General features: G+C 63.3%; 57 protein-coding genes and 1 pseudogene (1 of these 58 running past the window's edge). 14 read left to right on the forward strand and 44 right to left on the reverse strand.

From position 1 onward, the window contains the following. Positions 1-112 precede the first annotated feature (112 nt). The 25 genes from RTW82_RS27610 to RTW82_RS27730 all read right to left on the reverse strand — a co-directional run bounded on the left by RTW82_RS27610 (position 113) and on the right by RTW82_RS27730 (position 22,098). On the reverse strand, positions 113-598 hold the full coding sequence (locus RTW82_RS27610; RefSeq protein WP_316927084.1) for a hypothetical protein: 486 nt from the start codon (positions 596-598) through the stop codon (positions 113-115). Continuing rightward, a complete protein-coding gene (locus RTW82_RS27615; protein WP_316927085.1) occupies positions 595-912 on the reverse strand; it encodes a hypothetical protein in 318 nt (105 codons plus the stop codon). The genes RTW82_RS27610 and RTW82_RS27615 overlap by 4 nt, the downstream gene beginning before the upstream one ends. 3 nt (positions 913-915) lie before the next feature. Beyond that, the gene (locus RTW82_RS27620) at positions 916-1,269 is read right to left on the reverse strand and encodes a DUF2190 family protein (RefSeq protein WP_316927086.1); all 354 of its coding nucleotides are present in this window, start codon (positions 1,267-1,269) and stop codon (positions 916-918) included. Between the two features lie 33 nt (positions 1,270-1,302). Continuing rightward, complete coding sequence (locus RTW82_RS27625) at positions 1,303-1,533, reverse strand: hypothetical protein (RefSeq protein ID WP_173180407.1); 231 nt, start codon at positions 1,531-1,533, stop codon at positions 1,303-1,305. Positions 1,534-1,593: 60 nt separating this feature from the next. Next, positions 1,594-3,549, reverse strand: a complete 1,956-nt coding sequence (locus RTW82_RS27630) for a prohead protease/major capsid protein fusion protein (protein ID WP_316927087.1) — start codon at positions 3,547-3,549, stop codon at positions 1,594-1,596. A 7-nt stretch (positions 3,550-3,556) separates the two neighbouring features. Then, positions 3,557-5,062 carry a phage portal protein gene (locus RTW82_RS27635; RefSeq protein WP_316927088.1) on the reverse strand — a complete coding sequence of 502 codons (1,506 nt, stop codon included), beginning with the start codon at positions 5,060-5,062 and terminating at the stop codon, positions 3,557-3,559. A gap of 1 nt (position 5,063) precedes the next feature. Further along, the gene (locus tag RTW82_RS27640) at positions 5,064-5,267 is read right to left on the reverse strand and encodes a phage head-tail joining protein (RefSeq protein WP_316927089.1); all 204 of its coding nucleotides are present in this window, start codon (positions 5,265-5,267) and stop codon (positions 5,064-5,066) included. Next, positions 5,267-7,222, reverse strand: a complete 1,956-nt coding sequence (locus tag RTW82_RS27645) for a phage terminase large subunit family protein (protein ID WP_316927090.1) — start codon at positions 7,220-7,222, stop codon at positions 5,267-5,269. The genes RTW82_RS27640 and RTW82_RS27645 overlap by 1 nt, the downstream gene beginning before the upstream one ends. After that, positions 7,194-7,739: a terminase small subunit gene (locus tag RTW82_RS27650; protein WP_316927091.1), complete on the reverse strand. Its 546-nt coding sequence runs from the start codon at positions 7,737-7,739 to the stop codon at positions 7,194-7,196. Before RTW82_RS27650 ends, RTW82_RS27645 begins: the two co-directional genes overlap by 29 nt. A gap of 128 nt (positions 7,740-7,867) precedes the next feature. Then, positions 7,868-8,656 carry a hypothetical protein gene (locus tag RTW82_RS27655; protein WP_316927092.1) on the reverse strand — a complete coding sequence of 263 codons (789 nt, stop codon included), beginning with the start codon at positions 8,654-8,656 and terminating at the stop codon, positions 7,868-7,870. After that, positions 8,653-8,982, reverse strand: coding sequence for a phage holin family protein (locus RTW82_RS27660; protein ID WP_021221544.1), 330 nt, complete (start codon positions 8,980-8,982; stop codon positions 8,653-8,655). The genes RTW82_RS27655 and RTW82_RS27660 overlap by 4 nt, the downstream gene beginning before the upstream one ends. After that, a complete protein-coding gene (locus tag RTW82_RS27665; RefSeq protein ID WP_316927093.1) occupies positions 8,975-9,346 on the reverse strand; it encodes a putative holin in 372 nt (123 codons plus the stop codon). The genes RTW82_RS27660 and RTW82_RS27665 overlap by 8 nt, the downstream gene beginning before the upstream one ends. Positions 9,347-9,768: 422 nt before the next feature. Next, positions 9,769-10,014, reverse strand: coding sequence for a DUF2274 domain-containing protein (locus tag RTW82_RS27670; protein ID WP_000108283.1), 246 nt, complete (start codon positions 10,012-10,014; stop codon positions 9,769-9,771). Further along, positions 10,011-11,291: a TrbI/VirB10 family protein gene (locus RTW82_RS27675; protein ID WP_003092274.1), complete on the reverse strand. Its 1,281-nt coding sequence runs from the start codon at positions 11,289-11,291 to the stop codon at positions 10,011-10,013. Before RTW82_RS27675 ends, RTW82_RS27670 begins: the two co-directional genes overlap by 4 nt. A 2-nt stretch (positions 11,292-11,293) precedes the next feature. Continuing rightward, positions 11,294-12,286: a P-type conjugative transfer protein TrbG gene (trbG, locus tag RTW82_RS27680; protein ID WP_000776560.1), complete on the reverse strand. Its 993-nt coding sequence runs from the start codon at positions 12,284-12,286 to the stop codon at positions 11,294-11,296. Further along, a complete protein-coding gene (trbF, locus tag RTW82_RS27685) occupies positions 12,283-12,987 on the reverse strand; it encodes a conjugal transfer protein TrbF (RefSeq protein WP_001211312.1) in 705 nt (234 codons plus the stop codon). Before trbF ends, trbG begins: the two co-directional genes overlap by 4 nt. 18 nt (positions 12,988-13,005) lie before the next feature. Next, entirely contained in the window at positions 13,006-14,373 is a 1,368-nt protein-coding gene (trbL, locus tag RTW82_RS27690; RefSeq protein ID WP_023093366.1) for a P-type conjugative transfer protein TrbL, read from the reverse strand. Further along, positions 14,370-14,696 (reverse strand): hypothetical protein, encoded by a 327-nt coding sequence (locus tag RTW82_RS27695; RefSeq protein WP_014603538.1) that lies wholly within the window; start codon positions 14,694-14,696, stop codon positions 14,370-14,372. Before RTW82_RS27695 ends, trbL begins: the two co-directional genes overlap by 4 nt. A 12-nt stretch (positions 14,697-14,708) precedes the next feature. Beyond that, positions 14,709-15,452: a P-type conjugative transfer protein TrbJ gene (gene trbJ / locus RTW82_RS27700; protein ID WP_316927094.1), complete on the reverse strand. Its 744-nt coding sequence runs from the start codon at positions 15,450-15,452 to the stop codon at positions 14,709-14,711. After that, positions 15,449-17,899: a conjugal transfer protein TrbE gene (gene trbE / locus RTW82_RS27705; protein ID WP_000933135.1), complete on the reverse strand. Its 2,451-nt coding sequence runs from the start codon at positions 17,897-17,899 to the stop codon at positions 15,449-15,451. Before trbE ends, trbJ begins: the two co-directional genes overlap by 4 nt. A gap of 12 nt (positions 17,900-17,911) precedes the next feature. Beyond that, positions 17,912-18,181 (reverse strand): VirB3 family type IV secretion system protein, encoded by a 270-nt coding sequence (locus tag RTW82_RS27710; protein WP_003092280.1) that lies wholly within the window; start codon positions 18,179-18,181, stop codon positions 17,912-17,914. Then, a complete protein-coding gene (locus RTW82_RS27715) occupies positions 18,178-18,564 on the reverse strand; it encodes a TrbC/VirB2 family protein (RefSeq protein WP_000150010.1) in 387 nt (128 codons plus the stop codon). Before RTW82_RS27715 ends, RTW82_RS27710 begins: the two co-directional genes overlap by 4 nt. Next, positions 18,561-19,631 (reverse strand): P-type conjugative transfer ATPase TrbB, encoded by a 1,071-nt coding sequence (trbB, locus tag RTW82_RS27720; RefSeq protein ID WP_023093367.1) that lies wholly within the window; start codon positions 19,629-19,631, stop codon positions 18,561-18,563. The genes RTW82_RS27715 and trbB overlap by 4 nt, the downstream gene beginning before the upstream one ends. After that, positions 19,628-20,104: a ribbon-helix-helix protein, CopG family gene (locus tag RTW82_RS27725; protein ID WP_000085131.1), complete on the reverse strand. Its 477-nt coding sequence runs from the start codon at positions 20,102-20,104 to the stop codon at positions 19,628-19,630. Before RTW82_RS27725 ends, trbB begins: the two co-directional genes overlap by 4 nt. Further along, the gene (locus tag RTW82_RS27730; RefSeq protein WP_001163195.1) at positions 20,101-22,098 is read right to left on the reverse strand and encodes a conjugal transfer protein TraG; all 1,998 of its coding nucleotides are present in this window, start codon (positions 22,096-22,098) and stop codon (positions 20,101-20,103) included. The genes RTW82_RS27725 and RTW82_RS27730 overlap by 4 nt, the downstream gene beginning before the upstream one ends. Positions 22,099-22,403: 305 nt before the next feature. Between RTW82_RS27730 and RTW82_RS27735 the strand changes: the two genes are divergently transcribed. The 3 genes and pseudogenes from RTW82_RS27735 to RTW82_RS27745 all read left to right on the forward strand — a co-directional run. Next, positions 22,404-23,309 (forward strand): LysR family transcriptional regulator, encoded by a 906-nt coding sequence (locus tag RTW82_RS27735; RefSeq protein ID WP_023093368.1) that lies wholly within the window; start codon positions 22,404-22,406, stop codon positions 23,307-23,309. A 281-nt stretch (positions 23,310-23,590) separates the two neighbouring features. After that, a complete protein-coding gene (locus tag RTW82_RS27740; protein ID WP_000043569.1) occupies positions 23,591-24,121 on the forward strand; it encodes a hypothetical protein in 531 nt (176 codons plus the stop codon). A 101-nt stretch (positions 24,122-24,222) separates the two neighbouring features. After that, positions 24,223-24,402, forward strand: a pseudogene (locus RTW82_RS27745) (integrase core domain-containing protein); the annotation flags it as partial. 228 nt (positions 24,403-24,630) lie between these two features. On the opposite strand, the gene RTW82_RS27750 reads toward RTW82_RS27745, so the two are convergent. From RTW82_RS27750 to RTW82_RS27765, 4 genes are all read right to left on the reverse strand, one after another. Beyond that, on the reverse strand, positions 24,631-24,948 hold the full coding sequence (locus RTW82_RS27750) for a DMT family transporter (RefSeq protein ID WP_000539741.1): 318 nt from the start codon (positions 24,946-24,948) through the stop codon (positions 24,631-24,633). A 58-nt stretch (positions 24,949-25,006) separates the two neighbouring features. Next, entirely contained in the window at positions 25,007-25,270 is a 264-nt protein-coding gene (locus RTW82_RS27755) for an EexN family lipoprotein (protein ID WP_000717310.1), read from the reverse strand. A 32-nt stretch (positions 25,271-25,302) separates the two neighbouring features. Beyond that, positions 25,303-26,208, reverse strand: a complete 906-nt coding sequence (locus RTW82_RS27760) for a LysR family transcriptional regulator (protein ID WP_000405670.1) — start codon at positions 26,206-26,208, stop codon at positions 25,303-25,305. Positions 26,209-26,301: 93 nt separating this feature from the next. After that, complete coding sequence (locus tag RTW82_RS27765; RefSeq protein ID WP_000078291.1) at positions 26,302-27,705, reverse strand: efflux transporter outer membrane subunit; 1,404 nt, start codon at positions 27,703-27,705, stop codon at positions 26,302-26,304. Positions 27,706-27,805: 100 nt separating this feature from the next. On the opposite strand from RTW82_RS27765, the gene RTW82_RS27770 reads away from it, so the two are divergent. The 9 genes from RTW82_RS27770 (at position 27,806) to RTW82_RS27810 (ending at position 37,488) form a co-directional block, all read left to right on the forward strand. Beyond that, complete coding sequence (locus RTW82_RS27770) at positions 27,806-28,447, forward strand: TetR/AcrR family transcriptional regulator (protein ID WP_024944154.1); 642 nt, start codon at positions 27,806-27,808, stop codon at positions 28,445-28,447. Between the two features lie 20 nt (positions 28,448-28,467). Beyond that, entirely contained in the window at positions 28,468-29,610 is a 1,143-nt protein-coding gene (locus RTW82_RS27775; RefSeq protein ID WP_223294861.1) for an efflux RND transporter periplasmic adaptor subunit, read from the forward strand. 24 nt (positions 29,611-29,634) lie between these two features. Continuing rightward, positions 29,635-32,739 (forward strand): efflux RND transporter permease subunit, encoded by a 3,105-nt coding sequence (locus RTW82_RS27780; RefSeq protein ID WP_003092293.1) that lies wholly within the window; start codon positions 29,635-29,637, stop codon positions 32,737-32,739. Positions 32,740-32,819: 80 nt separating this feature from the next. Next, on the forward strand, positions 32,820-33,167 hold the full coding sequence (locus RTW82_RS27785) for a DMT family transporter (RefSeq protein WP_038421338.1): 348 nt from the start codon (positions 32,820-32,822) through the stop codon (positions 33,165-33,167). A gap of 15 nt (positions 33,168-33,182) precedes the next feature. Then, positions 33,183-33,803 (forward strand): DUF3313 family protein, encoded by a 621-nt coding sequence (locus RTW82_RS27790; protein WP_000837791.1) that lies wholly within the window; start codon positions 33,183-33,185, stop codon positions 33,801-33,803. Further along, positions 33,800-34,957, forward strand: a complete 1,158-nt coding sequence (locus RTW82_RS27795; protein WP_000063629.1) for an MlaE family ABC transporter permease — start codon at positions 33,800-33,802, stop codon at positions 34,955-34,957. Before RTW82_RS27790 ends, RTW82_RS27795 begins: the two co-directional genes overlap by 4 nt. A gap of 5 nt (positions 34,958-34,962) precedes the next feature. Then, positions 34,963-35,775, forward strand: coding sequence for an ABC transporter ATP-binding protein (locus RTW82_RS27800; RefSeq protein ID WP_024944155.1), 813 nt, complete (start codon positions 34,963-34,965; stop codon positions 35,773-35,775). Between the two features lie 91 nt (positions 35,776-35,866). After that, positions 35,867-36,601, forward strand: coding sequence for an MlaD family protein (locus RTW82_RS27805; protein WP_316927095.1), 735 nt, complete (start codon positions 35,867-35,869; stop codon positions 36,599-36,601). Between the two features lie 287 nt (positions 36,602-36,888). Next, positions 36,889-37,488, forward strand: coding sequence for an ABC-type transport auxiliary lipoprotein family protein (locus RTW82_RS27810; RefSeq protein ID WP_003124411.1), 600 nt, complete (start codon positions 36,889-36,891; stop codon positions 37,486-37,488). 66 nt (positions 37,489-37,554) lie between these two features. On the opposite strand, the gene RTW82_RS27815 is transcribed toward RTW82_RS27810, so the two are convergent. From RTW82_RS27815 to RTW82_RS27855, 9 genes are all read right to left on the reverse strand, one after another. Then, positions 37,555-39,558 carry a relaxase/mobilization nuclease domain-containing protein gene (locus RTW82_RS27815; protein WP_000132148.1) on the reverse strand — a complete coding sequence of 668 codons (2,004 nt, stop codon included), beginning with the start codon at positions 39,556-39,558 and terminating at the stop codon, positions 37,555-37,557. A gap of 448 nt (positions 39,559-40,006) precedes the next feature. Further along, positions 40,007-40,594, reverse strand: a complete 588-nt coding sequence (locus RTW82_RS27820; RefSeq protein ID WP_003092304.1) for a S26 family signal peptidase — start codon at positions 40,592-40,594, stop codon at positions 40,007-40,009. Beyond that, positions 40,591-41,148 carry a DUF2840 domain-containing protein gene (locus tag RTW82_RS27825; RefSeq protein ID WP_023093372.1) on the reverse strand — a complete coding sequence of 186 codons (558 nt, stop codon included), beginning with the start codon at positions 41,146-41,148 and terminating at the stop codon, positions 40,591-40,593. Before RTW82_RS27825 ends, RTW82_RS27820 begins: the two co-directional genes overlap by 4 nt. Beyond that, on the reverse strand, positions 41,145-41,408 hold the full coding sequence (locus RTW82_RS27830; protein ID WP_000147048.1) for a hypothetical protein: 264 nt from the start codon (positions 41,406-41,408) through the stop codon (positions 41,145-41,147). The genes RTW82_RS27825 and RTW82_RS27830 overlap by 4 nt, the downstream gene beginning before the upstream one ends. Further along, complete coding sequence (gene parA, locus RTW82_RS27835) at positions 41,405-42,043, reverse strand: ParA family partition ATPase (RefSeq protein WP_003092312.1); 639 nt, start codon at positions 42,041-42,043, stop codon at positions 41,405-41,407. The genes RTW82_RS27830 and parA overlap by 4 nt, the downstream gene beginning before the upstream one ends. Positions 42,044-42,284: 241 nt before the next feature. After that, positions 42,285-43,130 (reverse strand): replication initiator protein A, encoded by an 846-nt coding sequence (locus tag RTW82_RS27840; RefSeq protein WP_022652188.1) that lies wholly within the window; start codon positions 43,128-43,130, stop codon positions 42,285-42,287. 26 nt (positions 43,131-43,156) lie between these two features. Then, a complete protein-coding gene (locus RTW82_RS27845) occupies positions 43,157-43,441 on the reverse strand; it encodes a helix-turn-helix transcriptional regulator (RefSeq protein WP_001247107.1) in 285 nt (94 codons plus the stop codon). 111 nt (positions 43,442-43,552) lie between these two features. Beyond that, positions 43,553-44,323 (reverse strand): DUF2285 domain-containing protein, encoded by a 771-nt coding sequence (locus RTW82_RS27850; protein ID WP_003092318.1) that lies wholly within the window; start codon positions 44,321-44,323, stop codon positions 43,553-43,555. Between the two features lie 342 nt (positions 44,324-44,665). Continuing rightward, positions 44,666-45,013 carry a DUF2958 domain-containing protein gene (locus RTW82_RS27855; protein ID WP_016487838.1) on the reverse strand — a complete coding sequence of 116 codons (348 nt, stop codon included), beginning with the start codon at positions 45,011-45,013 and terminating at the stop codon, positions 44,666-44,668. A 287-nt stretch (positions 45,014-45,300) separates the two neighbouring features. Here RTW82_RS27855 and RTW82_RS27860 point away from each other — a divergent pair, with 287 nt between their 5' ends. Then, positions 45,301-45,594, forward strand: a complete 294-nt coding sequence (locus tag RTW82_RS27860) for a helix-turn-helix domain-containing protein (protein WP_006379425.1) — start codon at positions 45,301-45,303, stop codon at positions 45,592-45,594. Between the two features lie 312 nt (positions 45,595-45,906). Here RTW82_RS27860 and RTW82_RS27865 read toward each other — a convergent pair whose 3' ends face one another. The 4 genes from RTW82_RS27865 to RTW82_RS27880 all read right to left on the reverse strand — a co-directional run bounded on the left by RTW82_RS27865 (position 45,907) and on the right by RTW82_RS27880 (position 50,245). After that, positions 45,907-46,221 carry a DUF736 domain-containing protein gene (locus RTW82_RS27865; RefSeq protein ID WP_001273857.1) on the reverse strand — a complete coding sequence of 105 codons (315 nt, stop codon included), beginning with the start codon at positions 46,219-46,221 and terminating at the stop codon, positions 45,907-45,909. 775 nt (positions 46,222-46,996) lie between these two features. Further along, the gene (locus RTW82_RS27870; protein ID WP_022580212.1) at positions 46,997-47,206 is read right to left on the reverse strand and encodes a hypothetical protein; all 210 of its coding nucleotides are present in this window, start codon (positions 47,204-47,206) and stop codon (positions 46,997-46,999) included. Positions 47,207-47,267: 61 nt separating this feature from the next. Continuing rightward, positions 47,268-49,337, reverse strand: coding sequence for a ParB/RepB/Spo0J family partition protein (locus tag RTW82_RS27875; protein ID WP_000994919.1), 2,070 nt, complete (start codon positions 49,335-49,337; stop codon positions 47,268-47,270). A gap of 80 nt (positions 49,338-49,417) precedes the next feature. Further along, positions 49,418-50,245 carry a DUF932 domain-containing protein gene (locus tag RTW82_RS27880; RefSeq protein ID WP_003092327.1) on the reverse strand — a complete coding sequence of 276 codons (828 nt, stop codon included), beginning with the start codon at positions 50,243-50,245 and terminating at the stop codon, positions 49,418-49,420. Between the two features lie 545 nt (positions 50,246-50,790). Between RTW82_RS27880 and RTW82_RS27885 the strand changes: the two genes are divergently transcribed. Next, positions 50,791-53,094, forward strand: a complete 2,304-nt coding sequence (locus RTW82_RS27885; RefSeq protein WP_006379607.1) for an ATP-binding protein — start codon at positions 50,791-50,793, stop codon at positions 53,092-53,094. Between the two features lie 66 nt (positions 53,095-53,160). Here the strand turns inward: RTW82_RS27885 and radC are convergent, their stop codons facing one another. Then, positions 53,161-53,670 carry a RadC family protein gene (gene radC, locus RTW82_RS27890; protein WP_003092330.1) on the reverse strand — a complete coding sequence of 170 codons (510 nt, stop codon included), beginning with the start codon at positions 53,668-53,670 and terminating at the stop codon, positions 53,161-53,163. A gap of 351 nt (positions 53,671-54,021) precedes the next feature. After that, positions 54,022-54,962, reverse strand: partial view of a YhcG family protein gene (locus tag RTW82_RS27895; protein WP_003092331.1) — the 3' portion only. The gene runs 124 nt beyond the window's last position; the window shows 941 of its 1,065 coding nt (coding positions 125-1,065); its start codon lies beyond the right edge, outside the window; it ends in the stop codon at positions 54,022-54,024.

Below are 54,962 nucleotides of genomic sequence, written 5' to 3' on the forward strand. Positions count from 1 at the left end.
AGCTTCTGGCGCTTCGTGACCTTGATCGTGTCGCCGGCCTTGTAGTCGACGCCCTTGTGGGTGTGTTCGCCGGCGAGCTCTACCTCGACCAGCTGCACGGGTTTCTCAGTGCTCATCGGCGGATTCGCTCCTGGATGATGGTGGTGATGTGAATGGGTACCAGGACGCCGGCGTAGCGCTGGCCATCGCCTGGCGGGAATGGCTCAGAGGCGCCCAGCGACAGGCCGGTGACTCCCGTCGGGAATCCCTGCGGGAACACGCCGGATGCCGGCAGCAGGGCCTGGCAGATGTCCAATTCCATAGCGTCGAGCGCGTCTTCGTACGTGGACAGGTCGCACTTGACCAGGCCGATCACGAAGAACCCCGGGTAGGCCTTGATCGCCGCCGGCCCGCGCTCGGGAGGTCGGTTCGGCGCCTTCTGAATCAGTGCGAACAGTTCAGGTAGCCCGCTCAGCGGCGGCCCTTTGGGCGGCAGCACCTCGTTCAGCCAGCCGGTCTTAACCTGGTGGCCGAGGTTGGTGTTGAAGCCGTTGTCGGTGGTGATGCCCTGGACCTTCGCGATCAGCGCCTGGCGCACTGCAGTCAGGATGTTGCTCATTCGTCCTCCATGCAGGCGGCGGTCACCATGTGCCCGTCGTCCGCTATGACGTCCTCGACGATCAGACGGCGACCGCAGTGCAGGAAGATTCCGCCCCGCTCCGCCGTCTCCAGCAGCGGCTTGCGCCAGCTCACGCCGACCATGCCCGAGCGCATCACGCCCTCGGGGCCGTTCTGCATCAGGTCGTTGTCGACGATCACCGGTAGGCAGCGCACCGGAGGTGCTCCGTGGAGCCCCCGGTACTCGGCCGTGCCGTCGTTGAGGCGCGCGACCACGCGGTTGTGCATGCGGTCGCGCATGTCGGCCCAGGTCATGGGTTAGGCCACGGCAGCCGGAGCGGATACGCCGTTGAGGCGAGCGCGGCCGACGGCGGAGGGGTTGGCGGCCACTTCGGTGGCGGCGCCGACCAGCACCAGGCCGGTGGCCGAGACGTTGGTCAGGGCGCGGCTGGTGGTGTTCATGAACACCGGGTCACCGACGGCCCAGGCCTGGGCGCTGATCTTGGTGAGCTCGAAAACGCCGGTGAGCTTCAGGACCACGGGGTCGCCCTGGGCTTCGGTAGTGGCGGCAACGCCGACGAAGGCGCCTACCTTGTAGAGCTGGCCGGACAGGGTGCCGCCGGTGGGCGCCGGTACGGTGATGCAGTCGCCGTGCTGGATGAAAGTCTTCATGTGTCACCTCGAGAGGGGATATTGGTTGGCGAGTCAGGCGAAGGGGTCAGCCGGGCGGGCGATAGCGCGAACGAAGCGCATGAAGCCGTCCTGCAGCTTGGTGCGAGCCAGAGCCAGCTCGCGCTGATCGACGCCTTCCACCTGCTGGATCTGCTTGAACAGCGCTCCGGCGTCGGCCTCCAGGGCCTTGATGGAGTTCATGCCGTCGATCTCGGCTTGGGTCAGATCCCGGTAGCCGGTGATCTTCTTGTGCTGGTTGTCCATGGTGTCTCCTGAAACAGAAAGGGCGCCCGAAGGCGCCCTGCTGGGTTGGGTGGCGACGGATCAGGCGCCGGGGTTCTTGTAGGCGCCGCGGTAGTCGATCCAGGCTGCACCGAAGACCAGGCGAGCCTTGATCTCCATGCCATCCACTTCGAAGCCCTCGCGGGTCTCGGTGAAGACGCCCTGCTCGCCTTCCAGGTAGGCGTACTCGAAGGTGTCCACGACGCCGGGGGCGGCGTAGAGGTACCACTGGTTACCGGTGATGCGCGCGTCGACGATCACGATCAGCGAGGCGTTGCGGCTGTCGTTGATATCGGCGTTCTTGGCCGGCACGTAGTTGGAGCTGGTGAACTGGTAGGCTTCCAGCTCCTTGTCCGGGCCCACCACTAGGAATTCCGGTCCGACGTTGAGGAAGTGGCCGGCCTTGGACTTCTGCTTGCGCATCGCGGCGCGGGCGGCGCCCAGGGTGGTGGTGTTGATCGGACCGCCGCTGGCGGCGAGGTTGCCGTGGGCCGCGTCGAACACCGGGGTGCTGTCGGTGAAGTTGGGGTTGCCCAGCAGCAGCGCCCAGACCAGGTCGGACTCGGTCTGTGCGGCTGCGGCGCCCAAGGCCTGCGGAATTCGGGTCAGTGCACCCAGGTCGTCGTTGACGATGGCTTCCCAGGTGAGCGCGATGATCTTGCCGAACTTGGCCACCTTCAGCGGGGCGCCCTCTTCGTTCAGGGTGCCGTACTTGTACTCGCCGTGCTCCTGCACCTTCTCCAGCGCGGAAATGTCGCCCAGGGCGGCGCGGGTTACGGCGCGGAAGTCCGGCACGGTGGTCTGGCGACCCAGCGGGCGCCAGGTCTGCGGAGCCAGTTGGTAGGCGTCGCGCAGGGTGCGGTTCACGGTGCTGCCCAGCAGCAGCGGGAAATCGCTGGTGGAGTGCATGCCGGCGGTGCGTACAGCCTGGCGGTCACAGCCCAGGGCCGCGCGTGCCACTTCCTGCGGGGTCATGCCGCGCACGTTGCCGCCCACCAGCTCGATGGACTCGCGCGCCATGTCGATCAGGCGCATGCCGCGGAACTCGCGGCTGTTGTCCTCCAGCTTGATGGTGGGGTTGCAGCGGTTCAGCAGGGCGTTCAACATCGCGCCGCGCTTGGCGGTCAGCACCGCGTTGTCCACGGCTGCCACCACAGTGGGCTGAGTGCTGCGCGATTCTGGCTGGCTCTGCTGCTGACGCTCGGCCAGCAGGTCGAACATGGCAGCGCTGGCTTCAGCCTGGCTGGCGCCGCGCGCGATCAGGTCTTCCGCGACGTCATCGCCCAGGCCGGCCTTCTTGGCCATGGCGCGGATGGTGGTGCCGCGCTTGCGCTCGGCCTCGGCTGCCTCACGGCGGATCAGCTCTTCGGCCGCGCGTTTCTCTTCTTCGGTCATTTCGGTTTCCTCTTGGGGGTTGGCCACGGCGGCCGGTTGGGCGGCAGGCTCTTCAGCCTCCCGAGTTTCGAAAAGGGTGTTGAAGCGCTGGCCTTCGTACTCGGCCGGGGTCTTGGCGCTGCGGATCTTGGCGCCGTCGTCGAAGCCGATAGGCACGATGGAGAGCTCCATGGGCTCCCAGTCCACCGCGCGGTATATGGGCATGGTGTCGTCGCCGCCCTCGACCAGGACGTAGCGGTGCACGGTGTAGCCCACGCTGATGTTGCGCAGGATTCCGTCCTTCACGTCGCGGAACACCTCATCGGCGTCATCGCGCTTGCTGAAGCGCACCAGGGCGTGGCCCTCGCCGTTCTCGAGCCAGGCTTTCTCGACCACGGCCAGCACGGAGCGCAGCTCCCACTGGTTGTGGGCGTTGAGGAGGGGGGCGCCGTTGTTGAGGCGCTCCATCTTCACCGCCGAGTCGCTGACTTCCAGCTCCTCGAGGTAGTAGCCAACGTCCCAGTTCCAGCGCCGGCCCTGGGCGCCGGTCGTCCACACCAGCTCAGCGGTGCGGGCCTCGATGTCGACCGTCTCCGGGCGCACCGCGGCGCGCAGCGTGAGCATGGGGGTCTCATGCGTCTTGTTCGTCGCCGGCTGCATCTTCCGGTTTCTCCTTGGTGGTGTTGGTGCCAGCCGCTGCCGAACCGGCCGCGAGCACCTTGCGGGGGTCGCAGTCGAGGATCAGCCCGAGGTCGTCGAGCAGGGCGTTGGCGTCCTGGATGTTCTTGGCGTGTGCCTGCGGGTCGGTGATGCCGAGCTCGCGCAGGGCATCCGGCCAGGTGACCAGGCCATTGCGCAGGCGCTGCTTTACAGCCTCGATCTCCGACTTCGGATCGACCATCTCGCGGCGCGGCGGCGTCCACTCGGCTTTCACGTCCTCGAGCACGCCACCCGGCAGCAGGGCCTGGGCCTCCATGAACCATGACCAGACGCCGACGCAGAGCTGAGGGATCAGCATCCGCCACTGCCACACATCCACCCGGCGGGCGAAGTGCAGCCAGCCCATCCGGCCGCTGGAGAAGTTCACACCCTTCAGGTCGCCGGTGGTGAGCTCGTAGGGAACCCCCAGGCCGACGGAGATGGCGTGAAGGCCTTGCCAGGCGTAGGAGTCGTAGCCGTTGAACGTCGGCGGCGTGCCGAAGCTGACGCTCTCGCCCTGCCCCAGTTCCTGGATGATCCCGGGCTCCACTCGCTCAACCAGAGGCGGCGGCTTCCCGGTGCTCGCGGCGTCATCCTTGTTGATGAAGGCGGCGAAGCATGCGGCGATCTTCGCCTGCTCCATCACCGCGTCTTCCATCTCGTCGAAGTTGCGCAGGCGCTGCATCACCGGCGCGAACCAGCTGTAACCGCGTGCCTGGCCGGGGCGCTTTGGCAGGAAGATGTGGATCACGTCCTCAGCCGGAATGCGGCGGGAGGTCGATGTGCGCCAGGCGTTGTTGGCGCCTGGGTGCTGATCGAAAAGCCAGTAGGCGACGCGCTTGCCGATGGGGCTGAACTCAATACCCTGGATGATCTCGTTGGCGCCATTGGGGCCGTGCTTTTCCTCGTCGAGGAAGTCGGCTTCCAGCACCTGCAGCTGCATCGGCACCGGCAGGCCATCCGAGGACTTGCGCCAGCGCCGGCGTACCAGCACTTCGCCGCCCTCGGGCACGGCCTCCATGATCTTGTGCTGCAGCCCGTAGAAGTTCTCCAGGCCGTCTGCGTCGCAGAGCGTCTCTTCGCCCCAGGCCTTCCACAGGTCCATGAGCTTCTTGTTGGCGCGGCCAGACTTAGCCATGGGGCGCGGGACGATGCCAGCGCCGACCACGTTGTCGGCGATGCCGGTGACAGCGCGCTCGGCATAGGGATTGTTCCGGCGCAGGTCGCGCGCGCGGTTGCGCAGGCGGGCCAGGGCCGGGCCGATCTCAGCGTTGGCGTCGGTGCTGCTGCTGCGCCAGCCGTCGTTGCGGCGACCCTTGGCAGCCCCTTCGAAGCGGCGCTCGAAGATATCGATCTGCAGGTCGATCTTCTTTTTCCGCAGGCGAGCTTCTGCGCGTTTCGCGGCACGGCCGGGAAACAGGTTGTCCATGAAGCCCATGTCAGTAGCCTTTCGAGAAGGAGGCGTAGCGCCTGCCGCCGTTGTTGTGGGAGTTCAGGCCGAGCTCGCCCTCCATCTGGCGGAGGATGCGCATCATCTCGTCCACGCTGCGGTAGGTGACGGCGCGGTCGGCGTAACGCACCTGAAGCTCGCCGCCGGCCAGGGCGGCCTTCAGGGCTTCGTACTGCTCCAGGGAGTAGGCCATCAGTTCTTCTTCCAGTAGGAGGATTTGGCTCGAGGCCGTTCTTTGGTGGTGTCCACTGCTGCTGCGCCGCCCGGTTCTGGTTTCACGGCCAAGGCCTCAAGGTCCAGGCCGAAGCGCTGCTGGCTGATACGCAGGGCGGCGATGGCAAGGACGAAGCAGTCGAGCGCTTCGTTGCGCTTGCCGCCTGCATCCCAGCGAAGGACGCGCTTGCCTTTCGAGATCACGGACTTCTTCTTCTCGGCGGTGAGCTGTTTGAGCTCGTCCTCGTCGCAGATGTCGTCGTTGGCCGGGAAGTGCACAGCGCCAGGCTGAGCCTCGCCGGTCTTCGACTTCGCCACGTCGATGGCAATGCGCAGGCGGCTGTAGATCAGCTCCTTGGCGTTGTCGGTGCCGATCTCCGTCTTGTAGATGCGGTCCTTCTTCTTCCTCGGGAAGTTGGCGATCATCTTCCCGTAGGTGCTGGCGCCGAATGTCGGGATGACCCACATCGCGCCATGCTTGCGGCTCTCTGCGGCAACCTCGTCGGAGTAGTGGCCGCCGGCGTCCCAGCACCAGCGCTCCACGCGCATCACCAGGCCGTCGGCTCGGGTGAACTGCTTGTGGATCTGCAGGCCGACCTTCCGGCGCAGCTCCTCGCTACCCGGGTCTCCGTTCAGGATGAAGCGATGAACGAGCCACGCTTCCTCGCCAGGTCCGAAGGCCCAGACGCGCCCTTCAAGGCGATCGTCCTGGGTGTCGATGCCGCCCATGAGCGAAGTAGCCGCCATGGGCACCTCTGGGTACACCTCGCGGCGCCCATACAGGAGCTCCCAGTCGACCTTCTCGCCCTGGTCCTCCTCCCACACCTCACCCAGCACGGTGTTGACGAAGGTGATCAGCTTCTCGCGGTCGCCTTTGACCTTGAGCCAGTCCTGGACAATCTCGAGCCAGGTGGTACGCGCGCTGTAGGCGGTCCAGATGTGGAAGCTGACCGATTGCGGTGTGCCGCACGGCTCGTCGTCCTGGTCAAACCAGTCCATGCCGTCGCGGGTCCAGATGCCAGTCTTTTCGCATATCCAGCGACCAGCCTCGGTAGCCACCACCATCTGGTAGTGCTGAAACTCGCAGCCCTCGTGGGCGCACACGTACCAGGCCTTGCTGGCCTGGCCGAGCTTGTCGGTCTCCCACTTGATGCCGAAGGCGCAATCCTTGCCACCCCACAGCAGCACCTGCTCACCGCCGCAGCATGGGCAGGCGATGTTGTAGCGCAGCAGGTGCGGAGACTCTTCGACGGCCTTGGTGATCTGGCACGGCCCGGCTATGCCGGGCGTCGAGCCCCGGATTGACTTCGGGTTCGTCGCGCCCTGCAGCCGCCTATCGCCGAGTGAGGTAGGAGAACCCTCCCCCTCAATGCTGGCATCGAACTTCGACAGCTCGTCGTAGATGACCTCGTCGGCGCTCTTCTCGCGGTAGTTCCGCGCAGCCTTGCCGCCCAGGCACCACAGCATCTTCCGGTTCGCGAACCGCTTGGCGTTGATAGTGTTGTCGGCATGCTTGCGGCCGAACCACGGGGCCAACTCCAGCAGCAGAGGGGCGTCACGGATCAGGCCGTTGATGTGGCGCTTGGAGAACTCCTCGGAGTCAGGGTCGGTCGGGGTGTACGCCAGCACGTTGCGGCGCTTGTGCTGGATCTTGTAGCCGATGTTCGCCACGAGCAGCTTGGTGTAGCCGACTCGGGCTGACTTGATCAGGTTCAGCGTCCGGATCAGGTCGTTGCCCATGCAGTTCAGAATCGCGCGCTGCACGGGGTCGGTGATCCACTTGCCCTCCTGATAGGACGATTCGGCCGACATGTAGAAGCCGTTGTCGGCATCGGCCCATTCCACCGCGGTCTGCGGAGGCTCCTTGTAGAGCGGAGCGAGCCCGAGCTTGATCGCCTTGCGGAAGTTACTCAGCCAGGGACTCGAGGTACTCATCAAGATATTCCGGGAGGTGCTCGCCAAGTTCGGCGGCAGCGTTGCGCGCCATGGCTAGCTCCCGCTCGAGCGACTCGAGGTGCCGGGAATCCATATCGGGATGCTTGCGCCGCAACGTCTTGCTGACCGTGTCCAGGATCGAACCGACCTGTGCGGCCAGCTTGACCAAGGCGAACGTGGCAAATGGGGCCGGGACAAGTTGCTTGTCCGTGACCAAGTTTTCCTTCTCTTTGGCGTCAGCCTGGGCGGCGGTAAGTCGCAACCGCTCGACGTTCAGTTTGTACTCGATCAGCGGATCGACACCTTCGCCATCGAGGTGGCCAGGTTGTTGTTTCCGCAGTGCGTGTTGAACGCGGTTTTCAACCACATCTTGCACCAGATAGAAGGCCTCACGACCCATCCGGGCAACTGGCTCGACGCCCCATTTATCAAAGGCTTGCGGAGAAATCCCGAGGCTCGAAGCCATCTCGGATTTGTTCAAGCAGCCCCGAGGCTTGGTTGTTTCGTTTTTGGCCATGACTAAACAACAACCAACCTCTGATTTTGGGTCATACATAGTGTGAAAGCGGGGCTCGAATTACCCTCGGGGGCACCCCCACCCAGGAGGACCCAAGACCCCACCCCCCCTTGCCGGGGTGTCATTGATCACCGGCGGCGCGTCGACAAGGCCTGGACCATCGCCTTGGAGAACTCAATTGGAAGGGTCGTTGCCGCCTTGCGTTGAGCCAGGCCGAAGAAGTCGAATCGGGATCGGTAGTTTGGAGCCCTTGAGGCGACAGCCAATACGATCTTCAGGCCCGCCCTTCCTTTCTCGGTGCGCTCTGCCACAGCGAATGCGCCGCGCTTCGAGTCGTGCATAACGAAGAAGCGCTTGCCATTCCCCTTGGCCTTGCTCTTGGCACTCTTGGTGGCGTTGGCCTTGTAGCCCTCCTCCGTGTACAGCTGAGCGCCAGAGAGGACCCTGGCAAGGAATCCGCTGGACAGGTTGCCGTACTGGTCCAGCTCGGCACCTTGGCCTGGCATCACGTACTGACCAGGCTTGAGGAAACCCTTACGCCTCAGCATCGACTCGATAGCCTTGTGGCTTCGAGGGCCGCCGTAGATCTCAGGGGTCAGCCACTTAGATGCTGCACGCCCCTTACCCCATGCGCCCTCGCGACCGACAGGCCGGCCACCAGAACCCATCTGACGGCCATCCTTGATCCACACCCTCGACTCCAGGTTCTGCTTGGTGGCGGGCAGGATGTACAGGCTATTGAGGGTGGCCGGGGTTGGCCTATCAAAGGCAACCCCTAGCTCTCCCTTCAGGTCCTCGGCCACCACCTGCGCCGTTCTGGTCAGGGCCAGCGCCAATGCAAATGGGAGCTGGGTTCGCTCGACATCGGTCAGGCGGCCTATTGCATCCTCGAGGCCATCCTGCTTGATGGTAATCATTGCCCTGTCCTGCGCCTGTCGACGCCATCCCAGTGACTGGCCCAGTTCAGCTGAACGATGCGGGCCACATTGCCCCGGGCCAGGATCACAAGGACGGCGAGCCACACCAGAACCAGCGACAGCCAGGGTGACACGGGCTCGATGGGCTTGCCTGCCAGGAACTCCAGCAGGACGGTCAGCGGGAAGCACCCGGTGCATACGGCCAAGGCATAGGCGCAGAAGCCAATGCCCAGCCGGTAGCGCTCGCCGGCGTGCCGCCAGGTGATGATGCGAATGAAGATCGCGGCGCAGGACAGCGCCGCCAATAGGGTCCATAGATCAGCCATTGCTGCCGCCTCCTCTGCGATCGAGAAGGGCCCGGAGCCACTCCGGCATCTTCCCGCCGCGAATCCACTCGAGGATGGTGATCGATACCGTCACCACCAGCGCGGCGCACACGAACGATGCGCCGCCACTGGTTCGAGCAGCGCCGAAGCCGATCAGTTCGGCCGAGCCGTAGTAACCAGCCACCAGGCTCACCAGGAAGTAGCCGATGCGCTTGAGGATGCTCAGGTCGGGAGCGAACAGGACGAAGAGCAGAGATCCAGCCAGGGCGCCCATCACGGCGTTGATATCAAGGCCTGGCCATACAGCCCCAACCGTCACGCCCGCGGCAATGCCGCCCAGCACTCCAATGCTCGGCTCTGCCATGCGTGGTTACTCCATGAATAAAAGGCCCCAGGTGAGGGGCAAGAGCGCGAACCCAGCGAGGGGGAGGGTCTGCTGCGCTAAGGGGAGGTCTCGGCGGTATGCGGTGCCGAAACCCGAAATGCAGAAACAAAAAAGTGCCGGTGTCAATTCTTTCGCGCAAATCAAGAAGGACTTGAAACCGTATATGGGACAGTAGGTTAGCTCCTTTCGGGGCCGCTTAGAAGAAGAACGGCGTTGTCGGCTAGGAGCGACATAGGAGCGTTGGGAGAGAAAGCCGCATCGCACTGTGTAGTGCTGGATTGCCGAGGAACGGCGGGCCTGTCGCATCATCATAGCCCAACAGGCTCGGCGGCATCCAGAATGAAGAACGCGCAGCCTGGGCTGCGCGTTCGATGGATGCCGTTGAATAGCATGCGGTGCAATCATGGCGGCTTCGGTGGTGTGCTGCGGGTCGCCGTGCCCTTCCTGAATCCTCGATCCCCCGCCATGAACGCTTCCAGCATATGCGGGATCAGCGTCGCCGCATCAACGGCCTCGCCATACGCCTGCGCGTGTAGCGCGGCGTAGCGGTCGAGGTCGACTTTCAAGCTGGTCGGGCAAACGAAAGTCAGCTTGGTGCTCTCGGTCTTCGGCAGCGGGCCGAGCCGCAGCTTCTTGGTCGTGCTCATCGTGAAGTCCCCCGGTTGAAGAACAGCGGCTGGTACGGCCGCAGCACCAGATCCCGGTTGACGATGATGCGAACCGGCAGGCCCGGCCGTTGCGTTAAGGTCGGCTGGATGTTGAGGTTGCGCCGGGTCATCTCCTGGCCGACCTGATTGATGCTGTCCTGCGCGCTGTCGCGCCCAGCGATGATGACGCGATCACCATCCTGCCGGTTCTCCGGCGCGGCCAGCTCGGCACCGACGCCCAGCAGCGTGGTGAGTGCCGCACCGGCAAAGATGCGGCCCCAGTGGTAGTCCACATCGTCCTCCAGCCCGGCATAGCCGGCTGGGTCGGTGCCGGCCAGGTTGTCGAGCGTGAGCGAAGACGTGTCCGGCAGGATGATCCGGTTCCAGACGACTTGAACGCGGCTCTGCCCGTAGCTGACCTGGCTGTTGTATTTGCCCAGGATGCGCGAACCCTGCGGAATCAGCAGGAAGCGCCCGGTGGCTGTGTCATAGACCGGCTCCGTCACCGTGGCGATCACGTCGCCGGGCAAGTCCGACTTGATGCCCGTCACCAAGGCACCTGCGACCACTGTTCCGGCCATAACCTGATACGGCGAAATTGGCAGAGTCAGATTGCCGGAATTACGGGTTTCAGTGGGGCCAGCTTTCATGAAAGCCTCTTTCTGGTCTTGCCGGTTTTGCACCGCTGTCGGGTCAGCAGGTTGGGCCGCCGTGGAGGCCGGCCCGGCCGCCAGCGGGTCAAACGCCGCATTGGCGGCGAAGCCCGGCGCAGCGGCCACCTGTGTCTGCGCTACCGGCGCCGCATTCTGCCCACCCGAGCGGAAGAACACGGACGAGGCCGCGGCCGCCTCGGCTTCTTTTCGCAGGGCATCGTTCGGGTCGTGACCGGGGGCCGCGTAGGCAGCCGTCGCCGGTTGCTGCGACTTCACGATAGCCGGGCCAAGATCGCCCGGCAGCGGTGGCCCTAGTTCGGGAACGGCAGGCAGCAACGCCGGCGGCAGCTTGGAATAGTCCGTCGGCAGCGCATCCAGTCCTTCCGACTTTGACACGCGATCGACGTTGTAAAGCTCGGTCTGCTCGCCTGTGCTGCGTCGATGAGGTTGCAGCGACCACATCAGCGCGCCGAGCACGGCGACCGCTAGGACGCCGGCAAGGATGGCCAGCGAGCGCCGGTTCAGGCGTGTGACTGGACGCGGCTGGGCGCGCAGCGCCACTGCCTCCGGCGCCACCTTGTCCGCCTGCGGCGCGGCAAGGTCGGGAGTGTCATCCTGGCTCATGGTCAGTTCCTCCGTGCAACACCATCGGTGCGCTCGATCCGCACCACGTCGCCGCCATCGCCGCCCAGCCGCAGTTCGGCCGCGCCGAACAGGCGATCCACGACGTAGTACGGCGAGCGAAAACGGTAGTTCACCAGTTGCCCGTCGCCCTGCGCGCCGATGACAAACAGCGGCGGCAGCTCGCCCTGGGCGATGCCCGGCGGGAACTGGATATAGACCTTCTCTCCATCATCGAAGGCGCGCAGAGGCTTCCACGGCGGGTTGCTGCCCGATACCGCGTAGCGGAAGCGGATCTTGTCCAGCGACAGGCCCGTATCGACAGGCGTTGTTGCCTGCGCTGCCTGCGCCTGGCGCTGCAACGCGAGCATTCGGTCTTTCGGATAGTCCCAGGACACCGACGCCATCCATGCCCTCTCGGTCGAGGTCAGCTCCAGCAGGTAGGTGCGCCGACTGGTGGTGATGACGAGATTGGTTTTCAGACCGGAGCGGATAGGCTTGACCAGCACATTGACGCGCAGATCGGCCCCGCCGCCGCTGGACGTGTCGCCCACGATCCAGCGCACGGTATCGCCGGCGGCGACCGTTACCAGTTCCTCGCCCGGTTGAAGCGAAACCACCGTCACGCGCCCCGGCGACGCATAGACCTGATAAAGCGCGCCATCGGTGAACGGCCACACCTGAATCGCGTTGACGTAGCCCTCACGGGTAGGCGCGATACGCGCTTCTGCATTGGCACGGGAAACGCGCACCTTTTCGTCGGCCGGCTCCGGCGCAACGGGGGCCTCATCGAGTTCCGGCAGGGGCTTCAACTGCGCCGGCAGCGCCAGCGGTTCAGGGACGGCGACGACTTCGACGGGCTTGGGCGGTTCGGGCAACGGCTGGGCCAGCACCGTCTCGTCGAGCGAGATGGATGGCGGCGGCTTCCCCTGCGAGGCGCAGCCCGCGAGGGCCAGCAGCGTCAAAGGAACAACGTAAAGGCGGAAACGAAGTTTCATGGTTTGGCTCCTTCGGAAGAATCCAGTTCGCGGCTCCATGACAGGCCGTTGACGTAGATACCCAATGGGTTCTTGAGCAGGCGCTGTTCAGTACGCGGGGTTTGCAGGACGGTCGAAAGCACGGCGTTCCAGCGTTCGGTGCCGGCGGGCGCACCGTTGACATAGCGCTGCTCTGTCCAGCGCACGTTGAAAGACGTGTCGCTCGCGCGAACCACGCTGGTGATTTGCACCGTTACCGATTCCTTGCCGATGCGGGCGAATGGGTCATTGGTGCGGGCGTAGTCGTTGAGCACCGCCGCGCCCTTGTCGGTGGTGTAGTCGTAGGCATCGAGCCAGTTCTGCCGCACCACGATGGGGTCGATGGACAGCGAGCGAACCAGCGTCACGAAGCGCGCCAGGTGGTGCGCGATCTGCGCGTCGCCGGGCCGGTACGGCGTGGCGGCCTCTCCCACGGCGCGCACCTGCCCGGCTTGATCGACCTCGATGACATAGGGCGTCACGATGGACTGCGCCGAGCGCCACACCAGGCCGCCGGCCATCAACAGCGCGAGCACTAGGCAGCCGAAGGCCATCAGGCGCCAATTCTTCGCCTGCACGCGGGCGGAGCCGATACGGTCGTCCCACACCTGGGCGGCGGCTTGATACGGGGTGGCAGGCTGCGGCGTATCGGCGTAGCGCACCTGCGGTCGTTTGAATCGCATGGGTGTTCTCCTTGAAGGTTAGGTATCGGAATCCCGCAGGCTCGGGCCTTGCCCGGAGCCGCCGCCGTCGCCGCCGCGCAGCGTGTGGGCGGCAGTGGTCGCGGCATGGGTAGCCTGCTGGCGGCGGTGCATCCGCTTGGCCCAGGCCGGTTGCTGTTGCTTCTGCGAGCCTGCGGTGCCGTCTGCGGTCTGGCCGGGGCCAGCACCGTCGCTGCCGGCTTCTGTGCCGTTCCAGCCAGCGCGGAAGGAGTCGGCCACCTTCTGCCCAACAGCGGAAGCACCAGAGGTGACGCTGCGGCCTGCGGCTTGTGCGCCAGTCTTGGCGACATTGCCGAGGCCAGCCGCCGCGCCCTTGGCACCGCCGCCGGCCGCAGCGGAACCGGCCTGGAACGCCGATCGGGCACTGCCGGCCGCCGAAGTCGCGGCACGCGCACCGGCACCGGCCAGCTTTGCGGCCGCCGGGGCCATTCGTGCCCCGGCCATGACGGCGCCGCCCACGCCCGTTACGGCGGCGCCGATGGCAACGCCGGTGCCGACAGCCCCGACCGCAGCACCAGCCATCGCGCCCGCACCAAGCTGTGGCGCACCGGACACCAGGCCGGTGGCGATACCGGGGCCGAAAATGCCCAGCGCCAGCAGCGCGAGCGAGGCCAGCATCACGACCAGCGCGTGGTCGATGGATGGTTCGTCGGGATGCACCTGGAACTCGGCGAACAGGCCTGAACCGATGCCGACGATGACGGCCAGCACCAAGACCTTGATGCCTGACGACACCACGTTGCCTAGCACCTTTTCCGCGAGGAACGAGGTCTTGTTCCAGAGTGCAAACGGGATCAAGACGAAGCCGGCGAGCGTAGTCAGTTTGAACTCGATCAGCGTGATGAAAAGCTGTACGGCCAGCACGAAGAAGCAGAGGATCACCACCAGCCAGGCGATGAACAGAACCACGATAGGGTCGATGTTCACGAACACCTCGGGGAACCCAGCCATGTCCCCGATCTGTTCCAGAATCGGCGCGGCTGCGTCGATGCCGGTCTTCGCCAGCCGGCCCGGCTGAAGGAAGTTCTCCATCGTGATGGCCGAGCCGGTAGCGGTAATTCCCAAGCCGGCGAACGAGCGGAACACGATGCTCGCCAGCCAGTTGAAGTTGCCGATGATGTAGGCGAACGCGCCGACACAGAGCACCTTGCGCAGCAGCTTGGCGATCACGTCGTCGCCCTGGCCGGTGGCGTGGCTCATGGCCCAATACAGGCCAGCGATCGTCATGTCGATGACGATGAGCGTGGCGGTGAGAAATGCCACTTCGCCCTGCAATAAGCCGAAGCCCGAGTCGATGTAGCGCGAGAACGTATCGAGGAAACGGTCGATGATGGTCACGTCGTTCATGGCGAATCCTCGGGCGGAGTGAGCGGAACGGCGCCCTCTGGCAATTCATCTGCGGGCGTATCGAAGCTCGGCGGAATCGGCGGGAGTTCAGCCAGCGAGTTGTATTCATCCGGCCCGGTATGGCCGGCGAAGAAGCGCCGCCGGAAGGCTTCAGCGGCGGCGCGGCAGGCATCCTCGCCCACGGCCTGCCGGTCGGCCGCGCATTGCCCGCGCAACGCCTTGAGCCGCACCGGATCTGCGGCCAGGGCGTCGGCCAGGTTCTCGGCCGGCTGCTGGCCGCACGCGGTCAGCAGCACGGCCATCAGGACGGAAGCGCATCGCATGGCCGCCTCCGGTCAGTTGTTATAGAAGTTGACGGACTGCGGCGTGTACGGCGTGCCGGTGCCCAGAAAGCGCCGCCGCACTTCGCGGGCGCGCTCCATAGCCGCCGCTTGCCGCGCCAGTTCCAGTGAAGCGGCCCGGTCTTGCGTGATCTGGAGCTGCTGCGCCTGGATCGACTGCTTGGCCTGCAAAGCCAGGAGCTGGTTCGTCGCCTGCATCGCTTGCAGCGCGCCGGTGGCCGACTGGCTCTGGCTCACGAGATCGGCCAGCGCGCTTTCGTCTTGGGCGAGGTTCTGCGACACCTGCGCCTGCATCCGCATCGCGGTGTGCAAGCCGTTCAAGGTGTTCTGCCAGCGTTCGCGGGCGTCCTGTGCCATGCGGTCGCCGCTGATGGTGGCGGCGTACTGTTCCGGGTACAGGCGGGCGAACGTGGCATCCATGCTCTGCACGTCGTAGGCCAAGCCGCGCGCCTCGGCGATCAGGCGCTCGGTGGTGGCGAGCGTCGAGCGCAGGCGGTTGACGATGTTGAAGTCGAGATTTGCCAGGTTCCTGGCCTGGTTCATCAACATCTGCGCCTCGTTCTGAAGCTGGTTGATCTGGTTGTTGATCTGTTCCAGCGTGCGCACGGCGGTCAGCGTGTTCTGCACGAAGTTGGACGGGTCGAACACCGTCAGCGCGGATGCGGACTGCACGGCCAGCAGCGATACCGACAGCACGGCAGCGAGTGAGACAGAGAGCAAACGGGGCTTGGTCTTCATGGTGAAACCTCCAGCGGTTGAGAAGCGAGAAAGGAAGCTGCCGCCGGAGCGGACGGCAGCAGGTCGGCGGCCCAGCCGAGGCCGCGATGGCGCAGCCACGCGCCGGCGAAGCCGGGAGCGCCGGCCTGCGTCAGCACGCGGTCAATATCGCGTTGGTCTTGAGGGGTGGATGCGCCCGCGAATGCGAGCGCGACAGGCCCCAGGTCGAGGTCGAACAGGCGATTGCCGAGGCGCGACTGGTAGTAGTAATCGCGCTTGGGCTGTGCGGTCGCCACGATCTCAATCTGGCGGCTGTTCAAGCCGAAGCCTTCGTAGATCGTGCGAATCTGCGGCTCGGTGGCCTGCGGGTTAGGTAAGAAGATCCTGCTCGCGCAGCTTTCGATGATGGCTGGCGCGATGGTCGAGTCCTTGATGTCGGCCAGCGACTGCGTGGCAAAGATGACGCTGACGTTCTTTTTTCTGAGCGTCTTGAGCCATTGCCGGATGCGGGCCGCGAAGGACGGCTCATCGAGGAACAGCCACGCTTCATCGAGGATCAGCAGCGTGGGCGCGCCGTCAAAACGTTCGTCGAAGCGGGCGAACAGGTAGCGCAGCACTGCTTGCACGGCGGCGGGGCTGTGCATCAGTTCTTCCATCTCAAAGCCCTGCACGTCGGCCATGCCCAGCCGGTCGTGGTCAGCGTCCAGCAGCTTGCCGTGGGCGCCGCCCAACACATAGGGCGCGAGCGCTTGGCGCAGCGCGTTGGACTGCAATAACACCGACAAGCCGGTCATGGTGCGCTGCTCCACTGGCGCACCGGCAAGGCTTCGCAGCGCCGACCAAATGGCAGCCTTCTCGTCCGGGCCGACCGTCACGCCTTCGTGCAGCAGCCGGCCCTCCACCCATTCGGCGGCCCAGGTGCGGTAGCCCTCGTGGGCTATTCGCGCGAGTGGCTGGAAGGCGATGCCGCCATCGGCACCGAGGTCGTAGTGCTCACCGCCAAGGCCGAGGATGGTGGCGCGCATCGAGCGCCCCATGTCGAAGGCGAAGATCCGCGAGCCGAAGTAGCGCCGGAACTGCATGGCCAATATGGCGAGCAGCACCGACTTGCCCATGCCGGTCGGCCCGGCGACAAGGGTGTGCCCCACGTCGCCGATGTGCGTCACCAGCCGGAACGGCGTCGCGCCATCGGTGCGGGTGACGATCAGCGGCGGGCCATCGAGGTGTTCGTTCTTCTCCGGCCCAGCCCATACCGCTGACATCGGCATCATGTGCGCCAGGTTCAGCGTCGAAACGATGGGCTGACGCACGTTCGCGTATGCGTTGCCGGGGACGGACGACAGCCAGGCATCGACTGCGTTGAGGGTTTCGGGGATGGTCACGAAACCCCGGCCCTGGATGACGCGCTCCACCATGCGCAGCTTCTCGTCGGCCACGGCCGGGTCGGCGTCGAGCACCGTCACCGTGGCGGTGAGGTAGCCGAAGGCGACTTGATCGCTGCCCAGCTCCTGCAAGGCGGCATCGGCGTCGGCGGCCTTGTTGCTGGCATCGGTATCGACCAGCGGGCTTTCCTGCTGAAAGATCGTTTCGCGCAGCAGCGCGATGACGTTCTTGCGCTTGGCGAACCATTGGCGCCGCAAGCGCCCCAATTCCCGTTCCGCCTCGGCTTTGTCCAGGCACAGGAAGCGCGTACTCCAGCGATACGCAAAGCCCAGGCGGTTGAGGTCGTCCAAGATCCCCGGCCAGGTCGAGGTCGGGAAGCCTCGTACCGACACCACGCGCAGGTGCTGATCGCCCAGCATGGGCGCCAGGCCGCCGACCAGCGCGGCATCGGCCAGCAGTGCGTCGATATGGAACGGCACGTCGGGCACGCCGACGCGATAGCGCCGCGTGGAGACTGTGGCATGCAGGTAGGTCAGCGTCTGGCTATCGTCCAGCCAGGCAATCTCCGGCATCACACCATCGAGCAGGTCGAACACGCGATCGGTCTCTGCCACGAAGGAATCAAGCCGACCACGCCAGTCCACACCCTCAGTGGGCCGGTTCTCGTACAGCATCCCAGCCGCACGGGCGCGAGACTCTTGCGGCGGTAGGTGTTGCAACGTGAAGTGATAGACGCTCTCGAAATGGCCATCCGACTCCTCGAACGCCGCGCGTCGCTCCTCATCCACCAGCCAGGACAGTGGTTCGGGAAAGGAGGATTGCGGATAGCTCGATGCCCGCATCCGCTCGGCCTCGATATAGAAGGCCCAGCCAGACCCGGTACGGCGAAGCGCGTTGTTCTGCCGCGCCGACGTGGCAATCAGCTCGCCCTGTGTCGCACTGTCCAAGTCGGGGCCGCGAAACTGGAACGTGCGTTGAAACGAACCATCTTTGTTCAGCACAACGCCCGGCGCGACCAGCCCGGCCCAGGGCAGCCAGTCGGCAAGCAAGGCCGGGCGCTGACGATATTCGGCAAGGTTCAGCATGGCGTCCTCCCCTCACACGTCCAGAAGCGGGCGGTGTTTGATATGCCGCGCGAAGACCTGCATGAACTGCGGATCGACGCGCGCACCCCATACGGCCAGCGAGTGGCCGACGATCCAGAGCACCACGCCGGGAATCCACAGTTGCAGGCCCAGCCCGACGGCGGCGGCTAGCGTGCCGTTGGCAATCGCCACGGTGCGCGGCGCACCGCCCAGCAGGATCGGCTCGGTCAGCGAGCGATGCAGCGGCACTTCAAAGCCCGGAAGATCGGTGGCCTTACTCATACGACGGCCCCTCCGGAGAAGCTGAAGAACGACAGGAAGAACGAGGACGCGGCGAACGCGATGGACAGGCCGAACACGATCTGGATCAGCTTGCGAAAGCCGCCGCTGGTATCACCGAACGCCAGCGCAAGCCCCGTCGAGATGATGATGATCACCGCCACGATCCGGGCGACTGGCCCTTGGATGGATTCGAGGATGGAGGTCAGCGGCCCTTCCCACGGCATCGAGGAACCGGCGGCCTGCGCCGTGCCCGCCAGCAACAGCATCAGCGCGGCCAGCAGCAGCCCTTGCCCTGCGGGACGGGCCAGGTGGCGCAGCCGCGCCATGCTGGACAGGCGAGAAATAGGATTTACGGAAAGACGGAAAGCATCAACGTGCGTCATGGCAGTTCTCCAGGTTGGTCAGGGGTCGAGGAAGGCGCAGCGGCAGCGGCTGCAAGAGGAACCGGCGGCAGCTCGGGAAACGGCGTTTCCAGCGCATCTGTCAGGCGATAGCCCGCACCGTCGAAGCCGACGACACGGGAGATGGTTTCGACGTGACGTTTGCGGCCACGGCCTGCGATGTGAATCACCACGTTGACCGCCTCGGCGATCAGGGCGCGGGGCGGATTCACTGCCACTTCGAGGATCAGTTGCTCCAGACGCAGCAGTGCGCCCAAGGCGGAGCCGGCATGGATGGTGGCAATGCCGCCGGGGTGGCCGGTGCCCCAGACCTTCACCAAGTCCAGGGCTTCGCCGCCACGCACTTCGCCGACGATCACGCGGTCAGGCCGCAGGCGCATCGTGGCCCGCACCAGCTCGGTCATTGTGACGACGCCGGCGCGGGTGCGCAGCGGCACATGGTCGCGGGCCGCGCATTGCAGCTCGATGGTGTCTTCGAGCACCAGCACGCGGTCGCCTGTGGCGGCGATCTCGGCCAGCAGCGCGTTCGCCAGCGTGGTCTTGCCGGTGCTGGTGCCGCCGGCGATCAGGATGTTCTGCCGCTCGCGCACGGCGCGGCGCAGGAACTCGGCCTGCCCGGCGGTCAGGATGCCGTCGGCCACGTAGCGATCCAGGCCGATGATGCTCACGGCCCGCTTGCGTAGCGCGAAGGCTGGCCCCGGGGCGGCCGGAGGCAGGATGCCCTCGAAACGCTCGCCGGTTTCCGGCAACTCGGCGGTCAAGAGCGGCTGGCCGCGATGCACCTCCGCGCCGACATGCGCGGCGACCAGGCGGATGATGCGTTCACCATCGGCCTCGGGCATCTCCACGCCCAGCGGCGAGCGACCCGACGACAGCCGATCCACCCACAGGGTGCGATCGGGGTTGAGCATGATTTCCACAACATCCGGATCTTCGAGCGCAGCGGCGATCAGCGGCCCCATCGCCGTGCGCAGCATCTGGATGCGGCGATCCTGGGACGCCGCGGCGGATGAGCGAGATTCAGGCGGAATCTGCGGAACGGCACTCATGACGCACGCTCTGCAGCTCGCTCATCGGCGGACGCCATCGCTGCTGCGTCATCCATCCGCATCGGATCGGGGTGCAGTTCCTCCACCACGTCGCGCACCAGACTGCGGCCACGCAGCAGGTGGCGACCCAACTGCTCGACGAACTGCTCGAAGCGCGCTTTGCCCTGGGCGCGGGCCGCGTCCTTGTGGGCTTCTGGCACCGGCGTGCTGATGGTCAAGAAATAGCGGATGAACAGCGCCAGCGTTTCGATCTGGATGTTCTGGTCGCGCTCCATGCGTTCGGTCTGCCGCGACAGTCGATCCAGCCGCTTGGCAATGGCGGCCTCACGCTGGTCGCCCGCATCGGGTGACAGCCAGGACGCCAAGGCCGCTGCGACGATGGAGGACTTGGACACGCCTTTCTTGGCGGCAAGTTCATCCAGGCGCTTGGCGTGCTCGGGCTGGATGAAAAGATTGAGGCGGTATTGGCTCATAGGTCGATTCCGTCGTTGGGGTCGAGAGAAGCCAGCCGGGCCGTGCGCTGCATGGCCGGGTCGAGCTGGCCGGGAAGCGGGAGCGCCAGGTCGTCGTCATCGAGCAGCTCCAGGTCGTTCGCACACGCGTCCAACTCGGGCTCGTAGGCGACGGTTTCGGAGAGTTCGAGCTGGCGGCGCGGGCCGCCGTCATCGGTGCCGCCCGGACCATCGGCGGATACCGAGGTCGGCGCCGTAGGTACGGCCGGGATCGCCAAGCCGCTCCAGTCGTCGGGGCGGGCTGGCGGCGCGTCGGCGTACCTCCCGACTGCGAGCACGGGCGGTGGCAGGACGCGATCCTTGAAATTGGCGTCGACGTAGTAACGCAGCTTCTTCGCGCGGATCGGGGCAACGCTGGACACCATGACTACGGCGTCCTCAGGTGGAAGCTGCATCACCTCGCCGGGCGTCAGCAGCGGACGTGCAGTTTCCTGACGCGACACCATCAGGTGCCCCAGCCACGGAGCGAGGCGGTGGCCCGCGTAGTTGCGCTGCGCGCGAAGCTCGGTGGCGGTGCCGAGGGTTTCGGAAATCCTTTTCGCCGTCCTTTCGTCGTTGGTGGCGAAAGTCACCCGGACATGGCAGTTGTCGAGGATGGAATGGTTCTGCCCATACGCCTTGTCGATCTGGTTCAGGCTTTGAGCGATGAGAAAGCTGCGGATGCCGTAGCCGGCCATGAAGGCAAGCGCGGACTCGAAAAAATCGAGGCGACCCAGCGCCGGAAACTCGTCCAGCATCAGCAGCAGCTTGTGCCGGCGCGCGATGCCATCGCTGCCGTCGAGCGATTCGGTCAGCCGCCGCCCGATCTGGTTCAAGATGAGCCGGATCAGCGGCTTGGTGCGGCTTATGTCGGAGGGCGGCACCACCAGATAGAGCGATACCGGGTGCTCGGCGGAAATCAGGTCGGCGATGCGCCAATCGCAGCGCGATGTGACTTCGGCCACGGTCGGGTCGCGGTACAGGCCGAGAAACGACATGGCGGTGGAGAGCACGCCCGATCGCTCGTTGTCCGACTTGTTGAGCACTTCGCGGGCAGCGGATGCGACAACCGGGTGAGGCGCATCGCCCAGGTGCTTCGTCGTCATCATCCGGTGCAGCGTCAGCTCGAACGGACACGCCGGGTCGCTGAGGAAGTTGGCGACGCCGCGCAGCGTCTTGTCCTCGCCTGCGTACAGAACATGCAAGATTGCACCGACCAGTAGCGCGTGGCTGGTCTTCTCCCAATGATTGCGCTTCTCTAACGCACCTTCAGGGTCAACCAGAATGTCGGCGATGTTCTGCACGTCGCGCACTTCATGTGCGCCGCGCCGGACTTCAAGCAGCGGGTTGTAGGCGGCCGACTGCCTATCGGTGGGGTTGAAAAGCAGGCAGTGCGAAAAGCGCGAACGCCAGCCCGCCGTGATCTTCCAGTTCTCTCCCTTAATGTCGTGAATGACGGCGGACGCCGGCCACGAAAGCAACGTAGGCACCACCAAGCCCACGCCCTTGCCCGAGCGCGTGGGTGCGAAGCTCAGGACATGTTCCGGCCCCTCATGTCGGAGGTATTGGTCGTCGTGTTGGCCGAGGAAGACGCCCGCCGGGAGGGTCAGTCCAGCTTTGCGGATGTCGACGGCATCGGCCCAGCGTGCCGAACCATAAGTCGTAACCAGCCGCGACTGCCGAGAACGCCATACCGACATGGCGATGGCGACGAGTAAAGCGAACAAACCGCTACCACCCGCAATCGCACCGCCTGTGTCGAAGACGTGCGGCGCGTAGGCATCAAAGAAGAACCACCATTCGAACAAGCGCCACGGGTGATAAACCGGTACACCTAGAAGATCGAACCAGGGCGATCCGAGGCGTACTTGATAGCCAAGGGTCGCTGCTGTCCATTGTGTGGCGCCCCAGACGCCGGCGATCACGATGCCGATTACCACAGCGATCTGGCCGAACAGAACGTTCGTCCCTTGCATGACCTGTCCTCCGATTTCTCCTGCGCTGGTGTCTCATTGAAAGCGTTGCACAGGGGGTGTCGCAGGCGTCAGGATCGGTTCTGGGCTAGTGCCGGTCAAAGACCGTTCGCAGCACAATGGTCGAGGGAAAAGAAAGAATGAGCGCGGTGGCGAGTCAAAGAAAAGCGCCGCAAGCGAAAGCGCACTGCGGCGCATACAGAGTTCCAAGCAAGTTACCCAAAAAAAGCCGTCAATGGGCCTTGCTTCCACTCATAGGCAATATTTAGATATCATGAAAAACGATGATATTTAAGATTGGAATAAAAATGAAAAATATCAAGAGTATGGATCTCAACTTGCTCAAGGCGCTGGACGCATTGTTAGACGAACGCAATGTGACACGGGCGGCGGCCCGTCTGGGACTAACCCAGCCGGCCTTGAGTGGCATGCTGACGCGGTTGCGCGAGAGCTTCGGTGACCCGCTTTTCGCGCGCTCGCAGCGGGGTATCGTTCCAACGCAGCGGGCGCTGGATCTAGGGATGCCTGTCAAGCAGGTGCTCGCCGAAATCGACGCGCTGCTCCAGCCACCTTCCTTCAATCCGGCCACCGCACAACTGACCTTCTCCATCGCCGCGACGGACTATGCGCTGCGTGCCGTTGCTGTCCCATTTCTATCGGCACTTAAACGGCACGCACCGCGTGTACGAGTCTCATTAGTGCCAGTCGAGAGCGGGCAGCTACAGAACCAGCTTGAGCGCGGTCAGATCGATTTAGCCCTCCTGACGCCAGAGATCACTCCGCCAAATCTGCATGCCCGAGAGCTGTTCAAGGAACACTATGTGTGTGTCCTGCGGGAAGACCATCCTGCGGCTATGGGGCGCAAGCTGACCGTTAAACAGTTCTGTGCTCTCGACCATGCGCTTGTTTCCTACGATGGTGGAGGTTTCCGCGGCGTCACCGACGATGCGCTAGAACAGTTGGGCAAACGACGCAGCGTCACACTGTCGGTCAAGAGCTTTCTGATCTTGCCAGACATCCTGCGTGCCAGTGACATGGTTGCGATCTTGCCGAGCCGCTTGGTCGCCGGTATGGACAAGCTGGCTATCTCCCTGCCGCCGGTGAAGATACCGGGGTTCACCAAGACGGCTGCTTGGCACGAACGCACCCATCACGATCCAGCACATCGCTGGATACGAGCACTGCTGTTCACTTCCTGTGCTAACAACAAGTAGGCAAGATCGCTCCTATCGTCATGCTCAGCACAACTCTACCTCGCACTACAAATAAGCAATCAGTCGGCTCAATTGGAGACGCGCCCTTTCGTAGCGCCGCTGCGAGATAGCCTAGTCGGTGGATGGCAGAACCTAGGCCTTGATATCATATTTTATGATATCAAAAATAGAAACTTAGGATTTCACTTATTGCAGATGGAGGCTCATGATTTGCTCCATGACCACTTGAATGACGCAGCCACCCCTGTTGCGTCATCGACATTTTGTGAAGGAGCTTCGATATGAGCAAGCAACAGAACGCCATCCTCTGGCCCGAAGGCTACACGCCGGGCTTTACTGAGAATTTCGCCTCCAATGAGATCATCGCCGCCGGCTTGAGCGCGGCCGACGTATGGCCTCTACTCGTCACACCATCGCTGTGGCCAAGCTACTACGCCAACTCGGCTAACGTGTGCTTTCATGACGGCAAAGGCCCGGTACTGGCCGACGGCGATCGGTTTTACTTCGAGACCTTCGGCTTCCCGGTAGAGGGGCAGTGCAACGAATACGTGCCACCTGCGGATGGGCAACCCGGCCGCGTGGCCTGGCACGGCTGGTCCGGCGAGGAAGGCACAGATACGCGCCTGGATGTGCATCACGCCTGGCTGGTTGAGAACCTGGACGGCAGGCGCGTGCGCATCCTCACGCAGGAAACTCAGAAGGGCAAACCGGCCGAGGAGCTGCACAACGCCAAACCCAACCCGATGATCAACGGCCATCAGGACTGGCTCGACAGCTTGGTCGAGGCAGCGCGCAAAGCCAAGCAGGCGTAGTGGTCTCCGGCCGCTTGATCCCAAGCGTCTGAACGGAGAAAACCATGATGAGAACTCCCCTCAGGATTCTGCTGGTCCTGACTTCGCAGGCAACGATGGGCGACGAACTGCTCAACCGCGAATGGTTCCGCAGTCGGACCGAAGCGAAGGTGCTGATCGAACGTTGGCGACAGTTCTACAACGAGCAGCGGCCGCATAGCGCGCATGCTTACAAACCGCCGGCGACGATCCGGCGCAACTGGATCCAATCCGATAGCATCCCCTCCGAACTCACTGCCTGACTGGCTACAAAGTTCGTACTCAGGTCACCTTGGCGCAGGCACTGAAGGTGGAGCCACCCGGAATGGGTGCTCCCACCGCCTTACGCGCACTGGCTCGAACTCTCCCGAGGCGCCGGCAAGCTCGTCACATAGCGACTAGAGAGAGGAGGTGACCGTACGAGTTCCCAGCGCCCGATCCACTCTGGGAGCTGGGTCGCCTAGCGACTACGCTACCAATGGAGCTAGCGATCAACTCGATAACTTGAGCGTGATAACGCCCAGGATGATCAACGCCACGCCAAGGTATCGCATCAGGGAGGTTGGGTCGCCATAGAAATGAATTCCGACTAAGAAAGTTCCCGCCGCTCCGATACCCGTCCACACCGCATAAGCAGTCCCAATCGGTATCTGACGCTGAGCAAGCCATAGGAAGGCGCCGCTAATTGTCATGAAAGAGACGGCTACTGCGACCCCACTCCAACGCGATGTTGGCTCTTGCGCCATTTTCAGCCCGACCGGCCATCCGATTTCAAACAATCCAGCCAAAACAAGATAGATCCAACCCATTGCGATTCTCCTTCAAATTTTTCATATCCGGCATACATACTCCGGCATGACCACCAGCTTAGAACTTCGGCGGCTCTTTAGGCGTGGTGTGGGGCACATCGCCATCTTCGTAAAAGCGCTTTCGCGTAGCCTCGGCAACCCGGTTACATAGTTGGTCGCCCAGCATTGGTCGATCCAACTTGCATTGCTTGCGCAACTCTTTCAGACGCTCAGGATTGAGCGCTAATTCATCGACTGTCGGAAGGTTGGCTTTATCTGGTTTCCCAGATGGGCTGCAGGCTGCCAATGTCGAGGAAAGCAATATGAGAGCAATCTTCTTCATGGTTAATTTTCTTTGGGAGATTGTGTGATGGTTTACCGCCGACCTTTGGCATCTGGAGATTTGATCGAATGAACGCGTTCCATGAAGCGAGTCAGCATTTCTGACGGCTCGCTGGCCGGCCGTAGTAGATAGGTCGTGAGCATTGGCGAACGTCCAGTCAGCGGCCGTGCGACCACCCCCTGTTCCCTGCTGGCTGTGATATGCGCGCCTCCTGTGAGGCCTAGTGCAAGTCCCGCCGAAACCAGGACCATCATTAGATCGCTGGAAGTCACGCGTTCGGCAATCAGTGGCTCTATGTCCACGCGACGTAGCACCCGTTCAACTTGCCGAGCATGGCCCTCACACGCCACCGCGTCGCAGAGCACCAGCGGATACCGCAACAGCTCTTCTAGGGGAATCTGTTTGTGGGATAGCAAGGGGTGCCGTGCGGGCACAGCTACCATCAGAGGGTCACTCCACACCGGCACGGCGATGATGCCTTCGCCGACTTCATCCGATTGAGCGAAGCCGAGATCGTACAGTTCGCCACACAATCCCTTGATTTGCTGTGCCAAAGGCACCTCGAAGAAGCGAACTTCCACTTCCGGCTCTTCCTGCCGGCAGAGCGCCAACAACGCAGGCAGGCGCGATGGCGTGATTCCATCAGACAATGCAATACGGAGCTGGCAATGAAAGCCATTGGCTGCGGCGTTCACACTGTCGCGCGCCTGCTGCAAAGCTGCGAAGACACGCGGCACGCTCTCAAAGAAGAGCCTGCCCGCACGAGTCAAGCGGGTGCTCCGAGTGGTTCTCGCAAATAGCGCTACGCCCAACTCTTCCTCAAGTTCCTTGATGGCGCGCGACAGCGGCGATGTCTCTATGTGGAGGCGCTCTGCGGCTCGGGCAAAGTGCAGCTCCTCTGCCACCGCCAGAAAGTAGCGCAGGTGTCGAATTTCCATGTTCGCATTCCTCATCACTCAGGCCTCACCACCTTCGCCTTGCGTCACGCTATTTAGCTAGCCTTCGCAAGCTGCTCCAGCATGTTTCTGCGATCAAACAGGAGAGCCGGATAATGCTTTTGCCAGGACGCCCCATTGCATGGCTGTCTCGGCCCGCGTGCGGATCAGCGAAGCCTGCGCTGACAGCACCCCGGCCTCAGCCTCGGCCACCACCGTGGCGTCCACTTGTCCCGCCTCGAACAGACGTCGGCTGCGATCGAGCTGACGCTCCGCGACTGCGACACCCTCGGCCTGATGCTCCAGTGCTGCGTGCTGCGTATGCCAACCGAGATATGCGTTCTCTACGTCCTGCAAAGCACTCAACAAAGTGCGCTCGAACTCCGCACGGGCAGCTCGGCTGCGCGCCTCTCCGGTCTCGATGCCGGCACGGATCGCGCCACCATCGAAGATCGGCAACGACACCCCGGCCCCAAGTGAAAAAATGTTTCCAGTGATGCGGGTTCCCACACTCTCTACGCGCTGCCGTCCGCCGCTCAGGTCCAACACCAGCCTGGGGAAGCGTTCGCCTTCGGCTGCGTTCCAGCGCGCGGTTTCGGCGGCGAACTTCGCTTCGGCGGCGCGCACGTCGGGCCGCTCACTCAGCAGGTCCGCAGGTATGCGTGTCGGTGTCCAGTCCGGGACGGCGAGCGACGCAAGAGTTGGGGAAGCTGCAGGCGCTCCGGGCGTTTGTCCCACTAGTACATCGAGTGCATGCGTCGCCTCGCCGCGCGCACGCCGCAGTTGCTCTTGCTCCACGCGCAGTGCGACGACGCCGGCGCGGGTACGCTCGATGTCGAAGCCGGTAGCTTGTCCGGCCTCGAACTTCCGTTGCATCAGCAAGACGAGTCGTTCTGCGGATGCCAGCCGCGCCGCGGCTAGCGCTTCGAGCTCACTGGCTTGGCGCTGCTGCACAGCCGCCGACACTGTTTCAAACGCGACCTGCCACCGCGTGGCAACCCACGCTTGTTCGGCTGCCACCGCATCCAGGCGCGCACCTTCTGCTGCCTGCGAAAGCCGTCCCGACAGGTCTGCCTCCCACGATGCGGACAACGTGGCGCGGCCATCATTGCCGATTGCAACGTTCTCTGAATAGTCGCGTCCTCGAGTTGCCTGCGTGCCCGCGGACAACGAGGGGAGCAGGGAGGCCCGTGCTCGCCGCGTGGCGGCCGATGCCTCGTCCACGCGCGCTCGCGCAATCGTCAGTTCGGTATTGCGCTCCAGCGCCGCCCGGACCAAGGCATTGAGGTGCGGATCGCCGTAGGCCGTCCACCAATCGACGGGAAGAGTACGGCGGGACGATTTGTCCAAGATGCCTTCACCTCCCTCTTCATTTGAGAAATGGGCCGGTACATCCAGGCGAGGTGGATCGGCAGAGTGCGGGGCATGGCTGCAGGCCGCAAGAAGCAGTAGCGGAGAAATCATGGCAATGAGGCGATAGCGTTCAAGAATTTGAGACATGGCAGCTCCTTGCGCTCCGAAAAAGTCTTGACGGACTGTTGTATGGCTTCTACTATACCGTCTGGACTGTATATGACTCAAGCTTTTTTGGAGCACGACCATGCCGCCCCGCGCGAAAACAAAGTTGCCCCCCCCGTCCACTGCCCATAGCAGCGCCGATGCGCAGCCCGGCCTCCAGCAAGGAGCCCAGCGAACTCGCGACCGCATCCTGCAGGCCGCCCGCGAACTGGTGCTGGAGGAAGGTGCCAGTCGCTTGACACTGGACGCCGTCGTTGTGCGGGCCGGGTTGAGCAAAGGGGCGTTTCTCTATCACTTCAAGACCAAACGCGATTTGTTCGTGACACTGATCGACGAGATGATCCGGGCGTTCGACGCGGTACAAGCCAATCACGAGCGCAGGTTTGCCGGAGATCCGGACCCCTGGCTGTCGAGCCAGGTGGAAGCGATGCCCGACGACGAGATGCAGAAGATGGGCGCAGCGCTGCTCGCGGCAGCTGCGGAAGATCCAACACTTCTCGACCCACTGCGCGAGTGTTACCGCGTGCAGTACGAACGCGTGCGTCGATCCCCGCGTGGCACCGAGACCGCGGCACTCATCATGCTGGCATTGGATGGCGCCCTGTTCGCCGATCTTCTGGGTTTGCCAATACTCGCACCCGCAGAGCGGCGGCATTTCTTTCGGGCGCTCCAGGATCTCGCCTCGGGCCATCTCGAACTTGTCCCGGCAAAAGGACGCACATGAGTCGCGTCCGTAGCGGTGTCATGACCGCGTGCGCACCGCGCTCCTTGGCGGTTGCTTGCACACTATCCATTTCGACTCTGCTCTCAGGGTGCGGAAACTCGCAATCCACCGTATCCGAGCCTCCGCGCGCAGTGAAGCTCGCCGCCGCGCAGTCGGATCTCCCGCATAGCTCTCGCATCGAATTGACTGGCTCGGCGCGAGCAACCGAGCGCAGCATCCTAGGATTTGAAACAGGAGGACGGATCGCCAAGTTGAACGTCGACGTGGGTGAACGGTTCTCCCGCGGCCAAGTCCTGGCAGAACTTGATGCGCAACCTGACCGGCTTCGCGTGACACAAGCGCAAGCATCCCTGGCGGCCGCCGAAGCCGGCCTGATGGATCGACGTGTACAGACAGATCAACAGCGCCGGTTGCTCGAAAGCGAAGTCATCTCCCCTGCTGCGTTCGAGAGCGCGAAGGCGCAGCTAGCGGTCGCAGAGGGTCAAGCGCGCACTGCCAAGGCGGCGCTTGGCCTGGCCGAACGAGCACAACGTGGCACGATGATCGTCGCTCCTTTCGATGGTGTCGTGGCGGAAAAGCTGGCTTTGGCGTTCACCGACATTGCTGCTGGTGCGCCGGTATTTCAGGTCGACGGCGTGCGCAGTGGCACTGAGATCATCGCGAACGCGTCTACTACACAGGCACCTCACATAGATGTCGGCCAACGCGCAGAACTGAGCTGGAGCGGAGCCGAACAACCAATCCGAGCGGTGGTACGTCGTGTCGGTCTGCGCGCCGAAAATGGCTCGCTCCTACCCGTGGTGCTAGTGCCTGAAGATAACGCGCAAGCGCGCGCACTTCGGCCAGGTATTCCCGTACAGGTCGTGCTCGACGCACCTGCGGCAACCTCCAAGACCTCTCGGCCCGAGACTGTATCCATACCTTATGCCTCGCTGGTGCTCGGCACGAAGCCGGGCGAGGCTTCCGTCTTCGTCTACACCCCTGAAGATAAGAAGGTGCACCGTCGCGCGGTGCGCTTCACGCCGGTACAGGAAGGAGACAGCGCGCGCGTCCTCGCTGGACTCAAGCCCGGCGAGACGGTGGTTGCCGCCGGAGGAGGATGGCTCACCGATGGACAGCCAGTGACACCACTGGAAGCCACCACTCAATTGACCAAGCGCTAACGCGATCCACCAGGTTACTTCATCATGAAGATCACCGAGATGGCGCTGCGCGCCAGTCGACTTACCTACTTTGTAGCGCTCATCATTTTCGTCGCCGGCATCGCGACCTTCCTGAATTTTCCTTCTCAGGAGGAGCCGACTGTCACGGTCCGCGATGCGATGGTCACGGCGTTGAACCCGGGGCTGCCCGCCGAACGCGTTGAGCAACTCATTGCCCGGCCGATCGAGGAGCGCTTGCGCGAACTGGCAGAGGTCAAGCGCGTGACGAGCACCGTGCGCGCAGGCAGCGCCATGATCCAGGTCACGATCTGGGACCGCTACACCGACTTGGCACCGATCTGGCAGCGCGTCCGGGCCAAGGTCGCCGATTCGAAGGATGCCTTACCACAGAGCACGATGGGGCCTTTCGTCGACGAAGACTTCGGCCGCGTCGCGGTTGCCTCGATTGCGGTCACTGCACCAGGTTACTCCATGAGCGAGATGCGCGTCGCGCTCAAGCAGATGCGCGACCGCCTGTACACCGTGCCTGGTATTGAGCGCATCACTTTCTACGGCCTGCAGGAAGAGCGCGTCTATCTCGAATTCGATCGGCCTAGGCTCGCGCGATTGGAGCTGACACCACAGGGGGTGATCGACCAACTCGTCAAACAGAACGTCGTCGCTTCGGGTGGACAAATTGTTGTCGGCGGCATCAATGCAACCTTGGCGGTCAGTGGCGAAGTGCGTGACGCTCCCTCCCTGCGAGCAATGCCGATCGCGCTGCCACGACCGCAAAGTAGTACGGCGCCCGTGCCGACGATCGCATTGGGTGAACTGGCGCAGGTGAGTGTGCGGCCAGCCGATCCGCCGGAATCTGCTGCCATCTACAAAGGCCAGCCCGCTGTCGTCATGGCGGTTTCGATGGCCTCCGGTCAGAACGTGGAGCAGTTCGGAAAAGCGCTCAAAGCACGGGTTGCAGACCAGGAGAAGCTGCTGCCGGCGGGTTTCGATCTGTCATACGTCACTTTCCAGGCCGATGTCGTCAAGCACGAGATGGGCAAAATGAACCACGTCATGATGGAGACGATCATCGTCGTCCTCGGTGTCGTCGTGCTATTTCTCGGTTGGCGCACCGGGATCATCGTGGGCATGATCGTGCCGTTGACGATCCTCAGTGCACTCATCGTCATGCGCGCGATGAACATCGAGCTTCAGAACGTCTCGATGGGCGCCATCATCATTGCGCTCGGCTTGTTGGTGGACAACGGCATTGTGATTGCCGAAGACATCGAACGCCGCCTGGCCGGTGGCGAAGATCGTAAGCATGCCTGCCTCGAGGCGGGCCGCACGCTCGCCATTCCGCTGCTCACGTCCTCGCTCGTGATCGTGATCGTGTTCTCGCCGTTCTTTTTTGGCCAGAACGCCACGAGCGAGTATCTGCACAATCTCGTGGTCGTGCTGGCACTGACGTTGTTCGCTTCGTGGCTGCTGTGCCTGACTGTCACGCCCCTATTGTGCTACCACTTCGCCAAACCCCATCACAAGCAGGAGCAGGGCGACGCCTATGACACCCGCTTCTACCGTGGCTACCGGCGCGTACTGGAGTGGGTGCTCCACCATAAGGCGGTCTATGTAGCGTCGATGATCGCGGCGCTTGCCATTGCGCTGTATGGCTTCACCACCCTGCCGTACGATTTCATGCCCAAGTCCGACCGGCTTCAGTTCCAGATTCCGGTGCAGCTCGCCCCCGGTACCGACTCGCGCGAAACGCTCGCCCGCGTGAAGCAGATCAGTGGTTGGCTGGGCGACACGAACATCAATCCAGAAGTCTCCGATCACATCGGCTACGTCGCCGATGGTGGCCCGCGCTTCATCCTTAGCCTGAATCCACCACTGCCGGCATCGAACATCGCGTACTTCGTTGTCACATTGAAGCCGAAGAGCGACATCGACGCCGTCCTCGCCCGCACCCGCAGCTACTTTGCGCAAGCACATGGCGACGTGCGCGCCGAGCCCAAGCGTTTCTCGCTCGGTGCGACCGAGTCAGGGACTGCCATTTATCGCGTCAGCGGTCCGGATGAGGAGGTATTGTTGGGGGCCGCGTCCAAAATCGAAGCAGCGCTGCGCAAGCTGCCCGGCACCATCAACGTCAAGAACGATTGGGATACGCGCGTTGGCCGCATCGACGTACGGGTCGACCAGGACCGCGCGCGTCGGGCGGGCGTGACGACTGAAGACATCGCTGGCGGGCTGGATGTCCGCTACAGCGGCAGATCGATCTCGGTTATTCGCGACGGTGACACCTCCGTCCCGATCGTCCTGCGCAGTATCGTAAGCGAGCGTCGCAGCACGGCAGACGTAGGCGCGACGCTCATCTATCCCACCAACGGCGGTCCAGCGGTGACGCTGGCTCAGGTCGCAGACGTATCGCTCGCGAGCGAGCCCTCGGTCATCCAACGGCGCAATCTCATCCGCACGATCACCGTGCAAGGACAGAACACCTCTTACACCGCCCAGGAGATCATCAACCGCCTGGCGCCTAGCGTCGCTGCCCTGGACCTGCCCGCGGGCTACTCGGTTGAACTTGGCGGCGAGATCGAGGAAGCCGCCGAATCGAACGCCGCGCTGTCGACCTACATGCCCCTCGCATTTCTGGCGATGCTGATGCTGTTCGTATGGCAGTTCAATTCTTTCCGCAAGCTCGGTGTGATCCTCGCGACGATCCCTTTCACGCTTATCGGCGTGGTATTGGCTCTGAAGCTGACCGGCACACCTTTCAGCTTCATGGCGACCTTCGGCGTACTGGCCCTGTTCGGGATCATTGTCAACAACGCCGTGCTCTTGCTGGAACGCATCGACCAGGGGCTAGCGGAAGGCCTGCCACGCCATGAAGCCTTGGTTGGGGCCGCGATACAACGGCTTCGTCCAATCGTGATGACCAAGGTCACCTGCATTTCGGGACTGGTGCCACTCATGCTCTTCTCCGGACCATTATGGAAAGGGATGGCGATCGCGATGATCGGTGGGCTGGCACTCGGAACGCTGGTGACGTTGGGCTTGATTCCGCTGCTTTACGAAGTCCTGTTTGGAATCAAGCGAATTGGGCCGTGGAACCTGAGTGTCGCCACCGCGCATGGAGATCGCTCATGAGTCTCTTGCGAGCCGCCGCGTGCTGCGCATTCTCAGAATTCGTATGCACCCACGCTTCATGCGTATGTCTCGCTAGGCTTATGCGATTCAGCACCCATCCGCTGATCTGGAAATCCTGGTCGATTGTCATTGCCGCAGGGGTTCTAGGAGCGGGCTATCCACTGGGCCTGCGGGCCATCACGGCGGGCGGTCCGATGCGCTGGGTCGGCCTCTGTGTGGCAGTGACGTGCATGGCGGCCAGCGGCGCACTTTTGTGGTTCGCGCTCAAGCGGATTCCGATCAGCGCGGCCTCTGCAGCCTGGGCAGGAATCGGGCTACTTGGAAACTTGGGCGTCGGCGCCCTCCTACTAGGCGATGTCGCATCGGTAACGCGCTGGTCTGGCACCGCCCTCATCGCAGCAGGCATTGCCTGTCTTAGTTTCGTTTGATCAAGGAGACCCATTATGAAGAGCAAAACTGCATTGATCCGCGGCGGCATCTTTTTTTGCGTAGCAGGCGCGCTCTCTGGATGCGCGACCAACAGCATGACGCGCTCCGGATTTCTCGGCGACTACGAGAAGTTATCGCCGACACGATACGAGAACGTACTGATGTACCGCGCAGCGGGATTCGAGCCCAAGCGTTATGCCGCTGTCGTGGTGGAAGAAGCGCAGATCAAGACCGCCTCGGGTCGCATCGATGGGCTCGATGACGCGCAGCAGCGCGAAGTGCTAGACCATGTGACGAGCGAACTGAAACGCCAGGAAGGCAAAAGTCCCGCCCCCCCAGGTGGCGCGGGACAGGTTCGGGTGCGTGTAGCGGTCACCGAACTGCAGACACCGAATCGGGCAGTCAATGCAATGACGACCCTGCTGGTTGGACCCGTGACGACGGGTGGTGCCAGCCTAGAGTTCGAAGCAGTCGATTTAAGGACGGGACGCCGGGTTGCTGCCGCCAGTTGCTTCGAGCGCGGCAACGTCATTAAAGAGTTCGCCGGTTCGTACACATTGCTGGGTCATGCCAAAGCGGCGATCACGAACTGCATCGAGCGCATCGACAGCGCTTGGCGGGACACGCAGCCATGAGCAACGCTTCACAGGCTTGGCTCCGGCAGGATGCCATGGTCGGCGGTGATCACAAATGGCTGGCGGGTGGCGACTGGACGATAGAGCACTACGCCAGTCTGGCAAAATCCGTGTCCGCCGCCCGCATCAGTCATGCCGAGGGGTACGCCACTCCCTTACTCGACTGGACGCAAGTCCAGAGACTGGACACCGCCGGCGCGGCTCTGCTGGTGGAAATTCTCGGGCCAGACTCGATACTCGACCGGCCGGAGGCAGCTCCAAATCTGTCCTCGGATCGCCTCGCCCTAATGAGAGCGCTGGCCGCCGCTGCTACCGATCAGCAGAAGACGGAGAAAGCAGCGGTGAGCGGGAATCCTCTGCTCCGCGGTCTGGGACGCATAGGCCTGACCTTGGAACAGGGCTGTCGTGCGTGTCTTGGTCTGGCCGGGTTCGTGGGCCAGATCATCGAAACATGGAGCCGTACCGTTCGTCACCCGCGTCGCTGGCGCGCGACCTCGGTGATCGCTCAAATCCAGCGATCAGCGGTGGACGCCATTCCCATCGTGGCGCTACTGAGCTTCATGGTAGGAATGGTGGTGGCGTTCCTGGGAGCAACGGTGCTGGCCAACTTCGGTGCGAGCATCTTCTCGGTGCATCTGGTCGCCTTCTCGTTCATGCGCGAGTTCGGAGTGCTGCTCCCGGCCATATTGATTGCAGGCCGTACCGCAAGCGCGTACACCGCCCAAATCGGTTCGATGAAGGCAAATGAAGAGATCGATGCGCTTCGCTCCAACGCGCTCGACCCCATCGAGTTACTGGTGCTGCCACGCGTGCTGGCGCTTCTTGTGTCCTTGCCACTGCTCACCTTAGTAGGCATCTTGGCTGGCATTGCGGGCGGCGCCACCGTATGCGCACTGAGCTTGGAAATTCCTCCCGCACAGTTCCTTGCCATCGTGCAGGAAAAAATCGAGGTGCGCCATTTTCTTGTCGGAATGAGCAAGTCCCCGCTCTTCGCGGTGATGATCGCCGCTATCGGCTGCCATGAAGGGTTCAAGGTCGCCGGTAGCGCTGAGTCGGTAGGCGACCACACGACGTCTAGTGTCGTGCAATCAATCTTCATGGTGATCCTGATAGACGCCATCGCTGCACTGTTCTTCATGGAGATGGGCTGGTGAGCGCGGTGAAGCAAGACACCGACAACGGTGTGCGACACGCTATTGAAGTGCGCGGCCTGGACAACAGGTTTGGAACCCAGCAGGTCCATCAGGACCTAGACCTGGACGTGCGGCGCGGGGAAATCCTTGGCGTGGTGGGAGGGTCAGGCACCGGGAAATCCGTGCTCTTGCGTAGCGTCGTCGGGCTGCAGAAGCCGCATTCGGGCGTGGTCCGTATCGGGGGGCGCGACCTACTGCGAGCCCAATGGCTTGCGCGCGCGCGTATGGAGCGAAGGTTCGGCATTCTGTTCCAGAAGGGCGCGTTGTATTCATCGCTGACCGTCTTGGAGAACGTCGCTCTTCCTTTGATCGAGCATGTCGGTCTGGCGCGGCCTCTTGCCGAGCGTTTGGCAAGAAGCAAGCTGGGCTTGGTGGGGTTGCCTGCCGGAGCGGGAGACAAGTATCCGGCCTCGTTGTCCGGAGGCATGGTGAAACGAGCAGCACTGGCGAGAGCCTTGGCGCTTGATGCGAACATCCTGTTTCTTGACGAACCCACCGCAGGACTGGATCCAATCGGGGCTGCATCTTTCGACCAATTGATTCTGACCCTGCGCAATGCACTGGGCCTCACGGTGTTTCTGGTAACCCACGACCTCGATACGCTGTACACCATATGCGACCGTGTCGCGGTCCTGGCGAACCAGAAGGTACTCATCAACGACGGCATCGAGGCAGTCGAGCGCTTCAAGCACCCGTGGATACAGGAATACTTTCACGGCCCCCGTGGCCGTGCGGCCGCACAGGCCACTGGTGCTTCCAGCCAAGAGACGCAGCCATGAAACCCCTCCGCATCTGCATCATTCTTCCGTCGCGCACGCATTGGGCTGGGCGCACGCAATATTTAAACTCTGAGAACGAGGTGGTCTGATCATGGAACCACGTGCCCATCATGTATTCATTGGTCTGTTCGTCGTGCTGCTCGGTGCGATTGGTATTGGCTTCGCGCTTTGGCTCAGCGACACACGTTCCGACCACGATTACCAGTATTACCGGATTATGTTCGATGAGCCAGTGACCGGGCTTACGCCCGGCAGCCAGGTTCAGTACAGCGGAATCACGATTGGCGAAGTCGTTGCACTTTCTCTTTCACCGCGAGACCCAAGGCGGGCGATAGCGCGCGTACGCATCAATGCCACCATCCCGGTCCGGCAGGATACCCGCGCTGAATTGGTCATCACGGGAATTACCGGCAACGCGGTGATCGAGTTGAGCGACGGTGGGCCAAACGTGCCATTGCTGGATCGGAGAGAGGACGAGGAACCGTTGATCCTCGCACCACGTTCGGCGATGGCATCCCTGGTCTCCGGTGAGGGGAACAGCATGACGACACTCAACGGCATCTTGCTGCGCACGCAGGAGTTACTGTCGAAGGAGAATTTGGCTCTTGTGCACCGCAGTCTGGTGAATCTTGAACAGACCACGGGCGCGGTCGCTGACCAGAGGGCCGAGATCGCGACGTTAATCAGCAATCTGACCGAAGCAAGCAGAGAATCGACAGCTGCCGTGCGCCAAGCAAATAGCACTCTTCGCGATGCCAACCTGCTACTAAATAACGATGGTAAGCAAATCATGGTGAACACGCGTGATGCAACGGCATCCCTCTAACGCGCCGCTTTCAGGGTTGAGACGCTACTGCAAAACAATCAGGAATCGCTGAACCAGGGCTTGGCCGCCACAGGTCCTGCCATGCACGAACTCCAGCAGGCGCTGGCCAATCTAAACACCGTGCTGCGCCGACTGGATCGCAATCCGGCGCAATACCTGCTCGGTGGAGAGAACATTGAGGAAACCAAGCCGTGAACACTTCCGCCAGGATGATTCCCGTCGCTGCCGTGACTATGACGCTAGTACTCGGCTTGTCCGCGTGCAGTGTGCTTCCCAAAGCAGCTCCAATGGTCACCTACAAATTGCCCGACTATCACATCGCCCAGGCGGAGAGTACGCCGCGCGCCGTTCCGGGACCCGGGGCGCTGCGCGTCTACGCCCCTGAGAGTAGTCGCGTCCTGGATTCGGAGCGGCTGTTCATTGCGCAGCCCGATGGTCGCTTGTCGGCTTGGCAAGGAGTGCGTTGGGCCGACCCCGCACCGGTGCTGCTGCGTGACCGAATCGTCGAAGCCTTCATGCGCGATGGGCGGTCGACTTCCGTGATTACCGATAGCACCCCAATGAGCGCCGATATGGAGTTGCGCAGTACGCTGCGGGCGTTCCAGCTCGAATACCGCGGCACTGAAGCGATCGCCGCGGTTCGGCTCGATGTGCAACTGGTCGATCCGGCCAAACGGACTGCTATTGCCAGTAGACGCTTCGAAGCAATCCAAGCCACAGGCAGCAAGCGAGAGGCCGATGTGGTGAGCGCGTTCGGTGTCGCCACGGATATATTGGCCGGGCAGATCGTTGAATGGGCAGTTCAGGTCGGGGCAGCGCGTTTGCGAGTTGCACCGGAATTGGCAAGCAACCATGCACCCACAGCGTCGTCGATAAGCACAGACTAGTCGTCTTAACGGAGCACAGAAGCTAGGGCCAAAACGCTGCTCGACACCTTAACTCGGTACGACAGCCTACGGCCCCGATCCAATCCCAGGACCTCTTTGCCGTCCAACCTCCCATGACACACCGCCGCCGCGTACAGTCGCGGCGATCTGCTGCCCCAGTCGTGGCTCGATTATCGGCCGCCAAGGCACCAGACTGAATCCCATGCCGTCATCGAGCAGCGCATAGCGACCGCTGGCGAGCATGACCGAGCGCCGGTAGATGCCGGCTACGCGCTGCCCGTCTGTGACGTGCCGATGCTCCAATCCGCTATCGGCGGCAATGTGCTGGGCGGCCTGCGCCAGCTCCCGATTGCGCAGCGTTTCCAGCAGATTCCGGGAGAGAATCAGCCGCTGCCCGCGCCGCTGGGCCAGCCCCTGTTCTTCGAGGAAGTCGGCGCGCTGCTGCAAGGCTTGCCTAGCATCGCCGCCAAAGCCCAGGTCGCCCAGTCCCTTGCCGCCGCCGATCAACTGCTGATCCAGCCAGGTCGCGCCGATGACGCGGGCCTGCCGTTCAATCGGCAGATGCGATTTCAGTTCGACCGCCACGCCGCCCAGCCGCTGCGCGTCGTACTGGCGGCCACGCTCGGCCAAGTCGTCCGGCACCTTCCATAACCCCTCGGCCACGCGCTCCACGATGCCGGCCCGCCGTAGGGCTTCCAGCCGGCGGATATGGGCCGCCACAGCCTCTTGCGGGTCGCGGCCGGGCTTGGCTCGGCCTTGCTCGATCGCCAGGTGGTGATCGGTGCGGTACAGGCCATTGCTCGCCAGCGTGGCGATGTTCTTGTCGGCCGCCCGCACCTCGGCGGAACCGCGTACCTCCACCACCGCGCCGATGGGATAGTTCGCCAGCTCGTCGCGGGCGTCCAACGCGACGTAGTGGGCTTTGCCGTCCAACCCGTCGATGACCAGATAGCCGCGGTCGTGCAGCTCGTCGGCCAGACCCTTAGCAGCCACGCGACCGACGATAGTGCGGCCGTCGTCGCCCGGCTCGAACACCGCCAGCTCGCGAGGCTTGCCGCTCATGGCCCGCTGCATCGTTCGGATGATGTCGCCACGCTCGCCCAGGGCACGCAAGGTCTTCTCCGCGTCCGCATGGACGGCCCAGGTGCCGGGCTGCACCTCGTCGGCCAGGCCCAGGCGCTGCAAGTGTTGCAGGCGGCCGATCAGCAGCAGGCGCTGGCGTTGCAGCCGGGGTTCGTTGAAGCGTTCGATCTGCACCCGGCCATCCTCGCCGGCCTCGCGCTGCAACGTGCGGTCGAGGCTCGTCCACCGCTCTTGCTCCACCTCGCGCTGCAAGGTCTGCTGGATCTCCAGTTCGGTGCGCGGCCCCAGCCATTCCGTCGCCAGCTCGGCGGCGCGATGGCGGAAGCCGTGGGCGATGTAGTCGCCCGCGATGATGAGGTCTTTGCCGGTATCGTCGCGTCCGCGCACGATCAGGTGCGTGTGCGGGTTGTCGGTGTTCCAGTGATCGACCGCCACCCAATCCAGCCGCGTCCCCAGGTCGGCCTCCATCCGGTTCATCAGGTGCCGGGTGTAGGTGCGCAGGTCGTCCAGCTCCGCACTGTCTTCAGGTGAGACGATGAAGCGGAAATGATGTCGGTCGTCCTGGCAGCGTTCCTTGAAGGCATCGAGGTCGGCTTCGTCGGTCTGCGGCCCGTAGGCACGGCCCGGCTCGCCGTTCCGGCCGGCACCGTCGCGCTCGATGTAGCGCAGGTGCTTGGCGAGCGACTGCGGACTGGCGTTGCGCTGGTTGACCAGCAGCGTCTTGATGGTCACGCGCCGTGACATAGGGGTCAGCTTTGCGCCTGCGAAGCGCGCCGCCGTATGGCCGCGTCCAAGCCGTGAGCCGGGCCGCTGGCCGGCGTGCTGGCCGCTCCCGCCAGCGGTAGGACGGCGCACCGCCGACTTGCCGCCGCTGGCCTTGCCAGCCTGCTTGAGCACCTTGGAAACGAAGCTCTGGCCCTGGCCTTTGCCTCGGTTCTTCGGCGCGCCAGGGCGCACCCAGAAATCATGGTCGCCGCGGTCGGTCATGGCTGTGCTCCCTGCAAGCTCCGGCGTGTCCGAGCGTGCGAAGCACGCGGACATGCCTGCATCGGCGCGTGCCTCGCGCCCCACGCGGCACGGCGGCGAAGCCGCGCCGTGCCGCGCCACCCCCACGTGCAGACTGGCTTTGCGGGCGGCAGAGTGCCGAACCCTTTTGTCTTGCCTTCCGCCTTTGCCCCTCGCTCCCGCTCCGGGCATCGGCGGCCCGGCGGCGCTGCTGCACGAGCAGCCAGCCCGCCGGCGAACACGCCAATGGCCGCAGGCCAGGCGCGTTCGAGGCAAGACGCCTGCACGTTGGGCGGCTGCGCCGAAGGCAGCGCGAAGTGCGGTGCGAATGCACCCGCACTGCACGCGCGACGACACGGCGACGAACAGTAGAACGACATGCCCGATGGCACGATGAGAGGCGCGGCAAAGTGCAGCGAATCGGCGGCCATCATGGACGTGTCTCCAGCCAGATCGGATGCGCAACGCCGATCACGGCGAACGCGCTGACCGGCCCGAAATAGCGGCTGTCGAACGACGCCGGGTTGGTCGCGCTCAACAGGAACAGTTCGCCCGGTTGGAGACGGCGGCAAAGCTGCAAGGATGGCAGCGGCCGGCCCAGCCGGTCGGCAGGCAGGGCGGCGGCCACCGGCACGCCGTCGATGCGAACCTGGCCGGCGACGATGCAAACGTGTTGTGGCGCGACTGCGCCCACACGTTTGAGCAGCGGAACGCGGGTCGGCAGGTAGCCGCGCTGCGCAGCCAGCATGGCGGCCCTGTCGGGCAGCGGCATCAGCACGATGCTGTCCACGGACAGCGGACGTGGCCGCGAGGCGGTGCGCGGGTCGAACGGTTCGATGCGATACCAACCGACCGCCACGCTGTCGGACGGGTTGTAGGCCATTCGCGGCAGGGGCTGCACGAACGCCGCCCAGGCCAGCGCAGCGAGGCCGACGGTGGCGAAGCCTGCCAGCACGAGGCGAGCGCGCAGGCGCGAGCGAGGATGCGGCACGGGGCCGGTCGTGGAAATCGTGGTCATGGCAATGCCCTCCCGGCCAGCCAGGCGGCGTGCCGTTCTGCGGTGTATGTGGGTAGCGCCGAGCGCGCTGCGAGCCGGTTCGCGAGCGTGCGCCAGTACGCGGGCGATGTGTCTGCGGCTGCGATGCCCAGCGCCTCGATGCCGTCGATGCGTTCCAGCACGGCGCGCACGTTGGCATCGCCTTCGGCGTGCAGCAGCAGACGCGCGCCCGGCTGCACGCCGGGGATGCGCTGCACGGCGTCCAGCGGCGTGGCGGTCTGCATCACCATGAGCTGCCAGCGGATCGTGCCGTAGTCGTTGGCCTGCCAACGGATGCGGCACAGAACCGCGTTCGGCAGGAACACGGCGCAGCGCCGCCAGCGGTCGAGCTGGAGCGTGCGCGCCGGTTCGCCGAAGCGCAGGTAGAGCTTGAAGCGCGGTTCGATGTAGGCCAGCGCCACGCGCGTCAGCGGCACGTTGCCGGCCTGGCCGGCGAGTGTCGAAGGCGCCGGCGGCGGCGCAGCCGTGGGCGCACTTGCTTTGGGGGTGTGGGCGGTCGAAGCGGATGCGTTCACGGCGTGCCCTCCGGGGGAAACTCCCGCTCCAGCAGGTCGCGCAGCAGTTCGGCTACGGTCACGCCTCGCGTGAAGGCCGACACCTTGATGCGCGCCCGCATGGCGGGCGTGATGTCGAGCGTCAGTCGAGCGGTGTAGAGGTCGCCTTTCTGCACGGCATCTGCGTCGCCCTGGCGAATCCACGCTTCGGCGTGCGGATTCGCTGGGGGACGCGCACCGATGCCGACGCGCTTGCTGCGTGGTGGTGGCTTCCCAGTCATGTCGGCCACCGCAGCAGTTCGTCGGTGAGCGCGGCGATCTCGCGGGCAGCGGCGCTGTCGGGCGCGGTTTCGCGGGCGAGCCGGCCAGCGGCTACGCTGTCGGCAAAGACGATGCGCTGGTGGATCTCCGAGCGCAGCGCGGGCAGCGGCTGTTCGGCCAGCGATTGCCGTGCCTCCCTGCCGATGATGGTGGTGCTGACGCGCCGGTTGATGACGAAGGCCGCGCGCAGCGCTGGCCGGAACACCTGTGCTTCGCGGATCAGTGCGACCATCTCGGCAGAAGCCCATACGTCGTAGGGGCTGGGCTGCACGGGGATCAGCACGCGCTCGGCCGCCAGCAGCGCGGAACGCGCGAGGGCGGCGATGCGCGGCGGGCCGTCGATGATGATGTGATCGGCCCGCCTGGCGAGTTCTGGCGCTTCCTGATGCAGCGTTTCGCGGGCAAGGCCCACGGCGCTGAACAGACGGGGCAGGCCCTGCTGGCTACGCCGCTGCGTCCAGTCGAGCGATGACCCCTGCGGGTCGGCATCCAGCAGGATGACATGCAGGCCGCGCATCGCCAGTTCGCCGGCGATGTGCGTGGCGAGCGTGGTCTTGCCGACGCCGCCTTTCTGGTTGAGAAACGCGAAGATCATGGCGCGGCCCTCCGAGCTGGAAAGCCGGCCTGGCCGTGCCGTTTCGTGGTTGTCCACCGAAACGGCGCGCTTCTACTAAAAGTTATGTATTTCTTGTTAGGTAAGTTAGAGGGAACGCAAACCCGCGCCGTTGTTGGCTTTCCGGCGTTTTCGTACTCCTGATAGCACGAGGGTCGTACTCCTGATAGCACGATACCCGGTACTCCTGATAGCACGAGGCCGTCCACAGGTTCTCCCGCAGTTATCCCCGTGCCGCGTGCGGCACGGGCCGGAAGGTCAGCAGCTCGGTGTTGTCGTCCGGCATCCGCTCGATGCCGAGGACGTAGCCGGGCAACGACTGCCGCGCCACCAGGGCGCGCACGTCGTAGGCGAAGTCCGAGAAGCGGGCCGCGCTGCCGGATTTGCGGTACAGGTGTCGGAAGTCGAATTGCCAGCCGTGCTCCTGCCGCCCGCCATGCTTGCGCACCAGGCGGTACAGCCAGCGTTCGATACCGCCCTTCAAGCGGAAATAGGCCGGGTCGATGGTCAGCACCAGGGCGGCGTCGAGCACGCCGGCATAGAACCAGTCCGGCAAGATCAGCTCGATGCCCAGCGGGGTGCCGCTGGCGTCGGCGAGTTCCTTCCACTCGTTGATCCACGAGAAGCGATGCAAGCGCCTTCCCGTGGTTTCGCGGATGGACGTGGCCACCGTGGTCGATTGCAGCCGGTCGAGGGCGGCCTTCAGGCGCTGGTAGTCGTTGAGGGACGTGCCGCGCCCGATGAAGCGCAAAATCTCGTAAGGCGTGGCGCGTATCCAGCGCGACGGGCGCAGGCCCGCGTCGCGCGCCTCCACGATCTGCGAGGCGGCCCATATCAGCACGTCGGCATCCCATATCGTTGCGATGCCGTGCTCCTGCGTGCCTTCCACGCGAATGGTGACGTTCCCGCTGCGGAAGTCGATCGGCGCCGTGCGCCGCGACTTGGCAAGCGAGAAGAACGGAAAGGCCATCAAGTCCTGGGAATCGCGTGGCGCCATGTCGCCCGGCAGCGCGCGGAACAGATCGAGCTGTTCGCGCTGCGGCAAGGCTTGCCCTGGCGGGCTGGACATGGCGAAGGCCACCCACGCGCCGACGATCAGCGGCCATCACGGTAGTCGCCCGCGTGGCGCTCGGCGTATTCGGGATCGGACGTGGCCTCGTAGCTGCGCTGGTCGGCCCAGGCATCGAGGTCGGACACCGCGTACATGACGCGGCGGCCGAACTTGCGGAACTTGGGGCCGCCGCCGATCACCCGCTGCTTCTCCAGCGTGCGCGGCGACAGCCGCAGGTAGTCGGCGGCTTCGTCGTTTGTCAGGTAGCGTTGAGGCTGCGAGGTCGCAGTGACGGCAGCGGCGGCAGGCCGCGAGGGAGCAGGTCGCATGGGATGTACCTCCATCAAGCCCGGCCACACCACGCGGCCGGATAGAGGCACTCTCAAGAAAGCAAGGCTTCTTGCTAAGGGACGATTCGCACGGGTCGAGAAACGTCCCCCCTAATGCGACGGGAACATTGGAAGCTGCGCTAGTCGGCGGTAGCCGCCGTGCATCAGCTCATCGCCGCGGCGTACCAGCCGCCGTACGCGGGCACGCAATGCACTGTCTTTGTGCCAGTCGGCCGCGACGGCATCCGCGCCGAACAGACCTTCGCCCACCTCGCGCAAGGAGGCTCCCGCGAGGGTCGCGTCGAGCGCTTGCAAGGTATGCAGTTCCAGCAGCGCGGCGGGCGTGGGGCGGGAGCGGGCTGTTGCCACAGGCGTGGCCACGGTTGCGGCAGATAGCGCATCCAGCTTCGCAGCGAGCGTGCGGTAGCGCGCACAGGGCGTGGCGCAGGCGCGTGTGGCGTAGAGATAGGCCGAACCATCTTCCAGGTCGGGTGCGAGTGCCAGCCGAACGCAGCAGCCTGGCCAATGCGATACGAGCACCAGGCGCTTGCCGTCGTGGGTCAGTTGCTTGCGCCCAGGAATGCGCCAGAACTCGAAGGTATGCGCATCGGGTGGTGGGTCGGCGTCGGGGTATAGCTGCACCACGGCATCGTGATCGGGGAACCAAGCAGGATGTGCGTCGCGCGCATCCAGGCCGGGATCTTCCAGCAGGCGCAGGCCCCAGGCCTGCGCCGCATCAGGCTTGCGACGCCGGCGTAGCCAGTCGCGCCGGTAGCTTGGATTCCTGCGCAAATACTCCCAAGCCAGCGCTGGGCCATCGAGGTGCAGCGTGTAGAGATACGCGGCCGTGGGATACCAGTGTTGGCTGCTGCGGTCAGTCATGGCGAAACCTCCCTGTTTCTGGGAACGTCGCCACAATTCCGCTGTGCGGGAGCTATCGAATCGCCATCAAGTGGTCATCAAACTCGGGTTACGCTTTAACTGCTGGTGTCAAGACAGATTCGCTCCAGTGCATTGCCGAAATCGTCTAAATGCGACGACTGCACCGCCCGGAAATGGGGTGCAGCATTGAACACCGTGCCGAATCTCGCGCCTGGCATCATGACTGTTTTGGTCAGGAGCGCACCACCCTGGTGCAAGCATGCGGATCAAGACTTGCCAGGTCTTGGCTAAGACCGAAATAGTCACAATGCGATACTTTTTGCCTGGTCGCGCTGGAATGCGTCAATCGGTGATCGAACCGTTTTCCTGAGCCAGTCGAACGTATTCCGACAGCGGCCGCGTCGGCTGGAAATACCGATCTCGTATCACGGGCTGCTTGAGCGGCCCGACGATGGACGCCAGATCGGACAGCTTCACCGTCGCCAGGGCAGGCATCCCGATCCCGAGGTCGATCAGGCCGTAGGCCGTATCGCCATCGGTCGGATCGAGCGCGGCCAATAGCCAGGTCGCATGTGCGTCCGGTGTGAACAGGCGCACCACGGGCAGCGGGTCACATTCCTGGCCTGCGGCGCGGGTGAGGCCGTGGGCCAGTAGGTGCACCCGGTCTTCCTCGGTGACAAGCGTGGTCAAGGCCGCGCCCCTTCCACGAACACACGCAATCGCCGAGGCGCATCTGTGCCTGCGGACGGATGCACGTATGCGCAAGCGCACGAAGCCGCAAAAGCGGAGAGGCACGAAGGCGTATTGGTGGAAGTCAGGAAAGACACGGATGCGGTTCCCTGGGTCTGAGGAAATCCGCAGATGCGGATCTCCGTAAAAGCACGGAAAAGGAAAACATCACCACCAAATGAACACTATAGATTGTAGTCCTATAGGGCGCAATGGGCTGTCATCTTGGTTTTTTGGGGAAACCATAGGTGGCAGCGAAGAACTCATTGGCAGCGGCGATTCGGACGGTAAGGAAGGCGCGTGGTTTGAGCCAGGAAGCGTTCTCCAACGTGTCCAGTCGCACCTACATGAGCACGCTGGAGCGCGACCTGAAAAGCCCAACCATCCAGAAGCTGGCCGATCTGTGCGAGGTCATGGAAGTGCATCCGCTCACGCTGCTCACATTGGCTTATGCCGGTGACAGCACCCGCGAAGCTGATGAATTGCTGGCACAGGTGCGCCAGGAACTCAGGGCGATATTGGAAGAGCCCGACACGCCTTAGCGCGTTGGCGTGTGGTACTGAATTGCAGCAAGCGGAGCGCGCAGCGCCGCAGGCGCGAAGGCGTGAGGGATTGAAGCCGGATGGCCGTGACGGCTTGCCGGCACGGGGCGAAGCCCGAAAGCCCGGCGGCGCTTACAGCGCCGACACGCCACACACCGCTCGTTGACACGGATTGCGAGCCACAAGGCACGCATGCAGGCCCGCCGTGACGGGCGTATCCAGCACGCGGCAGCAGCAGAAATCCTGCGCGTGCGGTGCTGCGATCAGCAGCATCGCGCCCCGCCGCAGTGGGCGGGACGCGGTAAGCGGCTGTCAGGCCGCCTTCGGCTTGTTGCGCGACCAGATCAGGTCGTGCGTGCCGTCCTCGTTCTCGATCAGGCGGGCATAGACCGTCGCCGGGAACGAAGGGTCGTCGATGGATACGGACAGGTATTCCCGCCCGGCCTCGCTGGTCTTCTTCCACGCTGCGCCGACTTCGTGGCCAGCCGCTTGCAGGTGGAAGTCGGGGGCGTTCTCGGTGTCGCCCTTGTCGTTGGGAACCAGCTTGACCTTGACGTTGAGCGTCAGGGTGCGAAGCGTGCCGGTGAAGCCGTCTTTCTCTGCGGTGAAGGTGCCGATGTTAGCCATGATGTTTCTCCTTTCGGGTTGAACAAGGTCGCGCCAGTGCGTCCTTGTTGTGATCCGGCCGGCGGGGGATGGGCTGGTCGCACCGCACAGCGGTCGCAACAACGTGGAGAACCTGGAAGCGAAAAGAATTTGTCCCGCGAGGAATGCGCGCAGCGCAGGGGAAATTGTTTTCGCTGCAAGGTTGCGGCCATCAAGCACAAGGCGCAGCCGCGCCACCGCCAGGATTCACAACAAGACAAGGACGCACAGGCCGCCCGCTCCCGAATGGAGACGTGGCCAACTCGGCATCCCCGCGTGACGGCTGCACCGGCTTGCGCCCTGACGCGGGCCAGGTCAATGCCCCGACGACAAGGCCAGAGCGCCCCTGCCGCAGCTCACGGCCACATACTGAGGCGTGGTGTGGAAGCTCCATAGAAGCGAGGCTGGGCGGCGTGTCGGTGAACCGTCTTTCGTGACGTACAGACAACGAACCGCCAGCGTCGGGGACGGCACGCTTTCGTGCAACCTGCCGCAGCAAGCCGGGGCGTAGCCACACCAGCCCCGCCCATTGCGGCGGGGCTCGGTCGAATCGTTGGCGGCGCGATGCGCCGCCACACTTGCTGGCTTCGTGGATTTCGCGCACGAGCGCCCTTGTGCGTGGCCCCATCGCCGCCTGTCCGAAGGCGGCGATGGGGCGTTTTGGCTTTGAGCAGTGAAACCGGGCGCGGCCACCGCCGCGCCCGGAGTTTTCGACCACCGGCCCCAAGGCGGCACGGCTTGGGGCCGGTGCGGCTCGTTATTCCTTGGTTTCGATGATCCACCACACGGCGCGCGGCAAGGCGCGGCCCGTGAGGGGATGCAGATCGGTCAGGTCGGCGCGGGCCGTCCAGCCACGCGGCGGACGGTAGCCGCGCACGTCGCCGTCGCCGTGCCAGCGGCGGGCGCGCACCGTGCCGGAGGCATAGGTCGCAGCTATGCGGGGGCGGTTTGCGGGTTGGTGGGTCATGGCAGGCATCCTCAACATGAAGCGCCCCGGCCGGAACCGGGGCGCTATCTACGGTGCGAAGTCACGCGGCCAAAGCCTCGGCCTGCGGCTGGTCATCCGCCACGGCGGCCACTTCTTCCTGTGCTTCGGCTTCGCCATCCGCCGGCGCGTCCTGCCCGGTCTGCTGCGGGCCTTCGGAGCGGAAGATGGCGGGCATCCAGCCGGTGCCAGCGGCCAGCCGTTCGGCTTCGCTGGCAATGTCGCCCTTCTTCAACTTCGCCAGTCGGGTGACGTGCGAGGGCGCGAACCCGCCAACGGCTTCCAGAATCGCGGCCTTCGGCACATGCCGGAAGTAACCCTCATTGGTGGGCTGCCACCACGCGGCCATATCCAGCCCCACGGCCTGCGCCAGTTCCGCGCCGGGCTGGTGCGGCGTGGCGCGAGGCGTCACCACGTCCACCGTGGAAGCTAAGCACACGGCCAACAGCCGCACCAGTTCATCCTGTGATTTCGCCAGCAGCGCGGCGAACAGTTCGGCGCTGTCCTCCGGCAAGGTTTCGCCTGCCACCTGTTGCAGTTCGCGCAGCGCCACGGCGGCGGGTGATTCCGGCCAGTCCGGGGCCATGCCTTCCAGCCGGTCTTGCACCGTGAGGCGCACACCCAGCGGCAGGTCGTGCCCGTAGTGCCTTTCCTGCAAGACGGTCTGCACCATGCCATGCACCACGGCGGCCAGCGCTGCTTGCGGATGCCGTGCAACTTCGATTTGCAGCGCAGCGGTACGGTGCGCGCTCAACCGCTGCGCCAGTCGGTCAGACATGGCGGCGGTCTTGGGCTGCTCGTCGTCCTCGCCTGCGTCCTCGTTCGCGGCTTCGCCTTCGCTGCCGAAACCCTGCCGCAGCCGCTCCAGCGTGCGCAGTGCCTTGGCCTCCGCTTCGCGCAGCAGCCCGCGATGAATCGCGGCCTGCCCGTCGCGGTCGATGGTGACAATGGCACCGGCTGCGGCCTTCACGTTGGCCGCATAGTCCAGCAAGCCATCTTCCAGCGCCTGCAACTGCTCGCCCAGGCGTTCGCCTTCTTCCTGCAAGGCATCGGCCTTTTCCTCGTCCTCGTCGTCCAGCGCGGCATCCACCGCCTCGGCCAGTTCGTGCAGCTTGGTTTGCAGCTTCTCGATGCGCTGCGCGTCGCGCTTGTTCGGACTGCGGCGTTCCCTTGGCGCACGCTGGAAGGCTTGCAGATCGGCATGGGTCATGCCCGGCGTGGCATCCACCCACGCCCAGCCCTCGGCCTGCACCTTGGCGGCGATACCTGCCAGCTTGTCCTGCGCCAGCCGTTCCAGCAGTGCGGCATCGGTCAGATACACGCCTTTGTCGCCCTCCGCGAACAGGTCGCGGCGGATGCCACCGCCTTCCTGCTCGTAGCCGTCCAGCCCGACAAAGCGCACCAGCGGATGCCGGTAGGCGTCGATTTCGCGTTCGGTCAGGCGGTCGCGCAGGTTGTGCGGGCCGCGCTGCCATGTGGGCGCATCGTAGAACGCGGCTTCCTGCGCAGCATGGTCGTCGGTGATGGCGAGGGCCATCAACTGGTCAAGGCTCACGGCCTCGGCCCGGTAGTCGGCCAGCAGGCGCGGCGACACGTTGGCGAGTTTCAGACGGCGCTGCACCACCAGCGGCGTGACGCTGAAATCCGCTGCAATGTCCTCGATGCTGCGGCCTTCGGCCACGAGCGCGGCGAACGCCTCGAACTGGTCGGCGGGGTGCATGGCTTCGCGCTGCACGTTCTCGGTGAGGCTGGCCGTGCGGGCGGTGCCATCGGCCACCAGCAGGCAAGGCACCTCCCATTCCTTGCTAATGCGGTGCTTTTTCGCCAGCAGCTTCAACGCTGCGAGGCGACGGTCACCGGCCACGACCTCGTAATGCTCGCCATCGGCGGCGGCAATCACGATGAGGTTTTGCAGCAGGCCGACACGCTGGATGCTGGCGGCGAGTTCGGGAATGGACATGCGCGGGGTCTTGCGCACGTTGCGGCCAGTGGGACGCGACACCAGCCGCGACAGCGGAACCAGAATCAGGTTCTTGGTCGGATCAGCGGCTTCCAGCGGGATAGCGGCGGCGGTGTTGATGGCGCGGGCTTCGGTTTGGGTAACGGCGTTCATGGTGATAACTCCTATCGGTTCAGGGATGCAGCAGCGAAGAAAGCGACAAGGGCTGCTGCCTGCCCCTGCCGCGTGGGGATTCAGGCTTTCAACTGGCGCATGCCATCGGCCAGCAGCCAGAGGGCGCGATTTAGTCGGATGTTTTGGTCGATGCCCTGCACCGGGCGGGTTTGCTGTCGGCGCCCGTTGGCGCTGCGGCCACGCAGCCCGCCTTGGGTCAGGTTTTCTTGGGTGCGGTTGAACACGCTCCACAGGTCGGGGCGGCGGTCGTCGAAGCGGCGCGGCATCAGGATTTGCGATTCCGTGATGGGCGCGGGCTTGTCGGGGTCGTCGTACTTGAGGGCGAGCGCGGCGCGGGCGAACACTTCGGATTCGCCATCGTCCAAGGTGATGCCGCGCATGGCATCGCGCGATTCCTTCACCCGATCGAAACCGCTCAAGACTTCGTAAGCCCCCTCAATGACCAGACCGGCCACGTCGCCTTTATGGGGCACTCGCACATCGGCCACGGTGTTGCCGCAGACAAGGCCATTGCTGCACACGAACCGGAACATTCCGGCCAGCATCTGATAGCTGCTGGTGCCGTCGTGCGAGTTCAGCAGCACGATTTCGTTGGCCTCCGCGCCGTTGATCTGGCTGGCATGGCGCAAGCGAATCATGTGTTTGGTGTGCTCGCGCTTGCCTTCGTCGCGCACGCGGGTTTGCGTCACCATGAAAGGCTGGAAGCCTTCTTTGCGAAGCTCGGTCAGCACGGCGGCGGTGGGGATATAGGCGTACCGCTGCGAACGGCTCTCGTGCGGGGCATCCGCGAAGATGGACGGGGCCACGCGGTGAATCTGGTCGTCGGACAGCGGGTAATCGCTGCGCAGCGAGGGGGAGCGGAAAGCGAAACGGGATGCGAGTTGCATGGTCTTTCTCCTGACAAAAGAGGTTTGCTGTTCACACCGCACACCGGATTTCTAGATTCGGAGCCCAGCCTTTCGGCTGTTTGGTGCGGTCGGCACGAGGAACCCGGTTGGCCCTGTTGCCACCGTCTTTCCTGAGTTCATCGCCCGCGCCCAAAGGAGCGCGCGGACGGGGGCCGTCAAGGAGCCAAGCGCAGGGTTGGTGCGGCCCGCAGGCGCAGCCGAGGACACGGCCCTGCGCGCCTTGACGGCACACGGTCGCGGGCTACGGTCGCGGGTAAGGTGATGAAGTCAGGGGAGACGGCTGGACAAGGCAACGGCCATCCCTTTGTGCTGACCGCACGCAAGCGAAGCGCGCAGGCCCGAAGCTGGAAGCCGGGCCGTAGGCGTCAGCGATGCGGAAGGCTGGCGAAGCCAGTCCCGCCAGGGATGAGCGACTAGCGAACCTGGAGCAGCGCGATCCGCGAAGCGGAGACGCAAGAGGACTCTTCGTTTACCATTTGTTTCGCAAGCAAATGATGGGAAAGCAAGAACACGGAGATATAGAGATGATTGTCTGCATCAACCGCCTCAAACAGTTCGGAATCTTCAGCGACTTCAATGGAACGAAGATCCAAAAGTTCGGCCGGTACAACCTGGTCTATGGTTGGAATGGAACAGGCAAGTCAACGTTATCGAATCTATTCTCTTGCTTTGAGCTTCGCTCGATGGTTCCCCGCTTCAGCACGGGCCAATTTTCAGTAGTTCTGGAGGATGGCTCAACGATCACGGAATCCACACTCCACTCATCCCAATTGAATATTCATGTTTTCAATCAACGCTTCGTGCATGAGAACATTGATTGGGACAAATCCGTAAAGAGCATCCTTCTTATTGCGAAAGAGAAGATTGATGACTTGCAGAAGCTGGAGAAGCTGAAGAGCGAGCTTCAGTCGAAAAAGAAGGCTCACGACGACAAGCAAAGCGATATCAAGAAGCAGCGTGAGGCATTAGAGAAGTTCCTGACCAATGCTGCCAAGAAAATGAAGCTTGGACTTCAGGCGATTGATACGAGCGACAGTTATTACTTGAATTACGACCGCCGCAAGCTCTTCAACTTCATACAGAATAACGGCGAGACAATTATCAAGGCGGAGTCGGTTCTTCCAGATGAGAGGGTTATCGACCTTACGAATGCCGCCAAGCCAGATCAGCTTCCAAGCATTGCTTTCGCCTCAACGGCCATTGAGCCGGACTACTTTAAGAAAGCGGCGGGCCGCATCAGAGATTTGATTGGGACTACGGCGGTCAATCAAGCAATCCAGCGGCTGACCGATAACCCGGAAATCCGCGAATGGGTTCAAGCAGGCTTGGAAATCCATAAAAACCACGACTCGCAATCCTGCGAGTTCTGCGGCTCTCCGTTCGCCCAGCTTCGTGCCGAGGCGCTTGCTGCCCACTTCAGCAAGGAGTTCACGGAGTTTCAGAGCCGACTTCAGAACGCGGCGACATGGATTGAATCTCAAGGCGCTCCAGCTAATCAGTTTCCCGCATCGACCGAGTTTTATAAAGAACTATCGGCCGAGGCAGAGAAGCTTCAAAAGGACTACGCAACTGCTGCTGAAAAGATCGACCAGCAAATCGACGCCTGGCGGGAAGCCCTGAAGGCCAAGATCACAGACCCTGGGAAGACAGACATTCAGATCTCGGATGTGGTTGAAGACGATGTCACCAATTTCAATGACATCCTGAAATCGATTGTTGCTCTCGTTGGAAAGCACAACAATAAGACTTCAAATTTCAAATCTGAGACCTCAAAAAGCAAGGTGGCACTGGAGCTTCACTTTGCTGCGGCTGAGGTGCAAGAGTTTGACTATGCTGGAAGTGAGAAGAAGTGCAATGACCTTGAGTCAGAAGCAAAGAACGACCATAAGGAAATTGAAAAAATTAGTCTAGAGGTCGGAGCCATAGAAGCGGCGCTCTCGAATGAAACGGTCGGGGCAAAGGAGTTCAATGACATCCTGCATCGCTTCATTGGCCGCTCTGAGCTTTGCCTGAACTTCAATCAGAAGAAGAAAGGCTATGAGATCATCAGAAACGGGGTTGGTGAGCACGATGGGAATTTGAGCGAAGGTGAGAAAACTGCGATTGCATTTGTCTATTTCATCACGAAGCTCAAAGAAAATGGAAATAACATCAAGGATACGATCGTCGTCGTTGACGATCCGGTCTCAAGCTTTGATTCTAATCACTTGTTTCACGCCTACTCGTTTTTGAGAACGCAATGCACTGAAGCCAAGCAACTTTTTGTGCTGACTCACAACTTCACTTACTTTAAGCTAGTGAGAGACTGGTTCACTGGCACCAATAGGAATCGAGTCAAAAAAGGCAACGCCGAGAATTGCTTCTTTTATCGCCTGGATGCGCCACCTGGCTCCCCTCGTCACTCCCTACTTGTGGATGCCGACGACTCACTCAAGAACTACGGTTCCGAGTACCACTATATCTTCAAGAAGCTCTACGAATATAGGGCGCACACAACACTCAATCGAGATGAGGCGTTCTTGACCGCCAACCTCGCCCGAAAGCTTGTTGAATCGTTTTTCACCTTCAAATATCCAAGGCGTCGAAGCGACATTAGTCAATTGATGGAGGCTGGCCTAAAAGATTGCACCATCACGACACCAGAGCTTAAAGAAAAAATCTACCGCTTTATCAATAAGTATTCACATAGCGACGTTATTGAGATAACAGAGGAATCCGCAGAAAACTTGGCAGGCGAAAGCCACAGCGTCATCGGGAACATCTTCCAGTGGCTGGAAGAGGTGGACAAGAAACATTACGACGAGATGATTCAGGTTGCGACGGCCTGAGCATCAGGCCGCGAGGGCCATAGCTATGCCACCAGGCGCAGCAAAAAGGGGCCGAAGCCCCTTGGGCTAGATCAGCCCATGCTCGGCGAACGATGCCGTTTCGTTGCCCGCAACGATGATGTGATCGAGCACGCGCACGTCCACCAGACCCAACGCTTCCTTGAGCCGCTGGGTCAGCGCCCGGTCAGCCGCGCTCGGCTCGGGGTTTCCGCTCGGATGGTTGTGCGAAACGACGACCGCCGCCGCATTGAGCCGCAGCGCCTCCTTGACCACTTCGCGCGGATACACCGACGCACCGTCAATAGTGCCGTGGAACATCTCCCTGTATTCGATCAGACGATGGCGCGTATCCATGAACAGCACTACGAACACCTCATGCTCGAAGCTGGCCAACTTTGTACGCAAGTATTCCTTGACCGCCGCCGGCGAAGTGAACTCTGCTCCGCGCCGCATTTTCCGGTCAATGACCTGGCGCGCAGCTTCCAGAATGTCGTCGGCCGATGCCGGTAGATAGCGCCCGTGCGCGTCGCGCACCAGCAGACAGGAATCGAACGAGGGAAAGGACAGTTGCGACATGATCGTGCTCCGGTTGCTCGGGCGGAATTGCCCGGAACCGGCGGCAGCACGGCGCAGCGCAAGCAGTCAGGGGTCGCAGACGGCCGCCAGGACGCAAGCGCGCATGGCGCGCGCCGCCCTTGACGGCGAGAACGCCGTGATACGGTGAAGGGAACAGCAAGACCGCCCACACCCGCCCACTGCACAGAGTCGATTTTTGGCAAGCGGAGCGCGCAGGCCCGGATCAACGAGCCGGGACGGAGGCGTCAGTGATGGAAGCCCGACAGGGGCGAGACTCGCGCAGCGAAGCTCGATGCGCAGCACGACAGCGCGACGGCGGCACGCCGGGACGCCCGACTGCTTGGGACAGGACTACTCGTTGTCCGTCTTGCGCTGCTCGATTTGCAACTGCGCCCGTTGCGTTGCCTGTTGCAGCCGCTCCACCAGCACGCCCCTCGGCGGCAAGGCGGTCAGATACTCGGCAACGTGGATGCCGGACTTGTCCAGCTCCAGCAATTCGATCTGCTCGCGCTTCTTGCCGGTGCAAAGGATGATCCCGAGCGGCGAGGCTTCCTCCGGCTCCCGTTCGTGCTTGTCTAGCCACCGAAGGTAAAGCTCCATCTGCCCTTTGTAGGCCGCCTTGAAGTCACCTACCTTCAACTCCACCGCAACCAGCCGCCGCAGCTTGCGGTTGTAGAACAGAAGGTCAAGGTGGAAATCCTCGTCGTCGATCGGAATGCGCTTCTGCCGGGCGACGAATGAGAAGCCCGCGCCCAGCTCCAGCAGGAAGGACTCCATTTCACGGATGATCGCCGCTTCCAAGTCGCCTTCCTGCCAAGTGTCCCGCAGGCCCAGGAAGTCGAGGATGTACGGGTCGCGCATGACCAGGGCCGGCGACATGCGCTGCGCATCGCGCAGGGTCGCCAACTCCTGCGCTATGGTTTCTTCCGGCTTTTGGGAAAGCGCCGTGCGCTCGTACAGCATCGAGTCGATACGCTCGCGCAGCGTCCGCACGCTCCAGCGTTGGGTGCTGGCCATCTGTGCGTAGTAGTCCCGCTGGAGCGGGTCTTTCAGCGGCATCAGGGCGATGAAGTGCGTCCAGCTCAATTCTCGTATCAGTGATACGAGAATTCGCTCGTCGGGGAAGGTGGCGGCGAACTGCACCATGCGGCGCAAGTTCTGCTCTGCAAAGCTGCTGCCGTACTCCTCCACCAACTGCGCAGCCAAGGTGGGCAGAACTTCCTTGCCGTAGGCGCCCCGGCGCCTGTCCAAGACCTGCGTGTGGATGCGTTGGCCGATGCGCCAGTAGAGCA

The organism is Pseudomonas sp. zfem005 (assembly GCF_032621735.1).
In the GTDB taxonomy this organism is placed as follows: Bacteria; Pseudomonadota; Gammaproteobacteria; order Pseudomonadales; family Pseudomonadaceae; genus Metapseudomonas; species Metapseudomonas solani.

Coding starts and splice junctions, on each gene's coding strand:
- RTW82_RS27610 (WP_316927084.1), bottom strand. CDS start 598: ATGAGCAACATCCTGACTGCAGTGCGCCAGGCGCTGATCGCGAAGGTC.
- RTW82_RS27615 (WP_316927085.1), bottom strand. CDS start 912: ATGACCTGGGCCGACATGCGCGACCGCATGCACAACCGCGTGGTCGCG.
- RTW82_RS27620 (WP_316927086.1), bottom strand. CDS start 1,269: ATGAAGACTTTCATCCAGCACGGCGACTGCATCACCGTACCGGCGCCC.
- RTW82_RS27625 (WP_173180407.1), bottom strand. CDS start 1,533: ATGGACAACCAGCACAAGAAGATCACCGGCTACCGGGATCTGACCCAA.
- RTW82_RS27630 (WP_316927087.1), bottom strand. CDS start 3,549: ATGCTCACGCTGCGCGCCGCGGTGCGCCCGGAGACGGTCGACATCGAG.
- RTW82_RS27635 (WP_316927088.1), bottom strand. CDS start 5,062: ATGGGCTTCATGGACAACCTGTTTCCCGGCCGTGCCGCGAAACGCGCA.
- RTW82_RS27640 (WP_316927089.1), bottom strand. CDS start 5,267: ATGGCCTACTCCCTGGAGCAGTACGAAGCCCTGAAGGCCGCCCTGGCC.
- RTW82_RS27645 (WP_316927090.1), bottom strand. CDS start 7,222: ATGAGTACCTCGAGTCCCTGGCTGAGTAACTTCCGCAAGGCGATCAAG.
- RTW82_RS27650 (WP_316927091.1), bottom strand. CDS start 7,739: ATGGCCAAAAACGAAACAACCAAGCCTCGGGGCTGCTTGAACAAATCC.
- RTW82_RS27655 (WP_316927092.1), bottom strand. CDS start 8,656: ATGATTACCATCAAGCAGGATGGCCTCGAGGATGCAATAGGCCGCCTG.
- RTW82_RS27660 (WP_021221544.1), bottom strand. CDS start 8,982: ATGGCTGATCTATGGACCCTATTGGCGGCGCTGTCCTGCGCCGCGATC.
- RTW82_RS27665 (WP_316927093.1), bottom strand. CDS start 9,346: ATGGCAGAGCCGAGCATTGGAGTGCTGGGCGGCATTGCCGCGGGCGTG.
- RTW82_RS27670 (WP_000108283.1), bottom strand. CDS start 10,014: ATGAGCACGACCAAGAAGCTGCGGCTCGGCCCGCTGCCGAAGACCGAG.
- RTW82_RS27675 (WP_003092274.1), bottom strand. CDS start 11,291: ATGAGCCAGGATGACACTCCCGACCTTGCCGCGCCGCAGGCGGACAAG.
- trbG (WP_000776560.1), bottom strand. CDS start 12,286: ATGAAACTTCGTTTCCGCCTTTACGTTGTTCCTTTGACGCTGCTGGCC.
- trbF (WP_001211312.1), bottom strand. CDS start 12,987: ATGCGATTCAAACGACCGCAGGTGCGCTACGCCGATACGCCGCAGCCT.
- trbL (WP_023093366.1), bottom strand. CDS start 14,373: ATGAACGACGTGACCATCATCGACCGTTTCCTCGATACGTTCTCGCGC.
- RTW82_RS27695 (WP_014603538.1), bottom strand. CDS start 14,696: ATGCGATGCGCTTCCGTCCTGATGGCCGTGCTGCTGACCGCGTGCGGC.
- trbJ (WP_316927094.1), bottom strand. CDS start 15,452: ATGAAGACCAAGCCCCGTTTGCTCTCTGTCTCACTCGCTGCCGTGCTG.
- trbE (WP_000933135.1), bottom strand. CDS start 17,899: ATGCTGAACCTTGCCGAATATCGTCAGCGCCCGGCCTTGCTTGCCGAC.
- RTW82_RS27710 (WP_003092280.1), bottom strand. CDS start 18,181: ATGAGTAAGGCCACCGATCTTCCGGGCTTTGAAGTGCCGCTGCATCGC.
- RTW82_RS27715 (WP_000150010.1), bottom strand. CDS start 18,564: ATGACGCACGTTGATGCTTTCCGTCTTTCCGTAAATCCTATTTCTCGC.
- trbB (WP_023093367.1), bottom strand. CDS start 19,631: ATGAGTGCCGTTCCGCAGATTCCGCCTGAATCTCGCTCATCCGCCGCG.
- RTW82_RS27725 (WP_000085131.1), bottom strand. CDS start 20,104: ATGAGCCAATACCGCCTCAATCTTTTCATCCAGCCCGAGCACGCCAAG.
- RTW82_RS27730 (WP_001163195.1), bottom strand. CDS start 22,098: ATGCAAGGGACGAACGTTCTGTTCGGCCAGATCGCTGTGGTAATCGGC.
- RTW82_RS27735 (WP_023093368.1), top strand. CDS start 22,404: ATGAAAAATATCAAGAGTATGGATCTCAACTTGCTCAAGGCGCTGGAC.
- RTW82_RS27740 (WP_000043569.1), top strand. CDS start 23,591: ATGAGCAAGCAACAGAACGCCATCCTCTGGCCCGAAGGCTACACGCCG.
- RTW82_RS27750 (WP_000539741.1), bottom strand. CDS start 24,948: ATGGGTTGGATCTATCTTGTTTTGGCTGGATTGTTTGAAATCGGATGG.
- RTW82_RS27755 (WP_000717310.1), bottom strand. CDS start 25,270: ATGAAGAAGATTGCTCTCATATTGCTTTCCTCGACATTGGCAGCCTGC.
- RTW82_RS27760 (WP_000405670.1), bottom strand. CDS start 26,208: ATGGAAATTCGACACCTGCGCTACTTTCTGGCGGTGGCAGAGGAGCTG.
- RTW82_RS27765 (WP_000078291.1), bottom strand. CDS start 27,705: ATGTCTCAAATTCTTGAACGCTATCGCCTCATTGCCATGATTTCTCCG.
- RTW82_RS27770 (WP_024944154.1), top strand. CDS start 27,806: ATGCCGCCCCGCGCGAAAACAAAGTTGCCCCCCCCGTCCACTGCCCAT.
- RTW82_RS27775 (WP_223294861.1), top strand. CDS start 28,468: ATGACCGCGTGCGCACCGCGCTCCTTGGCGGTTGCTTGCACACTATCC.
- RTW82_RS27780 (WP_003092293.1), top strand. CDS start 29,635: ATGAAGATCACCGAGATGGCGCTGCGCGCCAGTCGACTTACCTACTTT.
- RTW82_RS27785 (WP_038421338.1), top strand. CDS start 32,820: ATGCGATTCAGCACCCATCCGCTGATCTGGAAATCCTGGTCGATTGTC.
- RTW82_RS27790 (WP_000837791.1), top strand. CDS start 33,183: ATGAAGAGCAAAACTGCATTGATCCGCGGCGGCATCTTTTTTTGCGTA.
- RTW82_RS27795 (WP_000063629.1), top strand. CDS start 33,800: ATGAGCAACGCTTCACAGGCTTGGCTCCGGCAGGATGCCATGGTCGGC.
- RTW82_RS27805 (WP_316927095.1), top strand. CDS start 35,867: ATGGAACCACGTGCCCATCATGTATTCATTGGTCTGTTCGTCGTGCTG.
- RTW82_RS27810 (WP_003124411.1), top strand. CDS start 36,889: ATGGTCACCTACAAATTGCCCGACTATCACATCGCCCAGGCGGAGAGT.
- RTW82_RS27815 (WP_000132148.1), bottom strand. CDS start 39,558: ATGACCGACCGCGGCGACCATGATTTCTGGGTGCGCCCTGGCGCGCCG.
- RTW82_RS27820 (WP_003092304.1), bottom strand. CDS start 40,594: ATGACCACGATTTCCACGACCGGCCCCGTGCCGCATCCTCGCTCGCGC.
- RTW82_RS27830 (WP_000147048.1), bottom strand. CDS start 41,408: ATGACTGGGAAGCCACCACCACGCAGCAAGCGCGTCGGCATCGGTGCG.
- parA (WP_003092312.1), bottom strand. CDS start 42,043: ATGATCTTCGCGTTTCTCAACCAGAAAGGCGGCGTCGGCAAGACCACG.
- RTW82_RS27840 (WP_022652188.1), bottom strand. CDS start 43,130: ATGTCCAGCCCGCCAGGGCAAGCCTTGCCGCAGCGCGAACAGCTCGAT.
- RTW82_RS27845 (WP_001247107.1), bottom strand. CDS start 43,441: ATGCGACCTGCTCCCTCGCGGCCTGCCGCCGCTGCCGTCACTGCGACC.
- RTW82_RS27850 (WP_003092318.1), bottom strand. CDS start 44,323: ATGACTGACCGCAGCAGCCAACACTGGTATCCCACGGCCGCGTATCTC.
- RTW82_RS27865 (WP_001273857.1), bottom strand. CDS start 46,221: ATGGCTAACATCGGCACCTTCACCGCAGAGAAAGACGGCTTCACCGGC.
- RTW82_RS27870 (WP_022580212.1), bottom strand. CDS start 47,206: ATGACCCACCAACCCGCAAACCGCCCCCGCATAGCTGCGACCTATGCC.
- RTW82_RS27875 (WP_000994919.1), bottom strand. CDS start 49,337: ATGAACGCCGTTACCCAAACCGAAGCCCGCGCCATCAACACCGCCGCC.
- RTW82_RS27880 (WP_003092327.1), bottom strand. CDS start 50,245: ATGCAACTCGCATCCCGTTTCGCTTTCCGCTCCCCCTCGCTGCGCAGC.
- RTW82_RS27885 (WP_006379607.1), top strand. CDS start 50,791: ATGATTGTCTGCATCAACCGCCTCAAACAGTTCGGAATCTTCAGCGAC.
- radC (WP_003092330.1), bottom strand. CDS start 53,670: ATGTCGCAACTGTCCTTTCCCTCGTTCGATTCCTGTCTGCTGGTGCGC.